The sequence below is a fragment of the Pseudomonas sp. 102515 genome, from assembly GCF_031085165.1.
GTDB lineage: Bacteria > Pseudomonadota > Gammaproteobacteria > Pseudomonadales > Pseudomonadaceae > Chryseomonas.
Genome location: NZ_JAVHTY010000005.1, coordinates 281,647 through 338,998 on the forward strand (window position 1 = coordinate 281,647; position 57,352 = coordinate 338,998).

Annotated in this window: 50 protein-coding genes (1 of these 50 cut by a window edge); 20 read left to right on the forward strand and 30 right to left on the reverse strand. The window is 66.0% G+C overall.

Annotated features, from left to right (window positions below; translation table 11 throughout):
• Positions 1 to 68: 68 nt before the first annotated feature.
• From ptsP to RCF34_RS19970, 15 genes are all read right to left on the reverse strand, one after another.
• Entirely contained in the window at positions 69 to 2,348 is a 2,280-nt protein-coding gene (gene ptsP / locus RCF34_RS19900) for a phosphoenolpyruvate--protein phosphotransferase (RefSeq protein WP_158893550.1), read from the reverse strand.
• Between the two features lie 111 nt (positions 2,349 to 2,459).
• Positions 2,460 to 2,933: an RNA pyrophosphohydrolase gene (locus tag RCF34_RS19905; RefSeq protein WP_007161635.1), complete on the reverse strand. Its 474-nt coding sequence runs from the start codon at positions 2,931 to 2,933 to the stop codon at positions 2,460 to 2,462.
• Positions 2,934 to 3,124: 191 nt separating this feature from the next.
• Entirely contained in the window at positions 3,125 to 4,648 is a 1,524-nt protein-coding gene (locus tag RCF34_RS19910) for an MFS transporter (protein ID WP_308709725.1), read from the reverse strand.
• Between the two features lie 110 nt (positions 4,649 to 4,758).
• Positions 4,759 to 5,772, reverse strand: coding sequence for an Ldh family oxidoreductase (locus RCF34_RS19915; protein WP_308709726.1), 1,014 nt, complete (start codon positions 5,770 to 5,772; stop codon positions 4,759 to 4,761).
• A 92-nt stretch (positions 5,773 to 5,864) separates the two neighbouring features.
• Positions 5,865 to 6,932, reverse strand: coding sequence for a uroporphyrinogen decarboxylase (hemE, locus tag RCF34_RS19920; RefSeq protein WP_308709727.1), 1,068 nt, complete (start codon positions 6,930 to 6,932; stop codon positions 5,865 to 5,867).
• Between the two features lie 250 nt (positions 6,933 to 7,182).
• The gene (locus RCF34_RS19925; RefSeq protein WP_183633689.1) at positions 7,183 to 8,601 is read right to left on the reverse strand and encodes an FAD-dependent oxidoreductase; all 1,419 of its coding nucleotides are present in this window, start codon (positions 8,599 to 8,601) and stop codon (positions 7,183 to 7,185) included.
• 90 nt (positions 8,602 to 8,691) lie between these two features.
• Positions 8,692 to 13,140 (reverse strand): glutamate synthase large subunit, encoded by a 4,449-nt coding sequence (gene gltB / locus RCF34_RS19930; protein ID WP_308709728.1) that lies wholly within the window; start codon positions 13,138 to 13,140, stop codon positions 8,692 to 8,694.
• Between the two features lie 216 nt (positions 13,141 to 13,356).
• Positions 13,357 to 14,955, reverse strand: coding sequence for an AAA family ATPase (locus tag RCF34_RS19935; RefSeq protein ID WP_308709729.1), 1,599 nt, complete (start codon positions 14,953 to 14,955; stop codon positions 13,357 to 13,359).
• Positions 14,956 to 14,973: 18 nt separating this feature from the next.
• A complete protein-coding gene (aroB, locus tag RCF34_RS19940) occupies positions 14,974 to 16,068 on the reverse strand; it encodes a 3-dehydroquinate synthase (RefSeq protein ID WP_308709730.1) in 1,095 nt (364 codons plus the stop codon).
• 52 nt (positions 16,069 to 16,120) lie between these two features.
• On the reverse strand, positions 16,121 to 16,639 hold the full coding sequence (aroK, locus tag RCF34_RS19945; RefSeq protein ID WP_308709731.1) for a shikimate kinase AroK: 519 nt from the start codon (positions 16,637 to 16,639) through the stop codon (positions 16,121 to 16,123).
• Between the two features lie 5 nt (positions 16,640 to 16,644).
• Positions 16,645 to 18,894 carry a type IV pilus secretin PilQ gene (pilQ, locus tag RCF34_RS19950; RefSeq protein WP_308709732.1) on the reverse strand — a complete coding sequence of 750 codons (2,250 nt, stop codon included), beginning with the start codon at positions 18,892 to 18,894 and terminating at the stop codon, positions 16,645 to 16,647.
• Positions 18,894 to 19,412, reverse strand: a complete 519-nt coding sequence (locus RCF34_RS19955; RefSeq protein WP_026083837.1) for a pilus assembly protein PilP — start codon at positions 19,410 to 19,412, stop codon at positions 18,894 to 18,896. Before RCF34_RS19955 ends, pilQ begins: the two co-directional genes overlap by 1 nt.
• Entirely contained in the window at positions 19,409 to 20,062 is a 654-nt protein-coding gene (gene pilO, locus RCF34_RS19960) for a type 4a pilus biogenesis protein PilO (RefSeq protein ID WP_308709733.1), read from the reverse strand. The genes RCF34_RS19955 and pilO overlap by 4 nt, the downstream gene beginning before the upstream one ends.
• Positions 20,059 to 20,649, reverse strand: a complete 591-nt coding sequence (locus tag RCF34_RS19965) for a PilN domain-containing protein (RefSeq protein WP_108582365.1) — start codon at positions 20,647 to 20,649, stop codon at positions 20,059 to 20,061. The genes pilO and RCF34_RS19965 overlap by 4 nt, the downstream gene beginning before the upstream one ends.
• Entirely contained in the window at positions 20,650 to 21,714 is a 1,065-nt protein-coding gene (locus RCF34_RS19970) for a pilus assembly protein PilM (protein ID WP_183633703.1), read from the reverse strand. It abuts the gene before it with no gap.
• 167 nt (positions 21,715 to 21,881) lie between these two features.
• Between RCF34_RS19970 and RCF34_RS19975 the strand changes: the two genes are divergently transcribed.
• Positions 21,882 to 24,302 (forward strand): penicillin-binding protein 1A, encoded by a 2,421-nt coding sequence (locus RCF34_RS19975; RefSeq protein ID WP_308709734.1) that lies wholly within the window; start codon positions 21,882 to 21,884, stop codon positions 24,300 to 24,302.
• 54 nt (positions 24,303 to 24,356) lie between these two features.
• Here the strand turns inward: RCF34_RS19975 and RCF34_RS19980 are convergent, their stop codons facing one another.
• The 3 genes from RCF34_RS19980 to rpmE all read right to left on the reverse strand — a co-directional run bounded on the left by RCF34_RS19980 (position 24,357) and on the right by rpmE (position 26,780).
• A complete protein-coding gene (locus RCF34_RS19980; protein ID WP_133861496.1) occupies positions 24,357 to 25,625 on the reverse strand; it encodes a malic enzyme-like NAD(P)-binding protein in 1,269 nt (422 codons plus the stop codon).
• Between the two features lie 112 nt (positions 25,626 to 25,737).
• On the reverse strand, positions 25,738 to 26,565 hold the full coding sequence (locus RCF34_RS19985; RefSeq protein WP_308709735.1) for a thermonuclease family protein: 828 nt from the start codon (positions 26,563 to 26,565) through the stop codon (positions 25,738 to 25,740).
• Complete coding sequence (gene rpmE, locus RCF34_RS19990) at positions 26,565 to 26,780, reverse strand: 50S ribosomal protein L31 (RefSeq protein ID WP_133861498.1); 216 nt, start codon at positions 26,778 to 26,780, stop codon at positions 26,565 to 26,567. The genes RCF34_RS19985 and rpmE overlap by 1 nt, the downstream gene beginning before the upstream one ends.
• A 157-nt stretch (positions 26,781 to 26,937) precedes the next feature.
• On the opposite strand from rpmE, the gene RCF34_RS19995 reads away from it, so the two are divergent.
• The 6 genes from RCF34_RS19995 (at position 26,938) to RCF34_RS20020 (ending at position 34,427) form a co-directional block, all read left to right on the forward strand.
• Positions 26,938 to 29,151: a primosomal protein N' gene (locus RCF34_RS19995; protein WP_308709736.1), complete on the forward strand. Its 2,214-nt coding sequence runs from the start codon at positions 26,938 to 26,940 to the stop codon at positions 29,149 to 29,151.
• Positions 29,152 to 29,247: 96 nt separating this feature from the next.
• Positions 29,248 to 31,005: an arginine--tRNA ligase gene (gene argS / locus RCF34_RS20000; RefSeq protein ID WP_308709738.1), complete on the forward strand. Its 1,758-nt coding sequence runs from the start codon at positions 29,248 to 29,250 to the stop codon at positions 31,003 to 31,005.
• 18 nt (positions 31,006 to 31,023) lie between these two features.
• Positions 31,024 to 31,767, forward strand: coding sequence for an SPOR domain-containing protein (locus RCF34_RS20005; protein ID WP_308709739.1), 744 nt, complete (start codon positions 31,024 to 31,026; stop codon positions 31,765 to 31,767).
• 101 nt (positions 31,768 to 31,868) lie between these two features.
• On the forward strand, positions 31,869 to 32,402 hold the full coding sequence (gene hslV / locus RCF34_RS20010) for an ATP-dependent protease subunit HslV (RefSeq protein ID WP_058764934.1): 534 nt from the start codon (positions 31,869 to 31,871) through the stop codon (positions 32,400 to 32,402).
• 19 nt (positions 32,403 to 32,421) lie between these two features.
• Positions 32,422 to 33,771 (forward strand): ATP-dependent protease ATPase subunit HslU, encoded by a 1,350-nt coding sequence (gene hslU, locus RCF34_RS20015; RefSeq protein WP_308709740.1) that lies wholly within the window; start codon positions 32,422 to 32,424, stop codon positions 33,769 to 33,771.
• Between the two features lie 284 nt (positions 33,772 to 34,055).
• Positions 34,056 to 34,427: a gamma-butyrobetaine hydroxylase-like domain-containing protein gene (locus RCF34_RS20020; RefSeq protein WP_133861502.1), complete on the forward strand. Its 372-nt coding sequence runs from the start codon at positions 34,056 to 34,058 to the stop codon at positions 34,425 to 34,427.
• A 6-nt stretch (positions 34,428 to 34,433) separates the two neighbouring features.
• On the opposite strand, the gene RCF34_RS20025 is transcribed toward RCF34_RS20020, so the two are convergent.
• A complete protein-coding gene (locus RCF34_RS20025) occupies positions 34,434 to 34,712 on the reverse strand; it encodes a polyhydroxyalkanoic acid system family protein (protein WP_308709741.1) in 279 nt (92 codons plus the stop codon).
• A 151-nt stretch (positions 34,713 to 34,863) separates the two neighbouring features.
• Between RCF34_RS20025 and ubiE the strand changes: the two genes are divergently transcribed.
• The 9 genes from ubiE to RCF34_RS20070 all read left to right on the forward strand — a co-directional run bounded on the left by ubiE (position 34,864) and on the right by RCF34_RS20070 (position 41,083).
• Positions 34,864 to 35,634 (forward strand): bifunctional demethylmenaquinone methyltransferase/2-methoxy-6-polyprenyl-1,4-benzoquinol methylase UbiE, encoded by a 771-nt coding sequence (ubiE, locus tag RCF34_RS20030; protein WP_183633718.1) that lies wholly within the window; start codon positions 34,864 to 34,866, stop codon positions 35,632 to 35,634.
• Positions 35,634 to 36,269, forward strand: a complete 636-nt coding sequence (locus RCF34_RS20035; protein ID WP_308709742.1) for an SCP2 sterol-binding domain-containing protein — start codon at positions 35,634 to 35,636, stop codon at positions 36,267 to 36,269. Before ubiE ends, RCF34_RS20035 begins: the two co-directional genes overlap by 1 nt.
• Positions 36,266 to 37,864 (forward strand): ubiquinone biosynthesis regulatory protein kinase UbiB, encoded by a 1,599-nt coding sequence (gene ubiB / locus RCF34_RS20040; RefSeq protein ID WP_308709743.1) that lies wholly within the window; start codon positions 36,266 to 36,268, stop codon positions 37,862 to 37,864. Before RCF34_RS20035 ends, ubiB begins: the two co-directional genes overlap by 4 nt.
• Before the next feature lie 334 nt (positions 37,865 to 38,198).
• A complete protein-coding gene (gene hisI / locus RCF34_RS20045) occupies positions 38,199 to 38,600 on the forward strand; it encodes a phosphoribosyl-AMP cyclohydrolase (protein WP_308709744.1) in 402 nt (133 codons plus the stop codon).
• Positions 38,593 to 38,925, forward strand: coding sequence for a phosphoribosyl-ATP diphosphatase (locus tag RCF34_RS20050; protein ID WP_308709745.1), 333 nt, complete (start codon positions 38,593 to 38,595; stop codon positions 38,923 to 38,925). Before hisI ends, RCF34_RS20050 begins: the two co-directional genes overlap by 8 nt.
• A 27-nt stretch (positions 38,926 to 38,952) precedes the next feature.
• Entirely contained in the window at positions 38,953 to 39,219 is a 267-nt protein-coding gene (locus RCF34_RS20055; RefSeq protein ID WP_308709746.1) for a twin-arginine translocase TatA/TatE family subunit, read from the forward strand.
• A gap of 9 nt (positions 39,220 to 39,228) precedes the next feature.
• The gene (gene tatB / locus RCF34_RS20060) at positions 39,229 to 39,582 is read left to right on the forward strand and encodes a Sec-independent protein translocase protein TatB (protein ID WP_308709747.1); all 354 of its coding nucleotides are present in this window, start codon (positions 39,229 to 39,231) and stop codon (positions 39,580 to 39,582) included.
• Positions 39,579 to 40,376, forward strand: coding sequence for a twin-arginine translocase subunit TatC (tatC, locus tag RCF34_RS20065; RefSeq protein WP_308709748.1), 798 nt, complete (start codon positions 39,579 to 39,581; stop codon positions 40,374 to 40,376). The genes tatB and tatC overlap by 4 nt, the downstream gene beginning before the upstream one ends.
• Positions 40,373 to 41,083, forward strand: coding sequence for a 16S rRNA (uracil(1498)-N(3))-methyltransferase (locus RCF34_RS20070; RefSeq protein WP_308709749.1), 711 nt, complete (start codon positions 40,373 to 40,375; stop codon positions 41,081 to 41,083). Before tatC ends, RCF34_RS20070 begins: the two co-directional genes overlap by 4 nt.
• 70 nt (positions 41,084 to 41,153) lie before the next feature.
• Here the strand turns inward: RCF34_RS20070 and mdoH are convergent, their stop codons facing one another.
• The 4 genes from mdoH to pip form a co-directional block, all read right to left on the reverse strand.
• Complete coding sequence (gene mdoH / locus RCF34_RS20075; RefSeq protein ID WP_308709750.1) at positions 41,154 to 43,751, reverse strand: glucans biosynthesis glucosyltransferase MdoH; 2,598 nt, start codon at positions 43,749 to 43,751, stop codon at positions 41,154 to 41,156.
• Complete coding sequence (locus RCF34_RS20080; protein WP_374941218.1) at positions 43,744 to 45,264, reverse strand: glucan biosynthesis protein G; 1,521 nt, start codon at positions 45,262 to 45,264, stop codon at positions 43,744 to 43,746. The genes mdoH and RCF34_RS20080 overlap by 8 nt, the downstream gene beginning before the upstream one ends.
• A gap of 213 nt (positions 45,265 to 45,477) precedes the next feature.
• Positions 45,478 to 45,915 carry a D-aminoacyl-tRNA deacylase gene (gene dtd / locus RCF34_RS20085; RefSeq protein WP_308709751.1) on the reverse strand — a complete coding sequence of 146 codons (438 nt, stop codon included), beginning with the start codon at positions 45,913 to 45,915 and terminating at the stop codon, positions 45,478 to 45,480.
• Positions 45,912 to 46,877: a prolyl aminopeptidase gene (pip, locus tag RCF34_RS20090; protein WP_308709752.1), complete on the reverse strand. Its 966-nt coding sequence runs from the start codon at positions 46,875 to 46,877 to the stop codon at positions 45,912 to 45,914. The genes dtd and pip overlap by 4 nt, the downstream gene beginning before the upstream one ends.
• A gap of 131 nt (positions 46,878 to 47,008) precedes the next feature.
• Here pip and RCF34_RS20095 point away from each other — a divergent pair, with 131 nt between their 5' ends.
• Positions 47,009 to 47,812, forward strand: a complete 804-nt coding sequence (locus tag RCF34_RS20095) for a hypothetical protein (protein ID WP_308709753.1) — start codon at positions 47,009 to 47,011, stop codon at positions 47,810 to 47,812.
• A 17-nt stretch (positions 47,813 to 47,829) separates the two neighbouring features.
• On the opposite strand, the gene RCF34_RS20100 is transcribed toward RCF34_RS20095, so the two are convergent.
• From RCF34_RS20100 to RCF34_RS20130, 7 genes are all read right to left on the reverse strand, one after another.
• A complete protein-coding gene (locus RCF34_RS20100; RefSeq protein ID WP_308709754.1) occupies positions 47,830 to 48,324 on the reverse strand; it encodes a YbhB/YbcL family Raf kinase inhibitor-like protein in 495 nt (164 codons plus the stop codon).
• A gap of 17 nt (positions 48,325 to 48,341) precedes the next feature.
• Complete coding sequence (locus RCF34_RS20105; protein ID WP_308709755.1) at positions 48,342 to 48,905, reverse strand: lipocalin family protein; 564 nt, start codon at positions 48,903 to 48,905, stop codon at positions 48,342 to 48,344.
• The gene (locus tag RCF34_RS20110; RefSeq protein WP_308709756.1) at positions 48,902 to 49,156 is read right to left on the reverse strand and encodes a hypothetical protein; all 255 of its coding nucleotides are present in this window, start codon (positions 49,154 to 49,156) and stop codon (positions 48,902 to 48,904) included. The genes RCF34_RS20105 and RCF34_RS20110 overlap by 4 nt, the downstream gene beginning before the upstream one ends.
• Before the next feature lie 64 nt (positions 49,157 to 49,220).
• Entirely contained in the window at positions 49,221 to 51,134 is a 1,914-nt protein-coding gene (gene speA / locus RCF34_RS20115; protein WP_007161593.1) for an arginine decarboxylase, read from the reverse strand.
• Positions 51,135 to 51,220: 86 nt separating this feature from the next.
• Positions 51,221 to 51,565, reverse strand: a complete 345-nt coding sequence (locus tag RCF34_RS20120; protein ID WP_308709757.1) for a translation initiation factor Sui1 — start codon at positions 51,563 to 51,565, stop codon at positions 51,221 to 51,223.
• A gap of 143 nt (positions 51,566 to 51,708) precedes the next feature.
• Entirely contained in the window at positions 51,709 to 52,260 is a 552-nt protein-coding gene (locus tag RCF34_RS20125; RefSeq protein WP_308709758.1) for an NUDIX hydrolase, read from the reverse strand.
• A complete protein-coding gene (locus RCF34_RS20130) occupies positions 52,260 to 53,276 on the reverse strand; it encodes a DUF2333 family protein (protein WP_308709759.1) in 1,017 nt (338 codons plus the stop codon). The genes RCF34_RS20125 and RCF34_RS20130 overlap by 1 nt, the downstream gene beginning before the upstream one ends.
• A gap of 268 nt (positions 53,277 to 53,544) precedes the next feature.
• On the opposite strand from RCF34_RS20130, the gene RCF34_RS20135 reads away from it, so the two are divergent.
• The 3 genes from RCF34_RS20135 to aroQ all read left to right on the forward strand — a co-directional run.
• Complete coding sequence (locus RCF34_RS20135) at positions 53,545 to 55,158, forward strand: PleD family two-component system response regulator (RefSeq protein WP_308709760.1); 1,614 nt, start codon at positions 53,545 to 53,547, stop codon at positions 55,156 to 55,158.
• Positions 55,159 to 55,214: 56 nt separating this feature from the next.
• The gene (gene dsbD / locus RCF34_RS20140) at positions 55,215 to 56,978 is read left to right on the forward strand and encodes a protein-disulfide reductase DsbD (protein WP_308709761.1); all 1,764 of its coding nucleotides are present in this window, start codon (positions 55,215 to 55,217) and stop codon (positions 56,976 to 56,978) included.
• 116 nt (positions 56,979 to 57,094) lie between these two features.
• Positions 57,095 to 57,352, forward strand: the 5' portion of a protein-coding gene (gene aroQ / locus RCF34_RS20145) for a type II 3-dehydroquinate dehydratase (protein WP_007161587.1). Its footprint extends 189 nt past the window's final position; 258 of the gene's 447 nt are visible here — the first part of the coding sequence; its start codon is at positions 57,095 to 57,097; the stop codon falls past the right edge of the window.

Consider the following 57,352-nt stretch of genomic DNA (forward strand, 5'->3'; position numbering starts at 1 on the left):
CGGGCGCAAGAGGCGGCATGGTACGCCGCTACCTGTCAGGCGGGAAGCAGCCTTCCCGCCTGACACGCTCAGCTCTGGACGCTGGCTGCCGGGTTGATCACCCGGCCCAGTCCGAGATTGCGCAAGGCCAGGTGCAGGGCGCTATGGATGACCTGGGGATTGTCGATCTGGCGCATCTGCTGCACCAGCTCGCGGGCCTTTTCCAGGGTGACCTGGCGCAACAGCCACTTCACCTTGGGCAGGTTGGTGGCGTTCATCGACAGGGTATCGAAGCCCATGCCCATGAGCAGCACCGCCGCCGCCGGATCGCCGGCCATCTCGCCGCAGATGCTGACCGGCACCCCTTCGGCATGGGCGCCATCCACCACCTGTTGCAGCGCCTGCAGCACCGCCGGGTGGAAGTAGTCGTAGAGATCGGCCACACGTGGATTGTTGCGATCCACCGCCAGCAGGTACTGGGTCAGGTCGTTGGAACCCACCGAGATGAAGTCCACCTGACGCGCCAGGTCGCGGGCCTGGTAGACCGCCGAAGGCACCTCGACCATGACGCCCACCGGCGGCATGGGGATATCGACGCCTTCGTCACGCACCTCGCACCAGGCACGGTGCAGCAGGTGCTGGGACTCCTCCACCTCGTGCACGCCGGAAATCATCGGCAGCATGATGCGCAGGTTGTTCAGGCCCTCGCTGGCCTTGAGCATGGCGCGCGTCTGCACCAGGAAGATTTCCGGGTGGTCCAGGGTGACGCGGATTCCGCGCCAGCCGAGGAAGGGGTTGTCTTCCTTGATCGGGAAATAGGACAGCGCCTTGTCGCCGCCGATGTCCAGGGTACGCATGGTCACCGGCGCCGGATGGAAGGCGGCCAGTTGCTCGCGATAGATGGACAGCTGTTCCTTCTCGCTGGGAAAGCGCTCGTTGACCATGAAGGGCACTTCGGTGCGGTACAGCCCCACGCCTTCGGCGCCCCGCTGCTGGGCACGCGCCACGTCGGCCATCAGGCCGGTGTTGACCCACAGCGGCATGCGGTGACCGTCGAGGGTCTCGCAGGGCAGGCTGCGCAAGGCGTCGAGGCCCTGGGTCAGCTGGCGCTCCTCTTCCACCACGTCGCCATACTGCTTGATCAGCGTCGGCGACGGATTGGTGAAGATCTCGCCGTGGTAGCCATCGACGATGAGGTCGATGCCGTCCACCTTGGAATACGGCAGGTCCACCGCGCCCATGACGGTGGGCACGCCCATGGCGCGCGCCAGGATGGCCACGTGGGAGTTGCCCGAGCCGAGCACCGAGATCAGGCCGACCAGACGCCCTTCGGGCACCTCGCCGAGCATGGCCGGCGAGAGCTCCTCGCTGACCAGGATGGTGTTTTCCGGATAGATCAGGCAGGCCTGGTGGGCCTGCTGCAGATAGGCCAGCAGCCGGCGACCGAGGTCGCGCACGTCGGCGGCGCGTTCGCGCAGATAGGCGTCGTCCATCAGCTCGAAGCGCTGGACGTGCTCCATCACCACCTGGCGCAGGGCGCCCTGGGCCCACTGGCCGCTCTTGATGATGGTGGTCACCTCGTTACCGAGGGCGGCGTCGTCGAGCATCATCAGGTAGACGTCGAACAGCGCCTGCTCTTCCTTGCGCAACTGGGTGGACAGGCGCTTGGACAGCGCCTTCATGTCCGCCCGTACGCCTTCGATAGCGGTGCGGAACAGCTGCAACTCGGCGTCGATGTCGGTCACGGTCTTGTCCGGGACCACTTCCAGGTCGGCCGGTGGCAGGACCACCACGGCCTTGCCGACGCCGACCCCGGGTGAACCGGGAATGCCGACGAAACGGGCCTCCTGGATACCCCGGCCCTGCCGATCCAGACCGCGGATGGTCCCGGTGGCCTCGGCATGGGCGATCACCCCGGCGAGCTGGGCGCTCATGGTCACCAGGAAGGCCTCCTCACCCTCGTCGAACTGGCGACGCTCCTTCTGCTGCACCACCAGCACGCCCATGACGCGCCGGTGGTGGATGATGGGCGCACCGAGAAAGGAGGCATAGCGTTCTTCGCCAGTCTCGGCAAAGTAGCGAAAGCGCGGGTGACTGGCGGCGTCTTCGAGATTGAGCGGCTCTTCGCGGGTCCCGACCAGGCCGACCAGGCCCTCGTTGGGCGCCATGCTGACGCGACCGATGGACTTCTTGTTGAGGCCTTCGGTGGCCATCAGCACGAAACGGTTGGTGTCCGGATCCAGCAGATAGACGGAGCAGACCTGCGACTGCATGGCCGCGCGGACGCGCTGCACGATGATGGACAGTGCCGACCCCAGATCCTTGGCGGCATTGACCTCCTGGACGATCTTGCGCAGAACTGCAAGCATCTAGCGCCTCCGCAGCCGACGCCCGGCGGAGCCGCCGGCGTGCATCACGTGTCGTTCATCCTGCATGACCACAGCTTCTCCTCACCTCTTTCGCACCGGCCGTACCGGTAATCAGGCCAGCAAGCGGGGTGCCAACTCCTTGAGCGCCCGCCGATAGACCTCTCGCTTGAAGGTCACCACCTGGCCCAATGGGTACCAGTAGCTTACCCAGCGCCAGCCATCGAATTCCGGCTTGCCCGTCACATCCATCCGCACCCGCTGCTCTTCCGCGGTCAGCCGCAGCAGAAACCACTTCTGCTTCTGGCCGATGCACAGCGGACGGCTGTGGGTGCGCACCATGCGCTGCGGCAGACGATAGCGCAACCAGCCCCGGGTACAGGCCAGGATGCGGACGTCATCGGGGCTCAGCCCCACCTCTTCGTTCAGCTCCCGGTACAGCGCCTCTTCGGGCGTTTCCCGGTCATCTATCCCACCCTGGGGGAACTGCCAGGCATCCTGGTTGATGCGGCGGGCCCACAGTACTTGGCCGGCATCGTTGGCGAGAATGATGCCGACATTGGGGCGAAAACCATCAGCGTCGATCACGGCTGCCACCCTTGAAAAATATCGTTGCCCGCATTGTTCCACAAAGCCCGACAGCCCAGCAATGCAAGCTCCGGACCGACTGGGGCGCGGCCGACCGGCGCAGGCTCACGGCGGCTGCCGCGACCTGCAAAAGCCCGCATTATGGTGGTCGCTAGCTGAACGTCGGCTTAAGGGCCGGCAAACGTCGCGCTTCAGCGAAAGTGCCGTTGCACGGCCATGTAGACGGCCAGCGCCAGGCCGATCCAGCCGACCAGCCAGAAGTAGTCGAGATAGCCCAGCACCTGGCTCTGGCGGGTGACCAGACTGGAGATCTGCGCCAGGGCGCTGTCGGCGCCGGTGGCTTGCCGATAGCGTTCGCCATAGGCCTGGTAGTTCTGGGCATACGGATTGACCGCGGCGCTGAGCACCGAGGCGTGGAAGGCGTCGCGCCACTGCAGGAAGACGTTGGAGAGCACGATGCCCATGGGCATGACCAGTTGCTGGGTCATGTTCTTGATCTGGTAGGCCTGGCTGAAATAGGCCGGCTCGACGCGCATGAAGGTGTACATGATGATCACCGCGAAGGTGCCGATCAGATAGGTGCCATGCATCATCAGCCCCGGGACCAGCTGCTGGTAGAGGGGTACGTCGGCGTGCTGGCGCACCATCCAGAAGCCGTAGCCGGCCAGCAGCAGATAGCCCGCCACCAGGTACTTGCGAAAGCCGCCCCAGGGAAAGCGCTCGCGCAGCCGCACCGAGGTGATCATCAGCAAGGGAGCCAGACCGCACAGCCAGCCCAGCGCCATGACGCCCCCGGCGGTATAGACCGGCAGTTGCAGGCCGTTGACCACGTACTGGGGAATGATGAAGTTGTAGGCGCCGAGCAAGAAGTAGTTGAGCATCATGAACAGCATGCCGGCGAGAAAGCCCGGGGTGATGGCGTGCTTGAAGTCCAGGGTCGGCCGCGCCAGGCCCCGCTCGTAGTAGACATAGAGTCCGAGGATGGCCGTTCCCAGCAGCAGCTCCAGGGCCAGCCACAGCCCATCGCTGAAGAAGTCGAAGGCCAGTCGCTGGGTGGTGGTGGTCAACAGCAGGCTGCCCACCGCCAGCAGCACCATGGACAGCAGCGACGGCGCCCCGGAATTCTGCAGCGGATGGGAGCGCCGCGGCAGCGACAGCCAGACGCCTACCGCCACCAGCGCGCAGGCCAGCGCCGGCACCATGAAGATGGCCCGCCATTGGTGGCCTTCCAGCAATTCCGCGGTGGTGAAGGAGGCCAGCGCACCACCCAGGGGCACGCCCGAAGCGAAGGCGCGGATCCCGGTCGGCAGCTGAGGGCCGGAGAAATACATCTGCACCAGCACCCGCGCCCCGGCAAAGAAGGTGGCGGCGCCGGCACCCATCAGCGCCCGCCCGACGATGAAGGTCGGCAGATCGGTGGCCACCAGGCAGCACACCTGGCCGACCAGGTGGATGGCGACGGCGGCGAAGATCAGGTTGCGATAGCCCAGGCGCTGGGCGAACCACTGGTGCGGGGCGCTGGTGACGATGACCGCGGCGCTGTAGCAGGCCGTGGCCAGGGTGTAGCTGCGCGGGTCGATACCCAGGCCGCCGTAGACATAGCGGTTGGCCAGGGCGATCGACAGGTTGTCGAGAAAGTACACCAGCACCATCAGGGTGATGCTCAGCAGCAACAGGCCGCGGTGATGAGGGCGATCGGTGTCGTCGGCGTACATGAAGACCCAGGCTGGCACTAAGGAGGCCAGTCGTGGACCCTGCGTCCGGGGCGGGGTTCAGAGACCGCGTTGTCGCAGTCTCCTCCAGGTGATGCGCATCGCGTCCCGGATCAGCCGGGTAGCAGGGCCCGGACGTCGGCCAGGAGTTCGTCCGGCACCTCCAACCAGCCACGGGTGGTATTAAGCGCCCGTGCCTGGTAGCGGCGCTGCGACGGCAGGCGGGCGCCCTGGGCCTCGATGCCGGCGAACAGCTGCTCGGCGCGCTGCTGGTAGTCGGCTACCGCGGCGCCGAGAAAGCGCTGGGGATCGAAGGCCAGGATGAGCTCGCCGTGATAGGGCAGCCCGCCTGCGCCAGCGTCGACAATGGAAGACTCCGGACTGGTGAGATCGCCGATCAGCGGGCCGGCGAGCAACTCGATCATGGCCGACAGCGCCGAGCCCTTGTGACCGCCAAAGGTGAGCATGGCGCCCTCCTCCAGCACGGTGCGGGCATCGCGACTGGGAGCACCTTCGGCGTCCACGCCCCAGCCCTCGGGCAGGGCCTTGCCCGCGCGCCGATGCAATTCGATTTCGCCGCGGGCCACGGCGCTGGTGGCGAAGTCGAAGACGAAGGGCTGCCCTTCCGGCCGTGGCCAGCCGAAGGCGATGGGATTGGTACCGAACAGCGGGCGACGACCGCCGGCCGGGGCGACATAGGCCTGGGTCGGATTGCAGGCCAGGGCCACCAGCCCTCTGGCGGTGAGGGCTTCCATCTCCACCCAGAGCGCCGAGAAGTGCACGCAGTTGTTGATCGCCAGGGCCGCCAGACCGCAGGCACGCGCCTTGGCTTCCAACAACGGCAGGCCCGTGTGAAAGGCCAGCGGCGAGAAGCCGCCCCCGGCATCGACCCGGACAATGGCCGGTGCCACGTCTTCGACGCGAGGCTCGGCATCCGCCACCACCTTGCCGGCCTTGAGCGTCTTGACGATGCCCAGCAGCCGATAGATGCCATGGGAGGCGCAATCGTCACGCTGGCCAGCGACCATCATGGCGGCGATGGCCGCGCCCTGCGGCTGGCTGAAACCATGGGCCGCGAGCACCTCTTCGGCCAGGTGCTGCAGCTCTTCCGGGGTCATCTGGGCCATGGCGGCGCTCCGTCGGGAAAACCCCGACTATGCCGTAACCGGCCACGCCCCGCTTGCTCGACTTGGGACCGTTCGTGCCGATCCCGGCACAGTCAGCTCGGGTGGTAGCGCCCCGACAACTCGTGGACAGCTTCGATGAAGGCGCCGGCATGGGCCGGATCCACCTCCGGGGTGATGCCGTGGCCCAGGTTGAAGACATGGCCGCTGCCCTGGCCATAGCTTTCCAGGATACGTCCCACCTCGGCGCGGATGGCCGTCGGCTTGGCATAGAGCACGCTGGGGTCCATGTTGCCCTGCAGGGCAACCTTGGCACCCACGCGGCGGCGCGCTTCGCCGATGTCGCAGGTCCAGTCCAGGCCCAGGGCCTCGGCACCGCTGTCGGCCAGGCTTTCCAGCCAGAGGCCACCGTTCTTGGTGAAGAGGATCACCGGTACCCGCCGCCCTTCATGCTCGCGGATCAGCCCGCCGACGATCTTGCGCATGTAGGCCAGGGAAAATTCCTGGTAGGCCGCGGCGGACAGGTTGCCGCCCCAGGTATCGAAGATCTGCACCGCCTGGGCACCGGCGCGGATCTGGCCGTTGAGGTAGGCCGTGACCGCCTGGGCCAGCTTGTCCAGCAGCAGGTGCAGGGCCTCGGGGGTGTCGTAGAGCATGGCCTTGGCCTTGCGGAAATCCTTGCTGGAGCCGCCTTCGATCATGTAGGTGGCCAGGGTCCAGGGGCTGCCGGAAAAGCCGATCAGGGGTACCCGGCCGTCCAGCGCCGTGCGGATGGTGCGCACGGCGTCCATCACGTAGCCCAGGTCGGATTCGGCATCGGGGATCGGCAGCGCCTCGATGTCGGCCGGGGTGTCGATCACCTTGCGAAAGCGCGGACCCTCGCCGGTCTCGAAATAGAGGCCCTGCCCCATGGCGTCGGGGATGGTGAGGATGTCGGAAAAGAGGATGGCGGCATCCAGTGGATAGCGCTCCAGCGGCTGCAGGGTCACCTCGCAGGCGAATTGCGGGTTCTTGCACAGACTCATGAAGTCACCGGCACGGGCCCGGCTGGCGCGGTACTCGGGCAGATAGCGCCCGGCCTGGCGCATCATCCACACCGGGGTGACGTCCACCGGCTGCTTGAGCAGGGCACGCAGGAAACGGTCGTTCTTCAAGGCAGTCATGGCGACATCCGGCAGCAAAAGTGTCGGTATTGTCGCAAAGCGGCTGGCAAAAGGCACGGCAGGGGGGCGTGCCTTTTGTCTATCGGGGCGATGGAGCGCCTTCGGTGACGGCGTTCATCGCAGCTGGCGCTGCGTAGGTGGACAGGGTGGGTAATGGCGCAGCCTTACCCACCTTCAGCTCAGATCCATTCTCCACCCACAAAAAAGCCGACCGGCTTGCACCGGTCGGCTCTTGTCCGACGGCCTGGGCTCAGACGCCCAGGTAGTCGAGGATGCCCTCGGCCGCGTTGCGACCTTCGAAGATGGCGGTCACCACCAGGTCGGAGCCGCGCACCATGTCGCCACCGGCAAAGATCTTCGGATTGCTGGTCTGGTGCTTGAACTCGTGCAGCCCCGGCGCGACCACGCGGCCCTGGCTGTCGAGGTCGATGCCGAATTGCTCGAACCAGGGTGCCGGACTCGGACGGAAACCGAAGGCGATCACCACCGCATCGGCCGGCAGGATCTCCTCGGAACCGGGAATCGGCTCGGGACTGCGGCGACCGCGGGCATCGGGCTCGCCCAGACGAGTCTCCACCACCTTGACGCCTTCCACCCTGTCTTCGCCGATGATGGCGATGGGTTGGCGGTTGAAGAGGAACTTCACGCCCTCTTCCTTGGCGTTCTTCACTTCCTTGCGCGAGCCCGGCATGTTGGCGGCGTCGCGGCGGTAGGCGCAGGTCACGCTCTTGGCGCCCTGGCGAATGGAGGTGCGGTTGCAGTCCATGGCGGTGTCACCCCCCCCCAGGACCACCACGCGCTTGCCCTTCATGTCGACGAAGTCGGCCGCATCCTTTTCGAAGCCCAGGTTGCGATTGACGTTGGCCACCAGGAAGTCCAGGGCGTCGTGCACCCCGGGCAGGTCTTCGCCGGGAAAGCCGCCCTTCATGTAGGTGTAGGTGCCCATGCCCAGGAAGACCGCATCGAACTCCTCGAGCAACTGGTCCATGGTCACGTCCTTGCCCACCTCGGTGTTGAGACGGAATTCCACGCCCATCCCGCCGAAGACCTCGCGGCGGCGGCTGAGCACCGTCTTTTCCAGCTTGAATTCGGGGATGCCGAAGGTCAGCAGGCCACCGATCTCGGGGTGCTTGTCGAACACCACCGGGGTCACGCCGTTGCGTACCAGGATGTCGGCACAGCCCAGCCCGGCCGGACCGGCACCGATCACGGCGACGCGCTTGCCGGTCGGCTTGACCTTGGACATGTCCGGGCGCCAGCCCATGGCGAAGGCGGTGTCGGTGATGTACTTCTCCACCGAACCGATGGTCACCGCGCCAAAGCCGTCATTGAGGGTACAGGCGCCCTCGCAGAGCCGATCCTGCGGGCAGACCCGACCACAGACCTCGGGCAGGGTGTTGGTCTGGTGCGCCAGCTCCGCCGCCGCCAGGATGTTGCCTTCGGAGACCAGCTTGAGCCAGTTGGGAATGAAGTTGTGCACGGGACACTTCCATTCGCAATAGGGATTGCCGCAACCCAGGCAGCGGTGCGCCTGCTCGGCGGCCTGCTGCGGCTTGAAGGGATCGTGGATCTCGACGAATTCCTTCTTGCGCTGGCGCAGCAGCTTCTTCTTCGGATCCTTGCGACCGACCTCGATGAACTGGAAGTCGTTGTTCAGACGTTCAGCCATTTCCAAACCTCTTGAAGCGACGCCCCTTCAGCAGGGCGCCACGAGCTATCACGGTGAAACCGGCGCCCTGGGGCGCCGGCATCGAAGTCGTTATTCCGGACGGGCGCGGGTGCTGACCAGCAGCGATGCCAGGCTGGCGGCCTTGGGCTTCACCAGCCAGAACTTGCGCAGGTAGTCGTCCAGATTCTCATGGAGATGGCTGCCCCAGGCACTGCCGGTCTCGCGCACGTATTCGGCCAGCACCCCTTCCAGGTGGCTGCGATAGGCTTCCATGGCCTCGCTGTTGATGCGCTGGATCTCCACCAGTTCGTGGTTGACCCGGTCATAGAAACCGTTGTCCAGGTCCAGCACATAGGCGAAGCCGCCGGTCATGCCCGAACCGAAGTTGTAGCCGGTCTTGCCCAGGACGCAGACGAAGCCGCCGGTCATGTACTCGCAGCAGTGGTCGCCGGTGCCTTCCACCACGGTGTGGGCCCCGGAGTTGCGCACCCCGAAGCGCTCACCGGCGGTGCCGGCGGCGAACAACTTGCCACCGGTGGCGCCATAGAGGCAGGTGTTGCCGATGATGGCCGATTCCTGGCTCTTGAAGCCCGCACCCTGGGGCGGGGTGATGACCAGCTTGCCGCCGGTCATGCCCTTGCCCACGTAGTCGTTGGCATCGCCTTCCAGATACATATGCAGGCCGCCAGCGTTCCAGACGCCGAAGCTCTGGCCGGCGGTTCCCTTGAAGCGGAAGGTCAGCGGCGCCTTGACCATGCCCTGGTTGCCGTGACGCCGGGCGATTTCGCCGGAGACACGGGCGCCGATGGAGCGGTCGCAGTTGCCGATGCTCAGGCTGAAGTCACCGCCTTCGAGCTTTTCGATCCCTGGCAGCGACAGGCGCACCATTTCCTCGGCCAGCAGGCCCTGGTCGAACGGCGGGTTCTTTTCCACCTGGCAGTATTGCGGCTTCTCGGCCGGAATGTGATCGCTACCCAGCAGCGGCGTGAGGTCCAGATGCTGCTGCTTGGCGGTCTCGCCCGGCAGGATTTCCAGCAGATCGGTACGGCCGATCAGCTCGCCCAAGCTGCGCACGCCCAACCTGGCCAACCACTCGCGGGTTTCCTCGGCGATGAAGGTGAAGAAATTCATCACCATCTCCACCGTGCCGATGAAATGTTCCTTGCGCAGTCGGTCGTTCTGAGTGGCGACGCCGGTGGCGCAGTTATTCAGGTGGCAGATGCGCAGGTACTTGCAGCCCAGGGCGATCATCGGCGCGGTGCCGAAGCCGAAGCTCTCGGCGCCAAGGATGGCGGCCTTGATCACGTCCAGGCCGGTCTTCAGACCGCCGTCGGTCTGCACCCGTACCTTGCCACGCAGGTCGTTGCCCCTCAGGGTCTGGTGCGCCTCGGCGAGGCCCAGTTCCCAGGGCGAGCCAGCGTACTTGATGGAGGTCACCGGCGAAGCGCCGGTACCGCCGTCGTAGCCGGAGATGGTGATCAGGTCGGCATAGGCCTTGGCCACACCGGCGGCCACCGTACCCACGCCGGGCTCGGACACCAGCTTGACCGATACCAGCGCCTTCGGATTGACCTGCTTGAGGTCGAAGATCAGCTGCGACAGGTCTTCGATGGAATAGATGTCGTGGTGCGGCGGTGGAGAGATCAGGGTCACGCCGGGTACCGCATAGCGCAGCTTGGCGATCAGGCCGTTGACCTTACCGCCGGGCAGCTGGCCGCCCTCGCCCGGCTTGGCGCCTTGGGCCACCTTGATCTGCAGTACCTCGGCATTGACCAGGTACTCGGGGGTGACGCCGAAGCGGCCGGTGGCCACCTGCTTGATCTTGGAACTCTTGATAGTGCCGTAGCGCGCCGGATCCTCACCGCCCTCACCGGAGTTGGAGCGGCCGCCCAGGCGGTTCATGGCTTCGGCCAGGGCCTCGTGGGCTTCCGGCGACAGGGCGCCCAGGGAGATCCCGGCGGCATCGAAGCGAGTGAAGATGTTGGCCAGCGGCTCGACCTCTTCCAGGGCCAGGGGCTGGTCGCTGGTCTTGACCTTGAGCAGGTCGCGGATCATGGCCACCGGGCGCTGGTCCACCAGCGCGGTGTATTCGCGGAACTTGGCGTAGTCGCCCTGCTGCACGGCGGCCTGCAGCAGATTGACCACGTCCGGGTTGTAGGCGTGGTACTCGCCGCCATAGACGAACTTGAGCAGGCCACCCGGCTGGATCGGCTTGCGGTTGTTCCAGGCTTCGCCCGCCAGCAGTTTCTGCTCGGCCTCCAGATCGACGAAGCGCGCGCCCTTGATGCGGCTGGTGACACCGGGGAAGCAGAGGTCGGTGACCTCGTCCGCCAGGCCCACGGCCTCGAACAGCTGGGCGCCGCGATAGGACGCGACGGTGGAGATGCCCATCTTGGAGATCACCTTGAGCAGGCCCTTGGTGATGCCCTTGCGGTAGTACTTGAACACCTCGTAGAGGTCGCCCAGCACCTCGCCGGTGCGGATCAGATCGCCCAGCACCTCGTAGGCCAGGAACGGATAGACCGCGGTGGCGCCAAAGCCCAGCAGCACGGCGAAGTGGTGCGGATCACGGGCGGTGGCGGTCTCCACCAGGATGTTGCTGCTGGTGCGCAGCCCCAGGTTGACCAGGTGGTGATGCACGGCGCCGGTGGCCAGCACCGCGTGTACCGGCAGCTTGCCCGGCTCGATGTGGCGGTCGGTCAGCACCAGCAATACCTTGCCGGCGCGCACAGCCTCCTCGGCCTGCTCGACGATGTTGCGCAGCGCTGCCTCGAGGCCCATGGACGCGGGATAGTTGAGGTCGATCTTGACATGCTCGAAGCCGGGCTTGGGCATGTTGAGGATGGTCCGCCACTTGGCCGGCGAGACCACCGGACTGCTCAGGATGGCGCGATCGGCGTGCTCGGCGGTTTCCTCGAAGACATTGCGCTCGGCGCCCAGGCAGGTCTCCAGGGACATGACGATGGACTCGCGCAGCGGGTCGATCGGCGGGTTGGTGACCTGGGCGAACTGCTGGCGGAAATAGTCGTAGGGCGAGCGGATGCGCCGCGACAGCACCGCCATCGGCGTGTCGTCGCCCATCGAGCCCACGGCTTCCTGGCCCTGCTCGCCCAGCGGGCGCAGCACCTGGTCACGCTCCTCGAAGGTGACCTGGAACATCTTCATGTACTGGCGCAGCTGATCCTGGTCGTAGAAGGCCGAACCGTGATCGTTGTCGTCCAGGGTCGCCTGGATGCGCATGGCGTTCTTGCGCAGCCACTGCTTGTAGGGGTGGCGCGCCTTGAGGCGATTGTCGATGTCGTCGGTCTGCAGCACCTCGCCGGTCTCGGTGTCCACGGCGAGGATCTGCCCCGGGCCGACCCGACCCTTGGCGATGACGTCGTCGGGCTGGTAGTTCCAGACGCCGACTTCCGAAGCCAGGGTGATATAGCCGTTCTTGGTGGTCACCCAGCGCGCCGGGCGCAGGCCGTTGCGGTCGAGCAGACAGACCGCGTAGCGGCCTTCGGTCAGGACCACGCCGGCCGGACCGTCCCAGGGCTCCATGTGCATGGAGTTGAACTCGTAGAAGGCGCGCAGATCGGCGTCCATGGTCTCGACGTTCTGCCAGGCCGGCGGAATGATCATGCGCACGGCGCGGAACAGATCCATGCCGCCGGTCACCAGCAGTTCCAGCATGTTGTCCATGCTGGAGGAGTCGGAACCGACGCGGTTGACCAGCGGACCAAGCTGGTCGAGATCCGGGATCAGCTCGTTGACGAACTTGGTCCGCCGCGCCTGGGCCCAGTTGCGGTTGCCGGTGATGGTGTTGATCTCGCCATTGTGGGCGAGATAGCGGAAGGGCTGCGCCAGCGGCCACTTCGGCAGGGTGTTGGTGGAGAAGCGCTGGTGGAACACGCAGATGGCGGTGGCCAGGCGCGGATCACCCAGGTCCGGATAGAAAGCGGCGAGATCCGCCGGCATCATCAGGCCTTTATAGACGATGACCTTGGACGACAGGCTGCAGATGTAGTGCTCGGCGTCCTCGGCATTGAGCACCGAGGAGCGGCGGCGAGCGGAGAACAGCTTGACCCCGAACTGCTGGTCGTCGAGACCCGGACCGGCGACGAACACCTGCTCGATGCGCGGCAGGCGGGCCAGGGCCAATTCACCCAACACCGAGGTGTCGATGGGCACCTTGCGCCAGCCGACCAGGGTCAGGCCGGCGGCCTCGATCTCCAGGTTCATGTTGGCACGGGCCCGTTCGGCACGGGTCTCGTCCTGGTTGAAGAACACCACGCCGGCGGCGTATTGCTCGGGCAATTCGGCGCCGAATTGCTCCTGGGCAATGGCGCGCAGGAAGGCGTCCGGCTTCTGCATGAGCAGACCGCAACCGTCACCGGTCTTGCCGTCCGCGTTGATACCGCCCCGGTGGGTCATGCAGGTCAGGGCTTCGATGGCCGTTTCCAGCAGGTCATGGCTGGGCTCGCCCTGCATATGGGCGATCAGGCCGAAGCCGCAGTTGTCCTTGAAGCTATCGGGATTGAACAGGCCTGCTTTCATAGCGCTCTCACCGGCAATCAGGTTATTGCGAAGGCATCACAAAACGGTCCGCTTATTTGAACTTTTTTCGGACAGTCAAAGGCTGACCAGTGTAGCGAAAAAATCGCTTACGACAAACACTGATGACACCTGATGAAAATTCGATGACGCAAAAAAGAAAGCCCCGGCATCACGCTCGTGATAGCGCCGGGGCTTTATTTGCATCGCAGGCAAGAATCAGCGACTGGTGGCGATGTCCTGCTGGATGCTGGCGAAGGTCCGCGGCCAGGGTTTGCTGGCCTGTACCTTGGCGGGTAGCTGCTTGACCGCCGCCTCGGCCGCCGCCCGATTGGCGAAGTTGCCGTAGGTCACCACATAGAGCGCCTTGCCTTGGTAGCTCTTCTTGAAATAGCGGAAGTTGCCACTGTCGGCCTGGGCGGCGATGAAGTCCTGCGCGGCCTTCTCGGTGCTGGTGCCCACCACCTGCAAGGCGTACTTGCTGCCGGCCTGACTACCGTACCAACCCGCCGCGGCACTGCCGGCATGAGCAGACGCCGCAGTCGGGGCCGGCTTGGCCGGTGCCGGCGCGGGGGTAGGCGCAGGCGCGGTATGCCGGGGTGCCGGAGTGGCCGCTGCCGGCGCGCTGGACGCCGGCGTCCGTGCCGGCGTCCGACTGGGCAGTTCGTCTTCGTCACTGATGGGCGGGGCGTCGGTGTTCACGGCTGGCGGCATGCCACCCGCGCCCATGTCGTTGCCTGCAGCGGTACCCGCCTGCCGGCCACCGGCCGCTTCCGCCAGGGGTTCACGGATGACCGGCTGCGACTCACCTACCAGCGGCAGGGGCAGCGGCTTGGAAGAGCCGTCGAACTGGATGGGCGCCCCCTGGGCGTCCTTGCCGGCGGACGCGGTGTTCTGCCCCCCCATGGGCAGGTCCTGCCCGGCCGTGCCGGTCGCCGGGGTCTCGCTCTTGCCGCCCTTCAGCGACAGCGCCGCAGCACCGACCGCCAGTACCACCACCCCGAGAATGACCAGATGCTTGCGCGGCAGCGCCGCCAGCAGATTGCGCGAGCCTTTCGCCGGTGCGGCGGCCTTCTTGCGCCGGGCGCTCATGCCAGCCACCAGGACATCCCGAGCTTCTTCGTTGAGCCGACCAGGCCAGCCGCCGGAGCGCTGATGGATGGTCGCGAGTTGCTCGTCGGTAAAGATCTCCAGCCCCTGACCGGCACCCTCCAGGCGCTGGGCCAGATATTCCTCGGCCTCGCTCTCGCTGTAGGGCAGCAACTCGATGGCGTGATAGCGCTCTTCGCCCTGGGCGATGTCTTCCAGGCGCATCACCACTTCCGCTTCGCCGAACAGGAAGACGTGCAGGCGCTCCTTTTCGCCGCCACCGGCCAGTTCCAGCAGGGCTTCCAGCGCGGGGGTAGCCAGCGCCTCGGCGTCATCCACCAGGATGTAGACCTCCTGCCCCGCCAGGCGCACTTCCGCCGCCTGCGCGAGAATGGACGCCGGCGTCTGGCTGTCGGCGCCCACGCCCTTGGCGACCTGGGCCAGGACGGTGCGGGCGTCGCCGCCGTTCTGCGCGGAAATCACCACGCAGTGCACGGCTTCCTTCTTGGTGCTGGCCGCCAGTGCCTGGCGCAGCAGCGTCTTGCCGCTGCCCTCGGGCCCGCTGACCACCAGCAACAGCTGGCTGTAGCGGGCCAGATGATGCAACTGACCCAGCACCGGCTTGCGCTGCGCCGGAAAGAATTTGAAACCGGGAACGCGGGCGGCGAACGGGTCGTGGGTGAACTGATAGTGACCGAGGAAGGCTTCGTCGGCGTGCAGATTGGACATGGGACTCTCTTGTTCTCCTTACTGGGCGGTCAGCGCTTGGTAATCGGTACGCAGCGTCTGCTCGAGAATGTCGCGGGCGAAGTCGGCGGTCACCACGGCCTGGCCCAGGTCACTGAGCAGTACCAGCCGGAGTTGTCCATCCAGGACCTTCTTGTCCACCGCCATGAGGCGTTCGAAATCGGCCGGCTGCATGTCGGCCGGCGGTACCACGGGAAGCCCCGCCCGGACCAGCAGGCGCAGGGCGCGGTCGCGCTGGGCGGCCGTGAGCCAGCCCAGCAGCAGGGACATCTGCAGCGCCATGACCATGCCGGCGGAAACCGCCTCGCCATGCAACCAGACGCCATAGCCCTGGTGGGTCTCGATGGCGTGACCGAAGGTATGGCCGAGATTGAGGATGGCACGCAGGCCCGACTCGCGCTCGTCGCTGCCGACCACCTGGGCCTTGGCCGCGCAGGAACGCTCGATGGCTTCGGTGAGGGCCTGCTGGTCCAGCGCCAGCAGCGCCTCGACATGCTTTTCGAGCCAGCCGAGGAAGGGTTCATCGCAGATCAGACCGTACTTGATGACCTCGGCCAGACCCGCCGACAGTTCGCGCGCCGGCAGGGTCGCCAGGCTGTCGGTGTCGATGACCACGGCCTTGGGCTGGTAGAAGGCGCCGATCATGTTCTTGCCCAGCGGGTGGTTGATGCCGGTCTTGCCGCCCACCGAGGAATCGACCTGGGACAGCAGCGTGGTCGGTACCTGGATGAAGTCCACCCCGCGTTGATAGCAGGCCGCGGCGAACCCGCCCATGTCGCCGATCACCCCGCCACCGAGGGCGATGAGGGTGGTCTTGCGATCATGGCGATCCTGCAGCAGGCCGTCGAAGATCAGTTGCAGGGTTTCCCAGTTCTTGTGCGCCTCGCCGTCGGGCAGCACGATCGAGCTGACCTGGCGGTCGCCCAGGGTGCGCAGCAGGCGCTCCAGATAGAGCGGCGCGATGGTTTCATTGGTGACGATCGCCACCTTGCGCCCGGCGAGATGGGGCAGGAAGCAGTCCGGCCGATCCAGGAGGCCCTGGCCGATGTAGATCGGGTAGCTGCGCTCACCGAGCTCGACGTGAAGAGTCCGCATGCCGTCACCTTGAGTCAAAGGGCGCCTAGCATAGCGCAGAACGCTTGCGGCTTTAATGCGGCGCCAGGGCTTTCAGACGGTCGAGTATCTGCAGCACGACCAGCCGGGGTGGCCGCTCGTCGGTCTCGATGATGATATCGGCGATCTCGCGGTACAGCGGGTCGCGCATGGCCATGAGCTTGCGCAGCACCGCCGCGGGATCGGCGGTCTGCAGGAGCGGACGGTTGCGATCACGGGAGGTGCGTTCGATCTGCTGCTCGATGGAGGCATGCAGATAGATGACCCGTCCGCCATGCTTGAGCGCCTGGCGATTGTCCTCGCGCAGCACGGCGCCCCCGCCGGTGGCCATCACCAGACCGTTTTCCGCGCACAGCTCGGCGATCGCGGCGCGTTCGCGCTCGCGAAAGCCCTGCTCGCCTTCCACATCGAAGATCCAGGGGATGTCGGCACCGGTACGTTCTTCGATTACCTTGTCGGAATCCTTGAACGGCAGCCGCAACTCCTTCGCCAGGAGCCGGCCGATGGTGCTCTTGCCCGAGCCCATCGGTCCTACGAGAAACAGATTACGCACTTATGTCATCGACCAACCGCTATCGCCTGGTTGTTCATGATACGCGGCGTGAGGAAGATCAGCAGCTCGACTTTGCTGTCGGTGACCGAATCCCGGCGGAACAGCCGGCCGACATAGGGAATGTCCCCCAGCATCGGCACCTTGGTGGTGGACTTGGTCTGGGTATTGGAGAACACCCCGCCCAGCACGATGGTCTCGCCATCGCTCACCAGCACCTTGGCATTGACCTCGTTCTTGCTGATCGGCGGCACGCCGTTGAGGGCGTTCTGGTAGTCAGGGGCATCCTTGTTGACCTTGACCTCCATGATGATGCGGTTGTCCGGGGTGATCTGCGGCGTGACTTCCAGCGACAGGGCGGCCTGCTTGAAGCTGGTGCTGGTGGCACCGCTGGAGCTGGCTTCCTGGTAGGGGATCTCGGTACCGCGCAGGATCTTGGCGGTCTCCTTGTCCGAGGTCACCACCTTGGGCTGGGAGATGATCTCGCCATTGCCACTGGATTGCAGAGCTGACAGCTGCAGGTCGAGCATCTTGCCACCGACCATGAAGCCGACGCCGATGCCCGAGGTGCTGCCGGAGACGCCCATGTCGACGAAAGGCGTGGGTGCGACGCCGTTGGTAGAAGTGAAATTACCCACGGTACTGGTGCCCGGCAGGAAGGCCTGACCGGTAGTAGGATCGACCGTGGTGGCGCCGTCCTTGCCATAGACCGCGAAGTTGCCCGAACTGGCGTTGCCGCCCCAGCGCACGCCCAGCTGCTTGCTGTAGTCGACGTTGGCCTCCACCAGCCGCGCCTCGATCATCACCTGGCGCACCGGGATGTCCAGCTGCGAGACGATGCGCCGGAGTTCGTCCAGGCGATTCTGGGTCTGGTAGGCGATGATGCTGTTGGTGCGCTCGTCCACCGAGATGGAGCCGCGCTCGTCGGCGGTCTTGTCGGCGCTGGTCACCGACTGGAACAGCTTGGCGATATCGGCGGCCTTGGCGTAGTTGACCTGGATCAGGTCGCGACGCAGCGGGGCCAGCTGCTGGATCTGCTTCTGGGATTCCAGCTCCTGACGCTCGCGGGCGGCGATCTCGTCGGCCGGTGCCACCAGCAGCACGTTGCCGATCTGGCGCTTGTCGAGCCCCTTGGTCTTGAGGATCAGATCCAGCGCCTGGTCCCAGGGCACGTTCTGCAGGCGCAGGGTGATGTTGCCCTGCACGGTGTCGCTCGCCACCAGGTTGAGGTTGGTGAAGTCGGCGATCAGCTGCAGTACCGAGCGGACGTCGATGTCCTGGAAATTCAGCGACAGTTTCTCGCCGGTGTAGGTGAAGCGATCGGCTGCGCGCTTTTCCTTTTCCTCGGTGGTGAGCGGCTTGACGCTCAGGGTCAGACGATTGTTGGTCTGGTAGGCCAGGTAGTCGTAGGTCCCGGTCGGCTCGATGACGATGGACGCCCCGCTGCTGTCAGCGGAGGCGTTGACGAACTGCACCGGGGTGGCGAAGTCCTTGACGTCCAGGCGCACGCGCAGCTCTTCGGGCAGCTGGGTACCGGCGAAGGTCAGGCGGATCTTGCCGCCCTGCTCCTGGATGTCCGGATTGATGCCGGTCTCGCTCAGGTCGATGACCACGTTGCCCTCGCCCTGGGGACCCCGCTGGAAGTCGATATGGCGGATCGCCTTGCCGCGCAGTTGCGGCCGCGGCGCGGTCATGGCCGCCACGGTAGAGGTGGCCTGGGTCGGCGGCAGCGGCGTGCGGGCGACCGCGCCGGAGAGGGGTGCGGACGAGGGCGCGGTCACGGTGGCCGGCGCGGCGGCCCGCGGCAGGTTGGGCGTCAGATTGGCCTGGGCGTTGGCCACCTGACGACCCGCGGTGCCACCGATGGTGACGAACAGATTGCGACCGTCGGCCCGGGTGTCGTAGCTGGCCAGGTTGGTGAGGTTGATGATCAGGCGGGTACGGTTGCCCGCCTCCACTACCGTCACGCTGCGGGCATTGCCATTACCCAGCTCACGGCTCTTGGTACCCAGTTTGTTGGCGACGCCGGGCAGGTCCAGGGCGATCCGCGCCGGCTGCTCGATGGTGTAGCCCTTGGGCACCGGAACCGGCTGATCGAAGGTCAGCTTGAGCTCGATGCGATCCCCGGGCAGGGAGGCGACGTTCAAGGCCTGCAGATCGGCTGCCAGGGCTTGACCGGCCAGGCTGCCCAGCAACAGGGCCAATCCCAGTCCCAGCCGTCTTGCGCTATTCGTCTTCACTGTACTCGCCCTGCCCATTAAGTCTTTTCCTTCAAGGTGATGGTGCGCGGCCGTTCCAGCCAGCCACCCTCGCCATCCGGGACGATTTCGATCACGTCGATCTCACCGTCGGTAATCTTGGTGATGCGTCCGTCGTTGCGCCCCAGGTAGTCCCCCACCTTGACGCGATGCACGCCCCCGGCGCCGTTGACCAGCGCATAGCGGCCGCTGGCGTTGGCCAGGATGCCGACCATGCTGAAGGTCTCGATGTTGAAGCCTTCGAGAAACTGCTTGGGCCGATTCACGTCCGGCTTGATGTTGCCGGTTCCGCGCTGGCGCACCGTGGGATCGATGCGCACCGGCGCCTGGAAGGGACTGCGCAGGGCCGCGGCGGCGTAGGTGAAGGGTTCGTAGGCGCGAAACTGCGGCAATGGCTCGATGGAACCGCGCGGCTTGGCCCGGGTTTCGTCCATGAAGGCCTGCAGATCGCTGGTATCGCTGGAACCACAGCCGACCAGCACGCCGGTCAGCAGACAGAGCAACAGGGGCGTCCTCATTTGCCGAGCCCTTTGTCGTTGTACCTATAGGTCTTGGCCAGGACGTTCATGCGCAACTTGCCGCCGCCTCCGGAGACCGTACCGCCGCCATTGGCGCTCTTGTCGTCCACAGGCTTGAGATCGAAGTCGTGCAGGGTGACGATGCGCGGCAGGCTGGAGACGCTGCTGACGAAGGTCGCCAGGTCGTGATAGTTGCCCACCACGGTGATCTGGATCGGCAACTCGACATAGAACTGCTGGGTGACCTCGGGCAGGAGCTTGATCTGCTCGAATTCCAGGCCGCTGCCGAGACCGGTGCGGGTGATGTCTTCCAGCAGCGCCGGCACCTCGGTATCGCCGGGCAGTTGCCGCAGCAGGGCACCGAAGGACTCCTCCATCTCCACCATCTGCTGCTTGTAGGCATCCAGATTGGCGGCCTGGAAGGCCTTGCTGGCGTATTGCTGCTTGAGCGTCTCTTCCTGGTTGCGCTGGCTGTCCAGCTGGGCTTGCATGTCGCTGAGATGGAACTGATAGCCGAGCAGGAGCACCACCAGCACGATCAGCAGGCAGGCGATGACCTTGACCGGCTTGGGCCAGGAACCGAGGTTCTCCAGGCTGAGCTCGTTGATGTCGACCTTGCGCAGGCTGGCCAGGGAATCGGCGAGACTCATGGTTTGCCTCCCTGGGCGAGCGGGGCCGGTGCAGCGGGGGCGCCGGGCTGGGTCTGCTTGACGGTGAGCTGGAAGGTGTTGGCCTGATCCACCGCACCCGCGGTGGTGGCCTTCACCTCGATCAGCGTAGGCGACGCGAACCAGTCCGAGGCATCCAGGTTACGCATCAGGTTGGAGACCCGGTTGTTGGATTCCGCCTCGCCACTGATCGACAGGGTATCGCCCTGCATCTTCAGCTCGCGGAAGTACACGCCGTCTGGCAGGGTGCGCACCAACTGGTCGAAGACGTGACCGATGACCGGGCGATTGCCCTGCAGGTCCTGGATGATCTTCATCCGCGCCAGCAGCTGCTGACGGCGGGTCTTGAGTTCGCTGATCTCCTTGATGCGCACGTCCAGCTGGGCGATGTTCTGCTGGATGAAGGCGTTGCGCGCCTCCTGACGGGCGATCTCGCCGGACAGGTACTGATCCCCGAGAAACACGGCACCGCACGAGAGCACGAAGATGCCGCCCAGGATCACCAGGAACTGCTTGCGCCTTTCTTCGCGCAGCTGCTCCCGCCAGGGCAAGAGGTTGATGCGGGCCATCTAGTCGAAACTCCTCATGGCCAGGCCGCAGGCGATCATCAACGCCGGGGCGTCACCCGCCAGGGCCGCCGCATTGACCTTGTTGCTGACGGTCATGTCGGCGAAGGGATTGGCCAGGACCGTCGGGGTGCCGATTTTCTGCTGGATCAAGCGGTCGAGTCCGGAAATTGACGCGGTTCCTCCGGCAAGCAAGATGTAGTCCACATCATTGTATTGCCCGGCGGCGAAAAAGAACTGCAGCGAACGCGCCACCTGCTGCACCACCGCCTCGCGGAAGGGCGTCAGCACCTCGCTCTGGTAGTCGTCCGGCAGCCCGCCCTGCTTCTTGGCCAGACCGGCCTCCTCCACCGACAGGCCGTAGCGGCGCTGGATCTCTTCGGTGAGTTGACGACCGCCGAACAGCTGCTCGCGGGTGTAGATGGTCTTGCCGTTGTGCAGCACGCTCAGGGTGGTCATGGTAGCGCCGATGTCGACCACCGCCACGGTCAGGTCGTCGACATGGCCGCCGAGCTGATTGGCCAGCAACTGGTAGGCGCGCTCCAGGGCATAGGCCTCGACGTCGACCACCTTGGCCGAGACGCCGGCCAGCGCCAGGGCCGCCTCGCGGACCTCGACGTTTTCCTTCCGGCAGGCGGCCAGCAGCACCTCGACGCGCTCGGCGTTGCGCGGCGACGGCCCCTGCACCTCGAAGTCGATGGCGACCTCGTCCAGCGGATAGGGAATGTACTGGTCGGCTTCCAGCTTGATCTGGTTTTCCAGTTCGTCGTCGGTCAGGCCGGCATCCATCTCGATGGTCTTGGCGATCACCGCCGAGCCGGAGACGGCCACGGCAGCGCTGCGCGCGGAGCTGCGCGCCTTGACCAGCACCCGGCCGATGGCCAGGCCCACGCCTTCGAGTTCGGCGATGTTCTTTTCCACCACGGCGTTGGCCGGCAGGGGCTCGACCGCATAGGCTTCCACCCGGTAGCGCCCGCCTGAACGACTCAACTCGATGAGTTTCACGGATGTCGAACTGACGTCGATACCCAGCAGCGTATTCGCCTTCTTTCTGAATAGCCCTAGCACATCAGTTCCCTATGAGCGACGGTGGTCTTCCGCGGACGGGCATTAGATAACAGACTTGACACCCGAGCAAATAGCGGCCAACCGCCAAACGCGCCTATAATGGCGACGCCGTGTAGGCTGACCCTCACCTGTCGCCCTTTCCTTCTTTCCATTCGAAAAGTCTCTTGATGCGTGTTCTGAAATTTTTCTGGTGGTCGTTGGTCGCCCTGGTCTGCAGCCTTTTGCTGGGTCTCAGCGGTGCCTTCCTCTACCTCACCCCCAGCCTGCCCTCCATCGATGCCCTGCGAAACGTGCAACTGCAGATCCCTCTGCGGGTGTACAGCGCGGACGGCAAACTCATCGCCGAATTCGGTGAAATGCGCCGCTCGCCGCTGCGTTTCAACGAGATACCGCCCAATTTCATCCATGCCCTGCTCTCCGCCGAGGATGACAACTTCGCCAATCACTATGGCGTGGATGTGAAAAGCCTGGCGCGAGCGGTGAGCCAGCTGGTCAAGACCGGACACATCCAGACCGGCGGTAGCACCATCACCATGCAGGTCGCCAAGAACTACTTCCTGACCAGCGAACGCAGCTTCTCGCGCAAATTCACCGAGATCCTCCTGGCGCTGCAAATCGAGCGCCAACTGACCAAGGACGAGATCCTCGAGCTCTACGTCAACAAGATCTACCTGGGCAACCGCGCCTACGGTATCGAGGCCGCCGCCCAGGTCTACTACGGCAAGTCCATCAAGGACCTGACCGTCGCCCAGATGGCGATGATCGCCGGTCTGCCCAAGGCGCCGTCGCGTTACAACCCGGTCGCTAATCCTGAGCGTAGCCTGGAAAGACGCAATTGGATTCTCGAACGCATGTTCAAGCTCGGGTATATCGATCAGGCGGCCTACCAGGCCGGCATCACCGAGCCGCTCGAGGCCTATCACCACGTCGCCGTGCCCGAACTCAACGCCCCCTACATCGCCGAGATGGCGCGGGCGGAAATGGTCGGTCGCTATGGTGGCGATGCCTACACGGATGGCTACCAGGTCTACACCACCATCGACAGCCGGCTGCAGACGGACGCCTTCGAAGCCGTGCGCGACGGCCTGACCGACTACGACCGCCGCCATGGCTATCGCGGCCCCGAGGCCCAGTGGCCCAACCGCAGCCGGGCCGAGTGGACCGCGCTGATCCAGAAGCAGCGCGTCGTCGGCGGCCAGGATCCGGCCCTCGTCACCCAGGTGGAGAAGAGCGGCATCCTGGTCCTGACCCGCGAAGGCAAGGAAGAGGCGGTCTCCTGGGACTCGATGAAGTGGGCGCGACCCTACCTCAGCGCCAACAGCCTGGGGCCGCGACCGAACGGTCCGGCCGACGTGGTCAAGGTCGGCGACCTGATCCGGGTGCAGCGCCAGGACGATGGCAGCCTGAAATTCTCGCAGGTTCCCAAGGCGCAGAGCGCCCTGGTGTCGCTCGCCCCCCAGGATGGCGCCATCCGTGCCCTGATCGGTGGTTTCTCCTTCGAGCAGAGCAACTACAACCGCGCGACCCAGGCCCGCCGCCAGCCCGGCTCCAGCTTCAAGCCGTTCATCTATAGCGCGGCCCTGGAGAAGGGCTTCACCGCCGCCAGCCTGGTCAACGATGCGCCCATCGTCTTCATGGACGAGAATCCCGACGAAGCCTGGCGGCCAAAGAACGACAACAATACCTTCCTCGGCCCCATCCGCCTGCGCGAGGCGCTGTATCGCTCGCGCAACCTGGTGTCCATCCGGGTGCTGCAGGCCATCGGCATCGACTATGCGCTGGATTACGTCAGTCGCTTCGGCTTCGAGCGCGATCAGTTGCCGCGCAACCTGTCGCTCGCCCTCGGCACCCCGGGCCTGACCCCGCTGGAAGTGGCCACCGGCTGGTCGGTGTTCGCCAACGAAGGCTACAAGGTGACGCCCTACGTGGTCGATCACGTGACCGATCGCGACGGCAAGGTGGTCTATCGCGCTGCCGCGCCGCGGGTGCCCCAGCAGGTGCAGGCCAAGGCCGCGCCCGGCGTCGAGGTCACGCCGACGGCCGATACCGCCGCTGCCGATCCGGCCAATCCGGCGCCGGTGTTCGCGCCTCAGGTCATCGATCCGCGCAATGCCTTCATCATGAACAGCATGCTGCAGGACGTGATCAAGCGCGGCACCGGGCGCAAGGCGCTGGAACTGGGTCGCAACGACTTGGCCGGCAAGACCGGCACCACCAACGAATCCAAGGACACCTGGTTCTCCGGCTACAACGGCGACTACGTGACCACGGTCTGGGCCGGCTTCGATCAGCCCGAGACCCTGGGTCGCCAGGAATTCGGTGGCACCGTGGCCCTGCCGATCTGGATGAGCTACATGGGCGCAGCGCTCAAGGACAAGCCGCCGCATCAGCTCAAGGAACCGGACGGCATCGTCTCCATCCGCGTCGATCCCACCACGGGTCGCGCCGCGCCGCCCGGCACGCCCAACGCCTACTTCGAGCTGTTCAAGAGCGAGGACACCCCGCCGAGCCTGGACGAGCTGCCGCCTGGCGTCGCGCCCGGCACGCCGCTGCCCTCCAGCGAAAACGTGCCCATGGACATCTTCTGATCTGCGCCCAATAAAAAACCCCGCCAAGGCGGGGTTTTTTCATTGCTTCAGGCCTTACTTGGCGAAGACGTCATCCACCGACTTCAGCGGATAGTTCGCCGGATAGGGCAGCGTGGCCACGCCGGTCTCGATGGCGGCCTTGGCCACGGCATCGGATACCAGGGTGATCAGGCGCGCGTCCATCGGCTTGGGAATGATGTACTCGCGACCGAAGCTCAGGCTGTCGACGTTGTAGGCCGCGCAGACTTCCTTGGGCACCGGCAGCTTGGCCAGGTCACGCAGGGCCAGGGCAGCGGCGATCTTCATCTCTTCGTTGATGACTCGGGCGCGAACGTCCAGGGCACCACGGAAGATGAAGGGGAAGCCCAGCACGTTGTTGACCTGGTTGGGGTAGTCGGAGCGACCGGTCGCCATGATCACGTCGTCGCGCGTGGCGTGGGCCAGCTCGGGGGTGATTTCCGGGTCCGGGTTGGAGCAGGCGAAGACGATGGGGTTGGCCGCCATGCGCTTGAGACCTTCCGCCGACAGCAGGTTCGGGCCGGACAGACCGACGAAGACATCGGCGCCTTCGAGGGCGTCGTCCAGGGTGCGCTTGCTGGTCTCGGTGGCGAAGGCCGCCTTGTACTGGTTCAGGTCGCTGCGGCCGCTGTGGACCACGCCCTGACGGTCGATCATGTAGATGTTCTCGACCTTGGCACCCATGCTGGCCAGGAGGCGCATGCAGGAGATGGCGGCAGCGCCGGCACCCAGGCAGACGATCTTGGCGTCTTCCAGGCGCTTGCCGGCGATTTCCAGGGCGTTGAGCATGCCAGCGGCGGTGACGATGGCGGTGCCGTGCTGGTCATCGTGGAAGACCGGGATGTCGCACTGCTCGATCAGGGCGCGCTCGATCTCGAAGCACTCGGGCGCCTTGATGTCTTCGAGGTTGATGCCGCCGAAGGTGATGGAGATACGCTTGACGGTGTCGATGAAGGCCTGGGGGCTCTCGGCGTCCACCTCGATGTCGAAGACGTCCACACCGGCGAAGCGCTTGAACAGCACGCCCTTGCCTTCCATCACCGGCTTGGAGGCCAGCGGGCCGAGGTTGCCCAGACCGAGGATGGCGGTACCGTCGGAGATCACGGCGACCAGGTTGCCCTTGCCGGTATAACGGTAGGCCAGTTCGGGATCGCGACCGATCTCGCGGACCGGTTCGGCGACGCCAGGGCTGTAGGCCAGGGACAGGTCACGGGCGGTCGCGGTGGGCTTGGTCAGCTCGACGCTGAGTTTGCCGGGGCGCGGCTGGGCGTGGTATTCGAGGGCGGCGGTTTTGAGATCAGACATTATTGGTATATCCGCGTGGTGTGGGTCTTGGGTCGGGCGAGAATACGCAAAGACTCAAGGTGCCACAAGCAATCGGCCATATGCCTGAAATCGATCGCAATACGACTTTCGGCTAAAACGATGCAACCCGCAAACCCAGCATGTGCGGGTCGCTCAGGGTCATCTGCCAGCGCCCGCGGCCCGCTTCCTGGCGCCGACTGCGATCGACGATCCAGCCTCGCGCTTCGAGGTCCCGCCCTATCCATTGGCGCAGCGGCACCTCGTCGAAGGCCGCGACGAAGCGCTCGGGGACATTGATCAGCAGCGCTCCGTCGAACTGCAGCCAGAGGCCGCCGCGATTGCGCTCGACGTCCAGCAGACGCCCCTGCACCACGGCGAAACCACTCTCTTCTATGCGGGTCGAGGCGATGGTCGGATCCTGCTTCCAGACGCCCCGTCGCGCCTTGCGCGCCTGGCGTTCCGCGGCGGCCTGACAGGCGGCCAGCCGGGTATTGGGGGCGATGGCGACGGCATAGCCGAGGCCCTCGGCGATCAGCCGGGCTTCCAGGTTGCCGCCCTGGCGATCAAAGAGATACGCCAGGGTGCGGCCGTAATGGTCGGTCGCCTCGCTGCCCGGCACCAGCCGCAGGCGCTCGTCGCTGGCCGCGACCAGCGCCTGCAGCCGTCGACGCGCCGCCGCGGCATAGGGCTGGGCGGTACCACCGGACGTGCCCAGCTCGGGTGCGTTGACCCCGATCAGGCGCACCGAACGGCCGTCGACCAGGCGCAGGGTATCGCCATCCACCACCTGGCGGACCACGACCTCCTGCCCACCCGGCAGCAGCGGACAGTCCGCCGCCTGGGCCGCTGGTGCGCCAACCAGGCCACAAACAAAAAAGGCGCCCCAGAGGGACGCCTTTTTCACTGTCGAACCATACAGAGATGGCCGACGGCAGCGCATTACTTGTTGCTGCCGAACACGCCGAAACGCTGCTTGAAGCGATCGATACGGCCGCCAGCGTCCAGGACCTTCTGCTTGCCAGTGTAGAACGGGTGGCATTCGGAGCAGACGTCCAGGTGAATGTTCTTGCTCAGGGTCGAGCGGGTCTTGATGACGTTGCCGCAGCTGCAGGTGGCTTCGATGGCATCGTACTGCGGATGGATATCAGCTTTCATGGGGCTATCCTCGGGGTCTAGCTGTGCCGCCACCCGGCGCCATTGCCGGATACCGCACAGATTTGGGCTGCGAATCATACCAGAGCAGATAGGCGGTGCAAGCAACCCCCTCACCGCCCGTCTGCTACCATCGGGCTTTCCTCCTGCGAGCCCTGCCGTGCCCCTGATCCTGCGCCTGGCGCTGCCCTCCCCGCTGCGCCGCCTGTTCGACTATCTGCCGCCCAAGGGAGCGGTCGAGGAGCAGTTGCGCCCGGGCGTACGGCTGCGGGTGCCCTTCGGTCGCCGTGAGGTGGTCGGGGTGCTGATCGAGGTGGCCCGGGAAACCGAGGTGCCGCCGGACAAGCTGCGCAAGGCGCTGCAACTGCTCGACGAGCGTCCACCACTGCCCAGCGCGCTGTTCGAGCTCTGCCAGTGGTCTGCCCAGTACTACCAGCACAGCCTCGGCGACACCCTGAGCTGGGCACTTCCTGCCCTTTTGCGTCAGGGGGAGCCGGCCGAGCGACGGTTGCAGCGCTTCTGGATCGCCCAGCCCGATGCGCGCCCGGAAGATCCGCGTCTGGCCCGGGCGCCGCGCCAGCGCGAGGCACTCAAGACCCTGCGCCAGCACCCCCACGGGGTGTTGCACGAATTGCTCGGCCAGCTCGGCCTGGTCAAGGACAGTCTCGATCTCCTGCAGGCCAAGGGCCTGGTCAAGGTGGAGACCCGCTATCACCAGCCGACCCGGCACCAGGGTTCCTGGCTGGCCCAGGCCGAGTTGCCACTCAACAGCGAGCAGCGCCTGGCCTACGAAGCGGTCCGCGCCGGCAGCGGCTTCCACTGTCATCTCCTGGAAGGGGTGACCGGCAGCGGCAAGACCGAGGTCTATCTGCAACTGATCCGCGCCACCCTGGAAGCGGGGCGCCAGGCGCTGCTGCTGATTCCCGAGATCAACCTGGGCCCCCAGACCCTGGGGCGCTTCGAACAGCGCTTCAATGCCCGCATCGCCCTGCTGCACTCGGCGCTGACCGATCGCGAGCGCATGGACATCTGGCTGGCCGCCCGCGATGGCGAACTGGACATCGTGGTCGGCACGCGCTCGGCGCTGTTCACCCCGCTCAAGCATCCCGGGCTGATCATCGTCGACGAGGAACACGATGCTTCCTATAAACAGCAGGAGGGCCTGAGGTACCACGCCCGCGACCTGGCGGTGGTCCGCGCACGCTTCGAGAGTCTGCCGGTGGTGCTGGGCTCGGCCACGCCCTCGCTGGAAAGCCTGCACAACGCCGACCAGGGGCGCTATGCCCATCTGCGCCTGTCGCTGCGCGCCGGTGGCGCCCAGCCGCCGCGCTTCGAACGCCTGGACGTGCGCAGCCGCCCGCTGGACAGCGGTCTGTCCCAGCCGCTGCTCAAGGCCATGGGCGCGACCCTGGAGCGCGGCCAGCAGGTGCTGGTCTTCCTCAACCGCCGCGGCTTCGCCCCCACCCTGCTCTGCCACGACTGCGGCTGGCTGGCCCAGTGCCCGCGCTGCGATGCACGCATGACCTATCACCGCGGCTCGGGCGAACTGCGCTGCCACCACTGCGATCAACGCCAGACGCCGCCGCGGCACTGCCCGTCCTGCGGCAAGCTCGATCTGCGCCCGGTGGGCGCCGGTACCGAACGCGCCGAGGAACGCCTGCAGCTGCTGTTCCCGGACGTCCCGGTGCTGCGCATCGACCGCGACACCACGGCGCGCAAGGACGCCCTGGGCAAGTTGCTGAGAATCATCCACAGTGGCGCGCCCTGCATCCTGGTCGGCACCCAGATGCTCGCCAAGGGGCACCACTTTCCCAAGGTGACCCTGGTGGCCGTGCTGGACGCCGACAGCGGGCTGTTTTCCGCCGACTTCCGCGCCAGCGAGCGCATGGCCCAGCAGATCGTCCAGGTGGCCGGTCGCGCCGGTCGCGCCGAGGAGCCGGGCCAGGTACTGATCCAGACCCATCTGGCCGATCATCCACTGATGGTGCAGCTGGCCGAGGAAGGCTATCCGGCCTTTGCCCGCCAGGCCCTGCAGGAGCGCCGCGCCGCCGGGCTGCCGCCCTTCGCCTATCTGGCGCTGCTGCGCGCCGATGCCCATCGCCAGGACCAGGTGGAGAATTTCCTGGAGGCGGCCTATCACGTCGCCGAGGGCCTGGCGGTCAATCTCGCCCTGCCCCAGGTGGAACTGCTCGGTCCGGTACCGGCGCCGATGGAAAGACGCGCCGGTCGCCACCGCGCCCAATTGCTGCTGCAGAGCAGCAGCCGCGCGCCCCTGCATCGCCTGCTGGGCATCTGGGTCGTCCAGCTGGAAAGCCTGCCCGAAGCCCGCCAGGTGCGCTGGTCGCTGGATGTGGATCCCATCGATCTGTTCTAGTGGCACTGGCTTACCATTGGCAAGGCCGGGCTCGCCACGGATAATGCCGGGTTTTCATCGCAGTGCGCGCTCGGCGCACGCCGAAGGCCAATGACCATGAAAGACAGCATCCGCCAGCTCATCCAGCACGCCCTCGACCGCCTGATCGCCGACGGCACCCTGCCGGCCGACGTGGCCCCGGCCATCCAGGTCGAAAATACCAAGGACAAGAGCCACGGCGACTTCGCCAGCAACGTCGCCCTGCTGCTGGCCAAGCCGGCCCGCGCGAAGCCCCGCGACCTGGCCGAAAAGCTGCTGGCCGCCCTGCCCGCCGACCCGGCGGTCAACAAGGTGGAAATCGCCGGCCCTGGCTTTCTCAACTTCTTCCAGAATCACGCGCAACTGGCCGCGCGCCTGGATGCGGCCTTCGCCGATCCGCACCTGGGGGTGCCCAGGCACGAGCCGCGTCAGCGCGTGGTGGTGGACCTCTCCTCGCCGAACCTGGCCAAGGAGATGCACGTCGGCCACCTGCGCTCCACCATCATCGGTGACGCCGTGGCGCGGGTGCTGGAATTCCTCGGCGACGAGGTGATCCGCCAGAACCACGTGGGCGACTGGGGTACCCAGTTCGGCATGCTGCTGGCCTACATGGAAGAGCAGCCGCAGGCCGCCGAAGGCGAGCTGGCCGATCTCGAGGTGTTCTATCGCGCCGCCAAGGGCCGCTTCGACGCCTCGCCGGAATTCGCCGCCCGCGCCCGCGAGCTGGTGGTGGCGCTGCAGGCGGGCGATGCGCACTGCCTGCGCCTCTGGGAGAGATTCAACGCCGTCTCCCTGTCCCACTGCCAGGAAGTCTACGACCGCCTCAACGTCCGCCTGACCCCGGCCGACGTCAAGGGCGAGAGCGCCTACAACGACGACCTGGCCCAGGTGGTGATCGATCTGGACGCCGCCGGCCTGCTCACCGAGAGCGATGGCGCCCGCTGCGTCTTCCTCGACGAATTCAAGAATGCCGAGGGCAACCCTCTGCCGGTGATCGTGCAGAAGGCCGGTGGCGGCTATCTCTATTCCACCACCGACCTGGCCGCCATGCGCTACCGCAGCCGCCAGCTGCACGCCGATCGGGCGCTGTACTTCGTCGACCAGCGCCAGGCCCTGCACTTCCAGATGGCCTTCGAGGTGGCGCGCCGCGCCGGCTTCGTCGCGCCGACCATGCAACTCGAGCACATGGGCTTCGGCACCATGAACGGCGCCGATGGCCGTCCGTTCAAGACCCGTGACGGCGGCACCGTCAAGCTGGTCGATCTGCTCGACGAAGCCGAGGAACGTGCCTATCAGTTGGTCAAGGAGCGCAATGCCGGTCGCGCCGAGCGTGGCGAGGCACCTTTCAGCGAGGACGAACTGCGCCATATCGGCCGCGTGGTGGGCATCGCCTCGGTCAAGTACGCCGACCTGTCCAAGCACCGCACCAGCGACTACAGCTTCAACTTCGAGCAGATGCTCAGCTTCGAGGGCAACACCGCGCCCTATCTGCTGTACGCCTACACCCGCGTCGCCAGCGTGCTGCGCAAGGCCGAGCAGAGCGAACCCGCCGGCAGCATCCGCCTGGACGCCCCGCAGGAGCAGGACCTGGGCGGCCGCCTGGCGCAATTCGACGAAATCCTCGCCAGCGTCGCCGACAAGGGCACCCCGCACCTGCTGTGCAGCTACCTCTACGACCTGGCAGGACTGTTCTCCAGCTTCTACGAAAATTGCCCGATCCTGACCGCCGAGGACCCCGAGCTGCGCCAGAGCCGCCTGCGGCTGGCCGCCCTCACCGGGCGCACCCTCAAGCAGGGTCTGGAATTGCTCGGCCTGCACACCCTGGAACGCATGTAAGAGACGGATCACCGCCTGATGGCCACCAAGAAAACCCCACCCAAGCGCGGCGCCAGTCGCAACACCTCGGCTCCCAAGAAGCAGCCCCTGCCCGGCTGGGTCTGGCTCGCGTCGGGTCTGGCCATCGGGGCCTTCGTGGTGTTCCTGATGAAGCTCGAACCGGGCAACAAGGCGGTGCAGCGCGCCAAGCCGGAAGAAGGCCGCCCGGCCGCGGCCGCGGGCAACGGCAAGTCGTCGTCGGCGACCGCTGCCGGCAAGACCGAAGGCACGCCGCCCACGCCGATCAAGCCCAAGTACGACTTCTATACCCTGCTGCCCGAATCCGAGGTGATCGTGCCGCCGGACGCCGTGCCGCGCAATCCGGCCGCCAAGCCAACCACCCCGGCCAAGCCGGATGCCGCCGCGACCCCGGCGCAACCTGGCCAGCCGGCGACCGCGACGCCGGCCACGCCCGCGACCACCCTGGGCCAGCCGGCCGCCACGGCGCCCAAGGAAGCCACCACCAAGGCCCAGCCCCCGGTGACGCTGTTCTTCCTCCAGGCCGGTTCCTTCCGCACCCAGGCCGATGCCGACCGGGTCCGCGCCCAGATCATCATGCTCGGCCAGGACGTGCGGGTGGAGTCGGGCAAGGTCAAGGACGACACCTGGTACCGGGTACTGGTCGGTCCCTACAGCGATCGCGACCAGCTGACCCAGGCGCAGAAACAGCTCGCCGGCAGCGGATTCAAGAATCTGTTGCTGCAACAGCGACGCGGTCACTGATCGGATCAATCCCCTCGCCGCGGCGCTTGAAGGGCGTCGCGGCCATCCCCATATCTCTGCGTAACCGGGGCTGACGCCCCAAGCAACGCGGAGAGATTCCCTTGACCACCATCGTTTCTGTACGCCGCAACGGCAAGGTCGTGATCGGCGGCGACGGCCAGGTTTCCCTGGGCAACACCGTCATGAAAGGCAATGCCAAGAAAGTCCGGCGGCTGTACCGGGGCGAGGTGCTGGCCGGTTTCGCCGGCGGTACCGCCGACGCCTTCACCCTCTTCGAGCGCTTCGAGGCGCAACTCGAGAAGCACCAGGGCCACCTGGTCCGCGCCGCCGTCGAGCTGGCCAAGGACTGGCGTACCGACCGCGCCCTGCGCCGGCTGGAGGCCATGCTGGCGGTCGCCAACAAGGACGCCTCCCTGATCATCACCGGCAACGGCGACGTGGTGGAGCCCGAAGAAGGCCTGATCGCCATGGGGTCCGGTGGCGCCTATGCCCAGGCCGCCGCTCGCGCCCTGCTCATGCACACCGACCTGAGCGCCCGCGAGATCGCCGAAACCGCCCTGAATATCGCCGGTGACATCTGCGTGTTCACCAACCGCAACCTGACCATCGAGGAGCTGGACGCGCCTCAGGCGTGATCCGGTTTAGAGACTGCCCATGTCCATGACCCCCCGCGAGATCGTCCACGAACTCAATCGCCATATCATCGGCCAGGACGACGCCAAACGCGCCGTGGCCATCGCCCTGCGCAATCGCTGGCGGCGCATGCAGCTGCCCGTCGAGCTGCGCCCCGAGGTCACGCCCAAGAACATCCTGATGATCGGCCCGACCGGCGTGGGCAAGACCGAGATCGCCCGGCGCCTGGCCAAGCTGGCCAATGCGCCCTTCCTCAAGGTGGAAGCCACCAAGTTCACCGAGGTGGGTTATGTCGGCCGCGACGTCGAATCCATCATCCGTGATCTGGCCGATGCTGCGGTGAAGATGCTGCGCGAGCAGGAGATGGTGCGTAACCGCCATCGCGCCGAAGACGCCGCCGAAGAGCGCATCCTCGATGCCCTGCTGCCGCCGGCGCGTCCCTCGGTGGGCTTCAGCAACGAGCCCCAGCCGGCGCCGAGCGATAGCAACACCCGCCAATTGTTCCGCAAGCGCCTGCGCGAGGGTCAGCTGGACGACAAGGAAATCGACATCGAGGTGGCCGATGCGCCCGCCGGCGTCGAGATCATGACCCCGCCCGGCATGGAGGAGATGACCAGCCAGCTGCAGAATCTCTTCGCCGGCATGCACAAGGGCAAGACCAAGCAGCGCAAGCTCAAGGTCAAGGAAGCGCTCAAGCTGGTGCGCGACGAAGAAGCCGCCCGCCTGGTCAACGAAGAGGAGCTCAAGGGCCGCGCCCTGGAAGCCGTCGAGCAGCACGGCATCGTCTTCATCGACGAGATCGACAAGGTCGCCAAGCGCGGCAACACCAGCGGTGCCGATGTTTCCCGCGAAGGCGTGCAGCGCGACCTGCTGCCGCTGATCGAGGGCTGCACCGTCAACACCAAGCTGGGCATGGTCAAGACCGACCATATCCTGTTCATCGCCTCGGGCGCCTTCCACCTGTCCAAGCCCAGCGATCTGGTGCCGGAGCTGCAGGGTCGTCTACCGATCCGCGTCGAGCTCAAGGCGCTGACCCCGCAGGACTTCGAGCGCATCCTCACCGAGCCCCACGCCTCGCTCACCGAGCAGTATCGCGAACTGCTCAAGACCGAGGGGCTGCTGGTGGAATTCGCCGCCGACGGCATCACCCGCATCGCCGAGATCGCCTGGCAGGTCAACGAGAAGACCGAGAACATCGGTGCCCGGCGTCTGCACACCCTGCTGGAGCGCCTGCTCGAAGAGGTGTCCTTCAGCGCCGCCGACCTCGCCGGCCAGCAGAATGGCGAGCCCATCGTCATCGACGCGGCCTATGTGAACGGCCACCTGGGCGAACTGGCCCAGGACGAAGACCTGTCGCGCTATATACTGTGATGGTAGGTTTGGTGCCTGGTTGATGCCGTGACGGTCGTTCCTACAGGTGCCGATATAGCCTCTAGGAGCGGCTGTCCTATCGCAGTCATGGCCGCAGAAGACCGTAGGTTGGGTTGAGACAGCTCTATCGTCGAAGCCCAACATTGCCCGCTCCTCGCGCCAAGGCTGGGCTTCGCTGCGCTCAACCCGACCTACGCCGGCCTGTAGGAGCGAACGCATCGGCGGACCGCCAGGACCGCGATGGCCTTAAGCAAAGACCGAAACGCCGCCCAGAGAACCTCAGCATGCGTACTCCAACCGCCATCCAGCTCCACAAGGCCTCCAAGACCCTCAGCGTCAGCTATGGCGCGGAAACCTTCGAGCTGCCCGCCGAATTCCTGCGGGTGCACTCGCCCTCGGCCGAGGTCCAGGGACACGGCAATCCAGTATTGCAGTGGGGCAAGCAGCAGGTCGGCATCAGCGCCGTCGAGCCGGCGGGGCGCTACGCCATCAAGCTGACCTTCGACGACGGCCACGACAGCGGCCTGTTCAGCTGGGACTATCTCTACGAACTGGGCAGTCGCCGGGACGAACTCTGGGCCGACTACCTGGAGCAGTTGGCCCGCGCCGGCAAGACGCGGGATCCGCACGTCAGCGCGGTCAAGCTGATGCTCTGACCGGACTCAGGCCGCCAGGGCCTTGTCCAGCTTGCGCTCGATTTCCTTTTCGATCTGCCCACTGAGCATCGAGAACATCATGCCCAGGGTCGCCAGTACCCGCACCCGATCCTGCGCCACCTCGATCCGTCCATCCACGCCACTGCGCGTGAACTTCAGGGTATCGCCTTCCCAGGCGCAGGCCACCCCGTAGTCACGCGTGAGTTTTTCCGCCAGCTGATCGGCTTTCTGGCGCACGCCTTCCAGGCCGAGCGAGTGGTCGCGTTCGATGGTGATCTGGGACATCGGGGAACTCCGGATAAGGGGCCCTGACTATAGCGAGGGCCCGCCGCGTCGCCAATCGCGAGAACCGAGCGGTCAGCCGCCGTTTTAGCCGGGCAAGTCGCGCGATCGGCCTGCTAGAATGCCCTCTTGTCCCTGTCCCAGGTGTAGCCCCATGAGCGATCCGCGCAAAGGCCCCGAGGCCGAATCCCAGACCCACTTCGGCTACCAGAGCGTTCCGGAAAGCCAGAAGGCTTACAAGGTCGCGGAAGTCTTCCACTCGGTCGCGGCCAAGTACGATGTGATGAACGACCTGATGTCGGCGGGCATCCACCGGCTGTGGAAGAGATTCACCATCGAGCTCTCCGGCGTGCGCCGCGGCAACCGGGTACTGGACATCGCCGGCGGCACCGGCGACCTGACCAAGCAGTTTGCCCGCCTGGTCGGTCCTACCGGCGAGGTGGTCCTGGCCGATATCAACGACTCCATGCTCAGGGTCGGCCGCGACCGCCTGCTCGACGAAGGCGTCGCCAGCAACGTGCGCTTCGTCCAGGCCGACGCGGAGAAGCTGCCCTTCCCCGACAACCATTTCGATTGCATCACCATCGCCTTCGGCCTGCGCAACGTCACCCACAAGGACCAGGCCCTGGCCTCCATGCTGCGTGTGCTCAAGCCGGGTGGCCGGCTGCTGGTGCTGGAATTCTCCAAGCCCACCAATCCGCTGGTGTCCAAGGCCTATGACGCCTACTCCTTCGGCTTCCTGCCGCTGATGGGCAAGCTGGTGGCCGGCGACGCCGAGAGCTATCGCTACCTGGCCGAGTCCATCCGCATGCACCCCGACCAGCAGACCCTCAAGGCCATGATGGAAGAGACCGGCTTCGCGCGGGTGTCCTTCCACAACATGACCGGCGGCGTGGTCGCCCTGCATCGCGGCATCAAGCCCTGATGGCCCTCGGCACCCAGGCGTTGCTGGCCGCGCTGGAGCGTGGCCTGAATCCGCTGCTGGCGCTGGATCCGGTGGCGCTGCCGCGACTGGCCGGCCTGACGGGCCGGGTGATCGCGGTGCAGACCCGGCAGCCGGCGCTGCGGCTCTACATCCTGCCCGCGGGTGACGGCCTGCACTTCGCCGCCCATCACGAAGGCGATATCGACTGCACCCTGAGTGCCCCGGCGACACGTCTGGCCGAACTGGCCCTGGCCCGTGACAAGCAGCGGGTGCTGCACCAGCCGGACGTGCGTCTGGAGGGCGACAGCACCCTGCTGATCGAACTGGCCGACATCCTGCAGAAGCTGGAGCTGGACTGGCAGCACGAGGTCAGTCGCTGGCTCGGTCCGCTGCCGGCCGCGTTGCTGGGCGATCTGGCCCGGCGCGGCCAGGCGCTCGGTGAACAGAGCCGTGACAGCCTGCAACTGACGCTGTCCAACTGGCTGAACGAGGAGAGCCGCCAACTGGTGGGTCGTCTCGAAGGTGAGGCCCGCTTCGCCGAGATCGATGCCCTGCGCCTGGACGTGGATCGTCTCGACGCCCGTCTCGCCCGCCTGGGCACCGCCCGCAACGCCAGGGATAACCCCGACGAATGAAGCTGTTCGCTGCCCTCAACCGCCTGTTGCGGATCTTCTTCGTGGTCATCCGCTATCGGCTGGACGACATCGTCTACGCCCTGCCGCTGCCCTGGTACCTGCGCGCCACCCGCTATGTGCTGCCCTGGCGCTGGTTACCGCGACCGAGCAAGACCCTGCCGCGCGGCGCCCGTCTGCGCCTGGCGCTGGAAGGCCTGGGCCCGGTGTTCGTCAAGTTCGGCCAGATCCTGTCCACCCGGCGCGACCTCATGCCCGAGGATATCGCCGACGAACTGATGTTCCTGCAGGACAAGGTCCCGCCCTTCCCGCCGGAAAAGGCCGTGGCGCTGATCGAGTCCCAGCTCGGCGTACCCATCAAGCAGGCCTTCGCCCGCTTCGACCACCAGCCGCTGGCCTCGGCCTCGGTGGCCCAGGTCCATGCCGCCCAGCTGCGGACCGGTGAAGAGGTGGTGGTCAAGGTGGTGCGCCCCGGGTTGAAGAACATCATCAGCCAGGACATCGCCTGGCTGTTCCTGCTGGCACGCCTGGCCGAACGGCTGTCCGCCGAAGCCCGCCGCCTGCATCCGATGGACGTGGTCAGCGACTACGAGAAGACCATCTACGACGAACTGGACCTGTTGCGCGAGGCGGCCAACTCCAGCCAGCTCAGACGCAATTTCGACGGCTCCGAGCGCCTCTACGTGCCCCAGGTGTACTGGGACTGGTGCCGCGAGCGGGTGCTGGTCATGGAGCGCATCTACGGCATCCCGGTGACCGACCTGGCCGCCCTGCGCGACCAGGGCACCGACTTCAAGCTGCTGGCCGAACGCGGCGTGGAGATCTTCTTCACCCAGGTGTTCCGCGACAGCTTCTTCCACGCCGACATGCACCCGGGCAACATCTTCGTCAGTACCGCCAAGCCCTGGGATCCGCTCTACATCGCGGTGGACTGCGGCATCATCGGCAGCCTGACCCCCGGGGACCAGGACTATCTGGCGCGCAACCTCTGGGCCTTCTTCCAGCGCGACTACCGCAAGGTCGCCCAGCTGCACATCGACTCCGGCTGGGTACCGGCCAATACCCAGGTCAACGAACTGGAAGCGGCCATTCGCACCGTCTGCGAACCCATCTTCGAGAAGCCGCTCAAGGACATTTCCTTCGGCCAGCTGCTGCTGCGGCTGTTCCAGGTGGCGCGCCGCTTCAACATGGAGATCCAGCCGCAGCTGGTGCTCTTGCAGAAGACGCTGCTCAACATCGAAGGCCTGGGCCGCCAGCTCTATCCGGACCTGGACCTCTGGTCCACCGCCAAGCCCTACCTGGAAAAGTGGATGCGCAAGCGGCTGAGTCCGCCACAGGTCGCCCGCAACATCCAGCAGCAACTGGAACAGATCCCCCATCTGGCGCAGATGGCGCGCGATACCCTGGAACGCATCACCCAGCCGCATCGCAAGGATCCGCCCAATCCCTGGGGCAGGCGCAACGACGACTGGATCGTGCGGGTAGTTGGCGCGGTCCTGCTGGTGGGTGCAGCGCAGCTGGGTCTCGAACCCCAGCCCCACGCCTGGCCGGCCTGGGCCATGCTGGTCGGCGGTCTGGTTCTGGTGATCAGGCGCTGAACTCCTTAAGCTGTAACCGTCCTGTCATTTTTATCGGGCGAAATACACGCCCTCAGCCACTGGTGCCCTGCCGCTGTATTCGAGCTGCGTCTTGTGCGAGGCTAGGGCCTGTCTGAAAAGTCGCCGAGCGAAGGTCAGGCAAGGCGCAACGACCAACGGGAGTAACAGTCAAGGGCTGGCCCGAAGGGTGAGCGCCAGCGAATCAAATCCGTGAGGAAGCGGAGTTTACGAACGGTAAATGAGCATTCCGAACGGATTTTTAACGCCCCATGACCGAGCGCAGGCATTTTTCGGACAGAGCCCAGTACCCTAATTCGTAGTATTGAACAGACTCATGAGCGACTGGTTAGACGAGATCCACTGGAACAGCGATGGCCTGGCACCGGCCATTGCCCAGGACCCCACCTCGGGGCGCATCCTGATGATGGCCTGGATGAACCGCGAATCCCTGGCCCTGACCGCCGCCGAAGGCCGTGCGGTCTACTGGTCGCGGTCGCGCGGTCGGCTGTGGCGCAAGGGCGAAGAATCCGGTCACGTCCAGCGGGTCATCGAACTGCGCCTGGATTGCGACGCCGACGTGGTGGTGCTGCAGGTGGAGCAACTCGGCGGCATCGCCTGCCACACCGGTCGGGAGAGCTGCTTCTATCGCGTGCTGCGCGATGGCGAGTGGACGACCGTCGATCCGGTGCTCAAGGACCCCAACGCCATCTACGCCGGAGGGCATGGCCATGACTGACACCTTCGCGCGTCTGGCGCAGGTGCTGGAAGAACGCAAGCAGGCCGCGCCGGACTCCTCCTATGTGGCCAGCCTCTATCACAAGGGCCTGAACAAGATCCTGGAAAAGGTCGGCGAAGAAAGCGTCGAGACCATTCTCGCCGCCAAGGACGCCGCCATCAGCCAGCAGTACGACGACGTCATCTACGAGACCGCCGACCTCTGGTTCCACAGCCTGATCATGCTCTCGGCCCTCGGCCAGCATCCCCAGGCCGTGCTGGACGAACTGGATCGTCGCTTCGGCCTCTCCGGGCACGCCGAAAAGGCCGCCCGTACTCAATCCTGACCCCAAGCTTCGCAACGAGGAAAGACCATGGGTATCTTCGACTGGAAACACTGGATCGTCATCCTGCTCGTCGTGGTGATCGTCTTTGGCACCAAACGCCTCAAGCACCTCGGCTCCGATGTGGGCGAGGCCATCAAGGGCTTCCGCAAGGCCATGCACACCGACGAAGACGACAAGGCCGATCAGCCGACGCCCACCACCAGCACGGCCAACCCGAACGCTCCCCTGAATCGTCCCCAGACCTTCGATGCCGAGCACCGCAAGGTCGAAGAGCCGGTGGTGCGCAAGGACTAAGGCCCCGCCATGTTCGGAATCAGCTTTCCCGAAATGATGCTGGTGGGGTTCGTCGCCCTGCTGGTGCTGGGTCCGGAACGCCTGCCGGGTGCCGCACGCACCGCGGGCCTGTGGATCGGTCGCTTGAGGCGCAGCTTCAACAGCATCCGCCAGGAAGTGGAGCGCGAGATTGGCGCTGACGAAATTCGCCAGCAACTGCGCAACGAGCATATCCTGTCCATGGAGCAGCGCGACAACCGGCCCAAGCCTGCCGCTTCCAGCCCGGAAGTCCAGACGCCGCCCACCGCCGCTCCACCCATGCCCCAGGACGTGGTTGCCGAACGCCCGCAGGATCCGCCCCAGACGCCGCCAAGAGCACCATGAGCGACAAGCCTTCCGAACACGATGACCAGGAAATGCCCCTGGTCTCGCACCTGACCGAATTGCGCACCCGCATCCTCAGGTGCGTGCTGGCGACCTTTCTGATCTTCCTCGGGCTGTTCTACTTCGCCCAGAAGATCTATGCCTTCGCCTCCGAGCCGATCCGCCGCGTCCTCCCTGAAGGCGCGACCATGATCTCCACGGACGTCACCTCGCCGTTCCTGGCGCCCTTCAAGCTGACCCTGGTGGTGTCGCTGTTCATCGCCATGCCGGTGATCCTGCACCAGGTCTGGGGGTTCGTGGCGCCCGGGCTCTATCGTCACGAGAAGAAGGTCGCCATCCCGCTGCTGATCTCCAGCATCGTGCTGTTCTATGCCGGCATGGCCTTCGCCTACTTCCTGGTATTCCCGATCATCTTCCACTTCTTCAGCAGCATCACGCCGGAAGGCGCCATGATGATGCCGGACCTGAACGCCTATCTGGATTTCATCCTGACGCTGTTCTTCGCCTTCGGCGTAGCCTTCGAGATTCCCGTGGCCACCGTGTTGCTGATCTGGATCGGCGTGGTCGACGTCGCCTACCTGAAGAAGATCCGTCCCTACGTCATCATCGGCTGCTTCGTGGTCGGCATGATCCTGACGCCGCCGGACGTCTTCTCCCAGACCATGCTGGCCGTGCCCATGTGGCTGCTGTTCGAGATCGGCCTGCTGTTCGGTCGCTTCGTGCAGAAGCGCGAGCGCCCGCTCAGCGACGAAGACGCCAGTCCCGACGCCCAGCCGCCCGCCGAACGCCCGTGAATCTGATCCTGCTCGAAGCGGCCGACTTCACGGCCGCTGACCGGGTCGTGCTGCGCGATCCGCGCCGTCTCGCCCATCTGCGCGAGGTGCATCAGGCGGCTGCGGGCGACCGGATGCGCGTCGGCCTGCTGAATGGCCTGATGGGTACCGGCCACATCGAGGCCCTCGATGCCGGTCAGGCCTGCCTGAACGTCACCCTCGATCAGCCGCCACCGGCCAAGCTGCCGCTCACCCTGCTGCTGGCCCTGCCCCGCCCCAAGATGCTGCGCCGGGTGCTGCAGACCGTCTCCGCCATGGGCGTCGCGCGGCTGGTGCTGCTCAACAGCTATCGCGTGGAAAAGAGCTTCTGGCAGACCCCGTTCCTGGCGCCCGAGGCCATCGACGAACAACTGCGTCTGGGTCTGGAACAGGCCCGGGACACGGTGCTGCCGGAGGTATTGATCGAAAAGAGATTCAAGCCCTTCGTCGAGGATCGCCTGCCCGCACTCGCCGCCGGCACCCGTGGCCTGGTCGGGCATCCGGGCAGCTATCCCGCCTGCCCTCGTGCCCTCGACGAGCCCGTGACGCTGGCGATCGGTCCCGAGGGTGGCTGGATACCCTACGAGGTCGAGAAGCTACAGGAAGCGGGCCTGGCGCCCGTGCAGCTCGGTGAACGCATCCTGCGCGTCGAGAATGCCGTGCCCGCTCTCCTCGCCCGCCTGTTCTAGCCTGATCACGGCCAAGAAAAAGCCCCGGCGTCTTGCGACACCGGGGCTTTTTCTTGGGCGGAGCGCCTCCTCAGGAGGCGGGCCGCGAGGTCATGTTGGCCGGACTGGCCGCGGCATCCGCGGCCGAATCGCTGTGGGAGCGCGGCCGCAGAGTAGCATAGGCCTCCCGCCAGTTGCGGTGCTCTTCGGCCTTCCAGACCTGCAGATGCAGTTGCGCCATGCCATCCGGATCGCTGAGCAGACGCCATTGGTCGTCGCCCTTGGTCTTTTCCGGACCGGCGGCCAGTACCCGCGCCACTCGCTCTTCGCGCAGCCGGCGGGCCGCCTCCACCACCTTGCCGTGGCGACCGCGGGCCATGCCGATGGCCAGGGCATTGAGCACCGGATCGACGGTGGCGCGCAGGAAGCCCTTGGTCAGGGCGTTGCGGTTGTTCAGGTGCAGGTACTCGTCGGTCGCCACCAGCTCGCGCGGCGGTGCGTACTCTTCCGGGATCAGGAACAGATGATGGCGGCGACTGCCCAGGCCCAGGTTGGTCCGACTGGAGATCACCGACACCGGCGCCGACAGGATCAGCGACACCACGATGGGCGACAGCCACCAGAGGAAGCGCGGGTCCAGCCAGGCCACGCCGGCGGTCCAGATCAGGCCGAGCAGCATCTGCGAGCCATGGCGGCGGAAGGCCTCGCTCCAGGGCGTGTCGTTGTCGTCACGCTGGGGCGAATTCCACTGCACCGACCAGCCGAGAAAGGCGGCCGTCACGAACACCGTGTGGAAAAGCATCCGCACCGGCGCCAGCAGCACTGAGAAGAGCATCTCCAGCATCATGGAGAGGAACAGCCGCAGCCCACCGCCGAATTCCTTCGCACCCTTGGCGATGATCAGCACCACGCTGAGCAGCTTGGGCAGGAACAGCAGGATCAGGGTGGTGGAGAACAGCGCGATGGCCTGCTCCGGATGCCACTGGGGCCAGACCGGGAACAGCTGCCGGGGCTGGAAGAAGTACTGGGGTTCCAGCAACTTGTGGATCGCCAGCAGCGCCGTGGACAGCACCAAGAAGAGGAACCACAGCGGCGCCGAGAGGTAGGACATCACCCCGGTTAGGAACACCGCGCGGTGTACCGGGTGCATGCCCTTGACCAGGAACAGCCGGAAGTTCATCAGGTTGCCATGGCACCAGCGGCGGTCACGCTTGAGTTCGTCCAGCAGGTTGGGCGGCAGTTCTTCATAGCTGCCCGGCAAGTCATAGGCGATCCAGACGCCCCAGCCGGAACGCCGCATCAGTGCCGCTTCGACGAAGTCGTGGGAGAGGATGGCGCCGGCGAACGAGCCCGTGCCTGGCAGCGGGGCCAGGGCGCAGTGATCAATGAACGGCTTGACCCGGATGATGGCGTTGTGGCCCCAATAGTGGGATTCACCCAGCTGCCAGAAGTGCAGGCCGGCGGTGAACAGCGGTCCGTACACCCGGGTGGCGAACTGTTGCAGACGCGCGTAAAGGGTATCCATGCCGGACGCCTTGGGCGCGGTCTGGATGATGCCGGCACGGGGATTGGCCTCCATCAGCCGGACCAGACTGGCCAGGCATTCGCCACTCATCACGCTGTCGGCGTCGAGCACCACCATGTACTTGTACTGGCTGCCCCAGCGACGGCAGAAGTCGTCGATGTTGCCGCTCTTGCGCTTCACTCGACGACGGCGGCGGCGATAGAAGATGTGGCCGAAGCCACCGACCTCGCGGCACAGCTCCAGCCAGGCCTTCTCTTCGGCCACGCATTTGTCGGGATCGTTGCTGTCGCTGAGGATGAAGAAGTCGAAGTGTTCCAGCTCGCCGCTGGCGCGGACCGACTCGTAGGTGGCTCTCAGACCGGCGAACACCCGCGGCACGTCTTCGTTGGCGATGGGCATCACCAGGGCGGTACGCGACTGGGGATCGATCGGCTCGGTGCCGGTGGAGCTGGCCGAGATGCTGTACTTGTCACGCCCGCTGAGCAGTTGCCAGAAGCCCATCAGGGCAGTCCAGAAACCGGCGGACACCCAGCAGAACAGCAGGGCGAAGAGCAGCAGGATGCTGGTCTGCACCACATAGGGCAGTACCTGGCGGATGGACTCGCCCCAGCCCTGACGGTAGACCTCGCTGAGATCGACCAGCGCCCAGCCCTGATAGGGCAGCACGGCCTTCATGTACCAGGTGGCGATGCCGGTCTGCACCAGCATCAGGATCAGCAGGACGAAGCGCCGGAAGGAACCCACCTTGCGCCAGTGCGCATGGGCATCGGCTTCGGGATCGGGTTGCCAGCGGCTGTGATCCTTGCGACCGAGCAGACGCTTCCAGCTCCGCGCTACCGGATTGGTGCGCCAGGGATCGGGCACCATCATGGAGCGGGTCATGGGCGGGGTGGCCTTGATGAAGACGCGCCCCTGGGCATCGCTGCCCAGCAGCTCGCCGTCGTTCAGCGTCTCGTCCCAACCGGCGGCCAGGCGCGCTTCGGTGGAGGCGATCACCGCGTCGGCGCCCTGGGCGCCCTCGCCGCGGGCACCGGCCAGTTGCCGGTGCAGCGACTCGACGTCGGCCGTCTGGTCCAGCGCCTGCCGCTGCCCGACGGGCAACGGCAGGTGTTCGAGGTAGTCGCCGGTGGCGGCGACCGAGGTATCGTGGGTGGTGTTATTCATTGGCAGGTAGCTGGTAAGTCCAGGTTTCGCTGAGCGGTTTGTCACCCTGGGCGAGGTTGGCGCGCATTTCCACCGGCTTGGTCTGATCCTTGACCTTGAGTCTCAGGGTCAGGCGATAGCCCTTGGTAACCGGGTTGTAGCGCACAGAGTTCTCGACCAGTTCACCATTGGCGTCCAGGCTGACCTGGGAGCCGACCTGCGAATCCTCGGGCAGATCGTCGAGATTCGGCCCTTCGAAATCGATGATGTAGGCCAGGCTGCCATCGGTCTGACGGACCAGGTTGGACTGGCGCACGTCGCCGGTGGACAGGCGGGTCTGGGAGACCCAGGCCAGGTCCTTGGTGTGCAGGTTGGGTTCGTCGGTGGTGAAGTGCAGGCGATAGCTGACGTCGATCGGCTGGCCCTTCTCCGGCAGGGTGTCCGGCGTCCAGAAGGCCACGATGTTGTCGTTGGTCTCGTCCGGCGTGGGGATTTCCACCAGCTCGACATGACCCTTGCCCCAGTCGCCCTTGGGCTCGACCCAGCCACTGGGACGCTTGTCGTAGCGCTCGTCGAGGTCCTGGTACTTGTAGAACTCGTGGCCGCGCTGCAGCAGACCGAAGCCCCGCGGGTTCTCGATGGTGTAGGTGCTGACCGAGAGGCGACGCGGGTTGTTCAGCGGACGCCACAGCCACTCGCCGTTGCCGGCGTGGATGGCCAGGCCGTTGGAATCGTGCAGGGCCGGCCGGTAGTTGACCTGGGGGCTCGGCTGGTTGGGGCCGAACAGGTACATGCTGGTCAGCGGGGCGATGCCGAGCTTGTTGACGTTGTCGCGCAGGAACACCTTGGCTTCGACGTCGACGGTGCTGTCCTTGCCGGGGGTCAGCACGAAGCGATAGGCACCGGTGGCCCGGGGCGAATCGAGCAGTGCGTAGATCACCAGGTTGCGGCGATCCGACTGGGGCTGTTCGACCCAGAACTCGGTGAAGCGCGGGAATTCCTCGCCGGACGGCAGCGCGGTGTCGATGGCCAGGCCGCGGGCGGACAGGCCATAGACCTGGTTCTTGCCGATCACGCGGAAATAGCTGGCGCCGAGCATGGTCATCAGCTCGTCATGCTTGTCCGCCTTGTTCAGCGGATAGAGCACCTTGAATCCGGCGAAGCCGAGATCCTTGAGCTGGGCCTGGTCGATCTGCAGGTTGCCGAAGTTGAACATCGAAGGATCGTATTTGATCTCTTCGACGTTGTTGGCGGTGACCTCGTTGATCTTCACCGGCACGCTGTAGTGCATGCCCTCGTGATAGAAATTCAGCCGGAAGGGCGTCTTGGCATCCTTCCAATAGGCCTTGTCCTGATTGAAGGTGATCTGCTGATAGTCGGCATACTTCATGCCGCTGAAGGATGCGGGCAGGTTGCTCTTGGGCGCGACGAATTTCTGGCCGGAGAGTTCTTTGGCCTTGGCGGCCACGTCGTCCAGGCTGAAGGCCAGGGCCTGGGCACTGAACAGACCCAGTGCGACGGAGAGCCCGATCAGGGCGAAGCCCTGCTTGCCCGGCTTAACTTTGGAATGAGATAACACGCAGCCTCCTAAATCAGCGTACGAATACGTTTGGCGACGGGTAGTCACGAAACGGATAGGCAGTGGTCCGACTCCCCCGGGGGGCAATGATTCCCCGGTTGGACGACCGTTCAAACTCGAACTGCGCAATCATAGACACTTGGCAGGGCGCTGTAAGGGGCGCCCTCACTAAATCGACAATAAAAATGTCACCGGTCCGTCGTTGACCAGGGAAACCTGCATGTCGGCGCCGAAACGACCGGTCCGGACCTCGGGCTGGAGGTCACGGGCCAGGCTCACCAGGTGACCGAACAGCCGTTCGCCCTGGGCCGGTGGCGCGGCGGTGGAAAAGCTCGGCCGTCGCCCGCTGCGGGTATCGGCGGCCAGAGTGAACTGGGAGACCAGCAGCAGACCGCCGCCGACATCCTGCAGGGACAGATTCATGCGCTGTTCGCCGTCGGCGAATACCCGGTACTCCAGCAGCCGCTTGAGCATGCGGCCACAGGCCGCTTCGTCATCCCCGGGCTCGATGCCGACGAAGACCAGCAGACCCGGACCTATGGCGCCGACCGTCTCTCCCTCCACCTCGACGCTGGCGCGGATGACCCTTTGCAGCAGCGCCTTCACTCGGCCTCCTGAGGCAGATCGAGCAACTGACGGGCGACCTGGTCGGTCGCCCGCACCAGGGCGTCGCAGATACCGGGCTCGCTGGCCGCATGACCGGCGTCGCGGATGATCTGCAATTCGCTGCCCGGCCAGGCATGGTGCAGGGCCCAGGCATTGTCCAGGGGGCACACCATGTCGTAGCGGCCGTGCACGATCACCGCCGGGATATGGGCGATCCTGGGCATGTCGCGCAAGAGCTGGTCGGGTTCGAGAAAGGCGTCGTTGATGAAGTAGTGGCACTCGATGCGGGCGATGGCCAGGGCATGCTCGCTGAATTTTTCCAGCACGTCGGGATTGGGTCTCAGGGTCACCGTACGGCCCTCCCAACAGGACCAGGCGCGGGCGGCGGACATCTGCGCCAGTTCGTCCGGGCCGGTCAGGCGGCGATAGTAGGCCTGGATGAGATTGCCGCGTTCTTCCTCGGCGATGGGATGCAGATAGTCCTGCCAGAAGTCGGGAAAGAGCCGGCTCGCGCCTTCCTGGTAGAACCAGTGCAGATCCACCGGGCGGCAGAGAAAGATGCCGCGCAGGACCATGGCCTTGACCCGCTCGGGATGGCGCTGGGCATAGGCCAGGGCCAGGGTGGAGCCCCAGGAGCCGCCAAACAGCACCCATTGCTCGATGCCCAGGTGCTCGCGCAGGCGCTCGATGTCCTCGACCAGGTGCCAGGTGGTGTTGTTCTCCAGGCTGGCATAGGGGGTGGAGCGCCCGCAGCCGCGCTGATCGAAGGTGACGATGCGATAGAGGTTGGGATCGAAGAAGCGCCGGCTCAGGCGATCGCATCCGGAGCCGGGCCCGCCATGGATGAACAGCACCGGCAGACCGTCGGGCGAGCCACTCTCGTCGGCATAGAGCACATGGGGGGCTTCGACGGCCAGCTCGTGGCGGGCGTAAGGCTTGATTTCCGGGTACAGATTCAGCATGTCGCGCTCCGCGGGGCAGGGTCGGCCCCTTCATCATAGACCTGCACCTTACCGGGTTTCCACGCTGCCCGGGCTTGCCTCGCGTCCAGCGGCACCGGCACCATCGACAGCCCGTCGCCCAGGAGATCGCCATGTCCCATGCCAAGCTGCAGTTGCTGCTGATCGATCCGCAAAACGATTTCTGCGACCTGCCGGGCGCGGCCCTGCCGGTACCCGGTGCGGTGGCCGGACTGCAGCGGGTCGCCGCCCTGATCGAGCGCCTGGGTGCCCGGCTCACCGGGGTCCGGGTGACCCTGGATTCCCATCAGCCGCTGCACATCGCCCATCCGCACGGCTGGCAGGATGCCCAGGGCCAGCCGCCGGCGCCCTTTACCCAGATCAGCGCGGACGACGTGGCCAGCGGTCGCTGGCAGACCCGCGATCCGGCTGAGCGCGCCCGCGCGCTGGCTTATGTGCAAGCCCTGGAAGCCGGTGGTCGCTATCGCCTGGTGATCTGGCCGGAGCATTGCCTGGTAGGTGGCTGGGGCCATGGTGTACAGCAGGATGTCCACCAGGCGCTCAATGCCTGGGGACGGCAGCAGGGACGCCTGGTGGAATTCATCGCCAAGGGCGGCAATCCCCACACCGAACATTATTCGGCGCTGCGCGCCGAGGTCCTGGATCCGGCGGACCCGGGTACCGCGGTGGACACCGGACTGATCGCCCGGTTGCAGTCCGCCGACACCCTGCTGGCGGCGGGCGAGGCGCTGTCACACTGCGTAGCCAGTACCCTGCGCGATCTGCTGGAATACTGGCCGCGGGAACGGCGGCAGGACCTGGTGCTGCTCACCGACTGCAGTCATTCGGTACCGGGCTTCGAAGCCCAGGGCGAGGCGTTCCTGGCCGAGATGCGTACGGCAGGCATCCGCCTGGCGACCTCGACGGACGGGTTCTAGCCCGTCCGTCCGCTGCCTCACTTGATCGCGTAGAGACCGGTGTAGGTCGCCGAAGCCAGCTGGTTGAGATGGATCATGAAGCGGCCGACCGCATTGGTGGCGTCCGCCGGCACCGGCAGCTGATCGACCTTGAGCGCATGCAGCTGGAAGATGTAGCGGTGCGGCTGGTCGCCCTTGGGCGGCGCCGCGCCACCGAAGCCACGGGTTCCGTAGTCGTTGATCAGTTGCAGCGCACCTGCGGGCAGGCCCGAACCATCGGCGCGACCGGCGTCTTCCGCCAGACCCTGGGTGCCGACCGGGATGTTGACCACCACCCAGTGCCAGAAACCGCTGCCGGTGGGGGCATCCGGATCGTAGACGGTCAGCGCCAGGCTCTTGGTGTCGGCCGGCAGATCGGACCACTGCAGCGCGGGCGAGATGTTCTCGCCGTGGGCGCCGAAATCGGCCACGTCGAATTCGTGCCGCCTGGGCATGAAGCCGTTATCGGTAAAGGCGTCGGTCCAGAGTTTCACGGGGGTGCTCCTGAGGCCTAGGGCATATGGGCGTCGGTCTCGCGCCAGACCAGACGATTGAGGTTGTAGCCTTTCTCGCGGGCGATACGCAGCAGCTTCTCGCTCTGCGCCGCGGAGATCTCCGGCTTGCGCGCGAGCAACCAGAGGTACTTGCGATCCGGACTGCCGACCAGGGCGGTCTTGTAGTCGTCGTCGACATAGAGAATCCAGTAGGGTCCCTTGGCCACGTTGGGCAGGACGCCACTGAACCAGGTATCGAAGCGCACTTCCAGGCGATCGGTCACACCCGGCTTGATCGGGGTGGCCGTGCCCGTGGCTTCCTGGACCTTGCCGTCCAGGGTGCGGCAGCGATTGAACACGGCGACCGAGCCATCAGCCATGACGTGGTAATTGGCGTCGGATTGGGCGCACTTGCGCTGGAAGAACATCGGCAGCCGCGCCACTTCGTACCAGTGCCCCTGGTAGCGCTGCAGATCGACATTGCCGGCGGTGAGCGGCGGGACTTCACGCGGACCGCTGGCGCAGGCCGCGACCAGTCCGGCGGCACCCGCCAGCAGTAGAATCTTGGTAGAGGTTTTCATCGCAGACCCTGCCCGGCGAACATCGCCACCTTGTCGTTGAGATACTGCACGCTGATGAAGGAGCCGCGATCGCCCCAGGTACAGGTGGTGACGCCCAGGGCGCCCGCGCATTCCGTGGGTGCGCCCAGGATCTGCTCCACCTCGGCCTTGGTCTGGCCGGCCTTGAGCCGGGAATAGTTTTCCTGATTGACCTTGCCGCAGCCGGCCAGCACCAGACTGCCCACCAGCAACAGCGCCAAGCGCCCTTTCATACCTCTGCTCCTCCATCCTGACGGCAAGGCTATAGAGCCCGCCCGGCCGCCAGGGTTCGCTTCGTCAGCCGGCGAGATAGGAGGAGCGGGTCAGGCCCAGGCGCATGGCGTCGAGGAACTGGGTGCGCTCGCGGGCGGTGAGGCGCGCGCTGGCGACCTTGTCGCGGTAGTAGGTCATCAGTTCCTCGGGCGAGAGGTGCACGTACCTGAGCATGTCCTCGATGGTGTCGTGGGTCTCGATGCCACCGTGGCGCACACTGCCGTCGGCGTCCTGGTAGACGTTCACCGAATCGGTGTCGCCGAAGAGGTTGTGCATGTCGCCGAGGATCTCCTGATAGGCGCCCACCAGGAACACCGCCAGCAGATAGTCTTCGCCCTCGCGCACCTCGTGCACCGGCAGGCTGGTCTCGATGCTCTGCTCGTCGACGTACTGCTTGATCTTGCCGTCGGAGTCGCAGGTCAGGTCCTGCAGCACGGCACGGCGCACCGGCTCCTCGTCCAGGCGGGTCAGGGGCACGATGGGCAGGATCTGGTCGATGGCCCAGGTGTCGGGCAGGCTCTGGAACACCGAGAAGTTGCAGATGTACTTGTCGGCCAGCTTGTCGTTGAGTTCGTCGAGCACCTGGCGGTGGGAGCGCTGGCGGGCCTTGAGCTGGTTGTAGAGGCGGCGGCAGATGGCGAAGTAGCACTGCTCGGCCAGCGCCTTGTCGCTCAGGCTCAGGGTGCCGGCGGCATACTGGGCGGCGGCTTCGCTGACGTACTGGGTGGCGCGCCAGTAGGTCTCGGTGACCATCTCCGGATCGGTGTCGCCGAGCAGCTCGGCCAGCCACTGCACCACCTCGGCCTTGCCTTCGAAGCGCTCGCTGGCCGGCACGCTGTCGTTGTGGCGCTCGACGTCGGTAACCTGCATCACCAGCATGGCGTGGTGGGCGGTCATGGCGCGGCCGCTTTCCGAGAAGATGTTGGGATGCGGCAATTCCTGCTGGTCGCAGAATTCCTTGAGCATGCCGACCACGGTACCGGCGTAGTCGTCCATGTCGTAGTTGATCGAGCTGGCGTTGCGCGAATGGGTGCCGTCGTAGTCCACGCCCAGACCGCCACCGACGTCGATGTGGTCCAGCGGCAGGCCCAGGGCGCGCAGCTCGGCGTAGTAGCGGATGGCTTCGCGGAAGCCCTGCCGGTAATCCGCCAGGTTGGCGATCTGCGACCCCATGTGGAAGTGGAGCAGGCGCACGCCCTGCTCCAGGCCAGCGGCGCGGAAACGCTCGATCACCGACAGCAGCTGGGCGGCGGAGAGACCGAACTTGGACTTCTCGCCACCGGTGTCGGCCCATTTGCTCGATGCCAGGGACGACAGCCGCACCCGCAGGCCGACCTGGGGCGTGACCTTGAGCTCGGCCGCCTCCTCGATCACCAGTGGGACCTCGGATTCCTTCTCGATGACGATGAAGACGCTGTGGCCCAGTTTCTGGCCCATCAGCGCCAGGCGGATGAATTCACGGTCCTTGTAGCCGTTGCAGACGATGGTGCCGCCCTTGGGTGCCAGCGCCAGTACCGCCATCAGCTCCGGCTTGGAACCGGCTTCCAGACCGATGGAGACGTCGCGGGTGGCGATGATGTTTTCCACCACCGCTTCCTGCTGGTTGACCTTGATCGGATAGAGGGCGGTGTAGCGGCCCTGGTAGTCGAGACGCTCGATGTTGCGATCGAAGGCGCCGGTCAGGTGGCGCACCTGGCCCTGGAGAATGTCGGGGAAACGCACCAGCAACGGCAGCGACAGCCCCGCTTCGCGCAGCTGACCGACCAGCACATGGAGGTCGATCGGCTGGCCGTCCGGGCCGTGGGGGCGGACTTCGACGTTGCCGGCATCGCTGATGGCGAAGTAGCCGGCACCCCAGTGGCGAATACCATAGACGCTGCGGCTGTCCGCCACGGTCCACTGGCTGCCGTCATCTTTGCGCGTGCGTCGTGGGGACATTCGCGGGAATCTCCTGTAGGGAATCTTGCTCTGGATGGACCGCCGCCAGGGACGGTAAGTTGTACGCGGGAGCTGGAAGGCCTGGCCTAGCCGCCCGACCGCTTGGTCTTGAAGCCGCGTTTTTCGAGTTCGCCGAGCAGCAGGTCGACATGGTCGCCCTGGATCTCGATGACGCCATCCTTGAGCGCCCCGCCGGTCCCGCAGCGCCGCTTGAGCGCGCTGGCCAGGTCCTTGAGTGCTTCCTCGCCCAGCGGTACGCCGCTGACCGTGGTCACCGTCTTGCCGCCGCGGCCCTTGGTCTCGCGCCGGACCCGGGCGATGCCGTCGCCGGTCGGGGCCTGCGCCTGGGGTTCTTCCGGGCGAATGCGGCCGACGTCGGTGGAGTACACCAGCCGGCTGAGATCCGCCAGCGACGAGGTTTTCTTGCTCAAGGGACGGTCCTCCCAGTCTGGTTCAGACGCCGGGCGCCTGGAGGAAACCCTGGATGCAGCGCCGACCGGCACGGGCCGCGCTGGTCCGGGGCCGCGCAATGTAGCAGCATCGCCCACGGATGCTAAGGCGCGAATGCGAGAAATTAAGGCAGGGATGCGACATCTGCCCGGCTGATGGCCAGGCGCAGGGCCTCCAGCGAATCCGGGCAATAGGGCTGCTGACGAGCCTCGGCAAGAATCGCCGCCGGAGCCAGGAAGCGTGCCTCCAGTACCTCTTCCGGCTGCAGGCGCAGCGGGCCGTTCCAGCGCGCACTGAATACCCCGCCCCAGAGGCGATTGCCCGGCTCCTCGAAATAGAAGGTGCCATGCTCGCGCAGGGGCACGCCACTGACCCCCAGCTCCTCGGCCAGCTCCCGGACCGCCGATTCCGCATAGCTCTCGCCCGGCGCCACCATGCCGCCAGCGGCCACGTCCCAGTAGCCCGGGTAGAGCGCCTTGCTCAAGGTGCGCCGGTGCACGCAGAGTTCGCCGGCGTCATTGAACAGCAGAATGAAGGTGCAGCGCCCGATCAGGCCGCGGGCACGCAATTCCGCCCGTGGCAATTCACCCTGGACGCGGTCGTCGCGATCGACCCACACGACCAGCTCCCGGTCGGAGGCGGCGCGGTGCGCCGCTTCGCGAGCGTCCGGCGTCATCAGCCCTGTTCCAGGAGCTGGCGCAGGTCGATGATGGCGGCGTTGGCGCGGGAGATGTAGTTGGCGATCACCAGCGAATGGTTGGCCAGGATGCCGAAGCCGCTGCCGTTGAGGATCATGGGACTCCAGACCGGCTGCTGCGCCGCTTCCAGTTCGCGGATGATCTCGCGCACGTTCACCGTGGCGTTCTTCTTGGCCAGGGTGTCGGCGAAGTCCACCTCGATGGCGCGCAGGATGTGCGACAGCGCCCAGGCCTGACCGCGGGCCTCGTAGAAGACGTTATCGATCTGCAGCCACGGCGTCTCGACGCGCTGCTCGTGCACCTCCGGCACCTGGCCGGCGGGAATGTCCTGGTTCGGCCGTACCTCGGCATCCAGGCGCACACGGCCGACGCTGGCGGACAGGCGCTGGGACAGCGAACCCAGGCGGGTCTCGACGTCCCCCAGCCAGTTGCGCAGGTTGTCCGAACGCGAATAGAAGTAGGCGGTGGGCTGGCCCTGGTTGTTCTGGCCACCCAGGCGCGCCAGGTAGCGATCCAGGGAGGCGATGCCGGCGCGGTATTCCGACTCCGACGAGGGCATGGCCCAGCTATGGTTGTCGAAGTTGAAGCGCGGCTCGGCCTGGGCCAGGTCGACGTCCTCGGTGGATTGCGACTGGGAACGGGCGAAGTCCTTGCGCAGGGCGCGCGCCAGGTCGCGGGTCTGCACCAGCACGCCGTATTCCCAGGATGGCATGTCGTCGAGCCAGAGGCCCGGCGGGAAGATGTCGTTGGAGAGATAGCCGCCCGGCTTGTCCAGCAGGGTGCCGGCCACCTGCTTGAGGGTCTCGACCGTGGTGTAGCCGAGCACCAGCTTGCGACCACCGGCCGCGGCAGCCTCCTGGGCATGCTGCTGCACCGGGAAGAAATCCGGTTCGCGACTCCAGTACCAGCCTATCGCCAGGGTGACCAGCAGGTAGAGCGCGACCAGCACTGCCACCAGCCGGAGCCATCCCGACCTCAAGTTCCACTCCCGCATGGGCAATTCCTTGCAATGATTTCAAAGGTGTTGGCGCTTGGACCCCCGCCCGCGGCGCCGGTTGCGCCGCCTTTGCGACCGGCGCGGGCGCCATGTACCCGGGCAGCCGCTTCCGAGACTAGGGTAACAGGCGACGGACGCTACTCCAGAAGCGACCGACAGTGTCCATGCAAGCGGCATAGGCGCCGCTAAACAGGGTACCGCCTCTCCCCTGCCAGCCAGCAATTGGTAGCATAGGGCCACCACCTCAAGAATGACGGAACAATTCGTGAGCGAACCAGATGATCCGAGCCGAGACCGCCTCAAGCTGCACTTCGCGCAACGGGTCATCCACCAGTCACGCCAGGTGCTGGAGATCTGGCAACGGCTGCAACGAGACGAGTGGACGGCCGGTAGCCTGGTCGAGCTGACCGATGCCAACGCGCGCCTGCTGCAATATGCCAAGCGCTTCGAGCAGCAGGGGCATGCCGAACTCGCCGAGGCCATCGGCGCCTCCCTGGCCCAGGTCACCGCCAATCGCGGTCGCCTCAACAGCCAGGCCATCACCGAACTCAGCCAGGCCATGCAGAGCCTGTCGCGCACCGGGCTGCGCCAGGGCGACCAGCTGGAAACCACCAGCCTGCCGCCGCTGCGCAAGCCGATCTACATCGCCCTGCTCGACAGCGAGCGCGCCGAGCGCCTGGCGCAGCAGATGGAATACTTCGGCGTCACCATCCAGATCATCCACAGTACCGACGACTTCCGCGCGATGATGGACAGCCGCCACCCGGCGGTCATTGTCATGGACGTGGACTTCGGCGGCGCGGGGGCCGGCATCCAGTTGGCGCTGGAAGCCCAGAGCGGCCTGGAACGCAAGCTGCCGGTGCTGTTCTACAGCCACCAGGAAGCCGACACCCCCTTCCGCCTGGCCGCGGTGCGCGCCGGCGGCCAGGAGTTCTACACCGGCACCCTGGATTCGGCGCGGCTGCTGGAAAAGATCGAGACCCTCACCCGTACCGTCTACTACGACCCGATCCGCGCCCTGGTAGTGGACGACTCCCGCGCCCAGGCCATGGCCACGGAAATGGCGCTCAACAGTGCCGGGATCGTCACCCGCACCCTGATGCAGCCCGGCGCGGTGATGGCGCACCTGGCCGAATTCGTGCCCGACCTGATCATCCTCGACATGTACATGCCCGAGTGCACCGGCACCGAGCTGGCCAAGGTCATCCGCCAGCACGAGCGCTACGTCAGCGTGCCCATCATCTATCTGTCGGCCGAGGACGACCTCGACAAGCAGCTGGACGCCATGAGCGAGGGCGGCGACGACTTCCTCACCAAGCCGATCAAGCCACGCCACCTGATCGCCACGGTGCGCACCCGCGCCGCCCGGGCGCGCAGCCTGCAGGCGCGCATCGTCCAGGACAGCCTCACCGGCCTGTACAACCACACCCACACCCTGCAGCTGCTGGAAGACGCCTGCTTCCGCGCGCGGCGCAGCCAGCGGCCGATCACCTTCGCCATGCTGGACATCGACCACTTCAAGCAGGTCAACGACCACTACGGCCACCCCATGGGCGATCGGGTGATCAAGAGCCTGGCGCTGTTCCTCAAGCAGCGCCTGCGCAAGTCCGACCACATCGGCCGTTATGGCGGCGAGGAATTCGCCATCGTGCTGCCCGACACCGACCTGGCCACCGCCACCCGCCTGATCGACGAGATCCGCCAGCGTTTCGCCGAGATCCACTATCCGGCGCCGCCCAAGGAGCTCAGCTGCACCTTCAGCGCCGGCGTGGCGCAGCTGCAGCCCGGCCAGGAGATGCCCGCGCTGGCCAAGCAGGCGGACGAAGCCCTCTATGCCGCCAAGCATGCGGGACGCAATTGCGTGCGCCAGTACGTCTAGCCAGACCAACCGGATGCCTCTGCTATGATCGGCCGCTGCCGATCGCCGAGAAGCCCATGCGTGTCCTGCTGTTCCTGCTCACCCTGCTGCTGACCCTGCCCGCCGCCGCCGGCCTGTTCGATGCGCCACGCCCGACCGCCGCGCTGGGCCTGGACGGTCAGCGTCCCGGTCAGCAATTCCTGCCGGTGGATCAGGCCTTTCGCCTGGAGCAGCGTCGCGACGCCGAGGGCCGCCCCCAGGTGCGCTTCACCATCGCCGAGGGCTACTACCTCTATCGGCAGCGCTTCGCCTTCGAGGCCGATCCCGGCCTGCTGACCGCGCCGGTGGCCCTACCGCCCGGCGAGCCCAAGCACGATGAGTGGTTCGGCGACGTCCAGGTCTATCACGCTGGCGTCGACATCCCCCTGCCGCTCGCCTCCGGCCACGGCGGCCGGATCAAGGTCACCTACCAGGGCTGCGCCGATCGCGGTCTCTGCTATCCGCCGGAAACCCGCACCCTGGCTATCGCCGGCCCTGCGGTCCCGGCCATGGCGAGCCCGTCCATGACATCTCCTGCCCCCGATCAGATCGGCTGGAACAGAATCCTGCTGGCCTTCCTCGCCGGGCTCGGACTGACCTTCACCCCCTGCGTCCTGCCGATGCTGCCCATCGTCTCGGCGGTGGTCCTGGCCGGCAAGGCACGTCCGGGCCGTGGCCTGCTGCTGGCGCTGGCCTACGTGGTGCCCATGGCCCTGAGCTTCGCCGCTCTGGGCGCGCTCATGGGCGTCTTTGGTGCCAGCCTCAACCTGCAGGCGCAATTGCAGTCGGCCTGGGTGCTGATTCCCTTCGCCGCGCTCTTCCTGTTGTTCGCCCTGGCCATGTTCGGCCTTTTCGAACTGCGCCTGCCGGCGGTCCTGCGCGAGCGCCTGGAGCAGCTGGCCAGCGGCATCCGCGGTGGCTCCCTGGGCGGCGCGGCCACCCTCGGCGTGCTCTCCAGCCTGATCGTCTCGCCCTGCGTCTCGGCACCCCTGGCGGGCCTCCTGCTCTATATCAGCAGCACCGCCGATTGGCTCGGCGGCGGGCTGGCGCTGTTCGCCCTGGGCCTGGGCATGGGCGCCCCGCTGATCCTCATCGCCGCCGGCGGCGGCGCCCTGCTGCCACGCAGCGGCGCCTGGCTGGTGGGCATGCGCGATGCGTTCGGCGTACTGCTGCTGGCGGTGGCCCTGTGGCTGCTCGAACGCCTGCTGCCGGGGCCCCTGGTGCTGGCGGCCTGGGGCCTGCTGGCCGCCGGGGTCGGGCTGTTCCTCGGCGCCCTGGAATTCGTGCCCAAGTCGCCCCGCCAGCGCCTGTCTCAACTGGCGGGCCTGGCCCTGGTGGTCTATGGTGCGGCCGCCGGCATCGGCGCCCTGCGCGGTGCCAGCGACCCCCTGCGGCCGCTGGGCGACTCCGCGGTACCCATGGTGGCTGCCCGCGCGGAGGTCATGCGCAGCCTGAGCGATCCCGCCGCCCTGGCGAGCAGCCTCGGTAGCGGGCGACCGCTGCTGGTGGACGTCTATGCCGACTGGTGCATCAGCTGCAAGCTGATCGAGCGCGAGGTCTTCGGCAACCCCGAGATCCAGGCGCAATTGCGCGACTTCACGCTGATCCGTTTCGATATGACGCAAAGCACCCGGGAACAGCGCCAGTGGCTGGAGCAGCATGGTCTGTTCGGCCCGCCGGCGATCCTGTTCTACGATGCACAAGGCCGGGAGCAGGCCAAGGCGCGCATCGTCGGCGAAATCGATGTCGCGGGCTTTCTCGCCCGACTCGACGAAGCAAAAAGGCTTATCACCAGCGATTAAAAGAATTTCGGCCAACGTGCGGGCATTTCCGGCAAACGTCCAGCGACTGGACAGTCACCTCCGGTTGCGGCATAGTCCGCGGCCAATCTGGTTGCGAAATCGCGAGGCAAGTGGCTATGGCGCATCTGCTGGTACTGCACGGGCCCAACCTGAATCTGCTGGGTACCCGCGAGCCGGGCGTCTACGGTGCCACCACCCTGGCCCAGATCAACGCCGACCTCGAAGCCCGCGCCACCGCGGCGGGGCATCGCCTGCAGTATCTGCAAAGCAACGCCGAGCACCTGCTGATCGAACGCATCCATGCCGCGCGCGACGAAGGGGTGGATTTCATCCTGATCAATCCGGCTGCCTTCACCCATACCAGCGTCGCCCTA

What these genes read in the sequence shown, in the direction of transcription:
- ptsP (WP_158893550.1), bottom strand. Translation starts at nt 2,348, where the DNA reads ATGCTTGCAGTTCTGCGCAAGATCGTCCAGGAGGTCAATGCCGCCAAG.
- RCF34_RS19910 (WP_308709725.1), bottom strand. Translation starts at nt 4,648, where the DNA reads ATGTACGCCGACGACACCGATCGCCCTCATCACCGCGGCCTGTTGCTG.
- RCF34_RS19915 (WP_308709726.1), bottom strand. Translation starts at nt 5,772, where the DNA reads ATGGCCCAGATGACCCCGGAAGAGCTGCAGCACCTGGCCGAAGAGGTG.
- hemE (WP_308709727.1), bottom strand. Translation starts at nt 6,932, where the DNA reads ATGACTGCCTTGAAGAACGACCGTTTCCTGCGTGCCCTGCTCAAGCAG.
- RCF34_RS19925 (WP_183633689.1), bottom strand. Translation starts at nt 8,601, where the DNA reads ATGGCTGAACGTCTGAACAACGACTTCCAGTTCATCGAGGTCGGTCGC.
- gltB (WP_308709728.1), bottom strand. Translation starts at nt 13,140, where the DNA reads ATGAAAGCAGGCCTGTTCAATCCCGATAGCTTCAAGGACAACTGCGGC.
- RCF34_RS19935 (WP_308709729.1), bottom strand. Translation starts at nt 14,955, where the DNA reads ATGTCCAATCTGCACGCCGACGAAGCCTTCCTCGGTCACTATCAGTTC.
- aroB (WP_308709730.1), bottom strand. Translation starts at nt 16,068, where the DNA reads ATGCGGACTCTTCACGTCGAGCTCGGTGAGCGCAGCTACCCGATCTAC.
- pilQ (WP_308709732.1), bottom strand. Translation starts at nt 18,894, where the DNA reads ATGGGCAGGGCGAGTACAGTGAAGACGAATAGCGCAAGACGGCTGGGA.
- RCF34_RS19955 (WP_026083837.1), bottom strand. Translation starts at nt 19,412, where the DNA reads ATGAGGACGCCCCTGTTGCTCTGTCTGCTGACCGGCGTGCTGGTCGGC.
- pilO (WP_308709733.1), bottom strand. Translation starts at nt 20,062, where the DNA reads ATGAGTCTCGCCGATTCCCTGGCCAGCCTGCGCAAGGTCGACATCAAC.
- RCF34_RS19965 (WP_108582365.1), bottom strand. Translation starts at nt 20,649, where the DNA reads ATGGCCCGCATCAACCTCTTGCCCTGGCGGGAGCAGCTGCGCGAAGAA.
- RCF34_RS19975 (WP_308709734.1), top strand. Translation starts at nt 21,882, where the DNA reads ATGCGTGTTCTGAAATTTTTCTGGTGGTCGTTGGTCGCCCTGGTCTGC.
- RCF34_RS19980 (WP_133861496.1), bottom strand. Translation starts at nt 25,625, where the DNA reads ATGTCTGATCTCAAAACCGCCGCCCTCGAATACCACGCCCAGCCGCGC.
- RCF34_RS19985 (WP_308709735.1), bottom strand. Translation starts at nt 26,565, where the DNA reads ATGCGCTGCCGTCGGCCATCTCTGTATGGTTCGACAGTGAAAAAGGCG.
- rpmE (WP_133861498.1), bottom strand. Translation starts at nt 26,780, where the DNA reads ATGAAAGCTGATATCCATCCGCAGTACGATGCCATCGAAGCCACCTGC.
- argS (WP_308709738.1), top strand. Translation starts at nt 29,248, where the DNA reads ATGAAAGACAGCATCCGCCAGCTCATCCAGCACGCCCTCGACCGCCTG.
- RCF34_RS20005 (WP_308709739.1), top strand. Translation starts at nt 31,024, where the DNA reads ATGGCCACCAAGAAAACCCCACCCAAGCGCGGCGCCAGTCGCAACACC.
- hslU (WP_308709740.1), top strand. Translation starts at nt 32,422, where the DNA reads ATGTCCATGACCCCCCGCGAGATCGTCCACGAACTCAATCGCCATATC.
- RCF34_RS20020 (WP_133861502.1), top strand. Translation starts at nt 34,056, where the DNA reads ATGCGTACTCCAACCGCCATCCAGCTCCACAAGGCCTCCAAGACCCTC.
- RCF34_RS20025 (WP_308709741.1), bottom strand. Translation starts at nt 34,712, where the DNA reads ATGTCCCAGATCACCATCGAACGCGACCACTCGCTCGGCCTGGAAGGC.
- ubiE (WP_183633718.1), top strand. Translation starts at nt 34,864, where the DNA reads ATGAGCGATCCGCGCAAAGGCCCCGAGGCCGAATCCCAGACCCACTTC.
- RCF34_RS20035 (WP_308709742.1), top strand. Translation starts at nt 35,634, where the DNA reads ATGGCCCTCGGCACCCAGGCGTTGCTGGCCGCGCTGGAGCGTGGCCTG.
- ubiB (WP_308709743.1), top strand. Translation starts at nt 36,266, where the DNA reads ATGAAGCTGTTCGCTGCCCTCAACCGCCTGTTGCGGATCTTCTTCGTG.
- hisI (WP_308709744.1), top strand. Translation starts at nt 38,199, where the DNA reads ATGAGCGACTGGTTAGACGAGATCCACTGGAACAGCGATGGCCTGGCA.
- RCF34_RS20050 (WP_308709745.1), top strand. Translation starts at nt 38,593, where the DNA reads ATGACTGACACCTTCGCGCGTCTGGCGCAGGTGCTGGAAGAACGCAAG.
- RCF34_RS20055 (WP_308709746.1), top strand. Translation starts at nt 38,953, where the DNA reads ATGGGTATCTTCGACTGGAAACACTGGATCGTCATCCTGCTCGTCGTG.
- tatB (WP_308709747.1), top strand. Translation starts at nt 39,229, where the DNA reads ATGTTCGGAATCAGCTTTCCCGAAATGATGCTGGTGGGGTTCGTCGCC.
- tatC (WP_308709748.1), top strand. Translation starts at nt 39,579, where the DNA reads ATGAGCGACAAGCCTTCCGAACACGATGACCAGGAAATGCCCCTGGTC.
- mdoH (WP_308709750.1), bottom strand. Translation starts at nt 43,751, where the DNA reads ATGAATAACACCACCCACGATACCTCGGTCGCCGCCACCGGCGACTAC.
- pip (WP_308709752.1), bottom strand. Translation starts at nt 46,877, where the DNA reads ATGCTGAATCTGTACCCGGAAATCAAGCCTTACGCCCGCCACGAGCTG.
- RCF34_RS20095 (WP_308709753.1), top strand. Translation starts at nt 47,009, where the DNA reads ATGTCCCATGCCAAGCTGCAGTTGCTGCTGATCGATCCGCAAAACGAT.
- RCF34_RS20105 (WP_308709755.1), bottom strand. Translation starts at nt 48,905, where the DNA reads ATGAAAACCTCTACCAAGATTCTACTGCTGGCGGGTGCCGCCGGACTG.
- RCF34_RS20110 (WP_308709756.1), bottom strand. Translation starts at nt 49,156, where the DNA reads ATGAAAGGGCGCTTGGCGCTGTTGCTGGTGGGCAGTCTGGTGCTGGCC.
- speA (WP_007161593.1), bottom strand. Translation starts at nt 51,134, where the DNA reads ATGTCCCCACGACGCACGCGCAAAGATGACGGCAGCCAGTGGACCGTG.
- RCF34_RS20125 (WP_308709758.1), bottom strand. Translation starts at nt 52,260, where the DNA reads ATGACGCCGGACGCTCGCGAAGCGGCGCACCGCGCCGCCTCCGACCGG.
- RCF34_RS20130 (WP_308709759.1), bottom strand. Translation starts at nt 53,276, where the DNA reads ATGCGGGAGTGGAACTTGAGGTCGGGATGGCTCCGGCTGGTGGCAGTG.
- dsbD (WP_308709761.1), top strand. Translation starts at nt 55,215, where the DNA reads ATGCGTGTCCTGCTGTTCCTGCTCACCCTGCTGCTGACCCTGCCCGCC.